Here is a 56,765-nt window from a genome sequence, read left to right as displayed (position 1 = left end):
CCGATCTGGTCGCCTTGCTCGAAGCGCTGGGCGAGCATCCGATGGTCGCGTCCCTGAACATGGGGCTTGAGGCCAGTGGTCAGCAATCGCTGGCCAATCAGTTGGCTTACCTGCTGCCGTTCACCGAACAGGACAAGATCGAATTGCTGGAAATCGACGATCCTGAAGAGCGCCTGGACGCCATTCAGGAATTGCTCGATGAAATGCAGGGCGACTTGCAGGCCTGACCTTTTCGCCAAGTGTTGTGAGAGGCAGCTTGCTGGCGACAACGGTTAAGTCGCCAGCAAGCTGCCTCCCTCAGTCCGAACTGCCCCTCAATACTGATACCGCAACGTCGCATGCGCCAGGGCGTTGACCGCGAAAATGCCCAGCAGGCCGGTAATGGCCGGCACGATCAGCCACCATACTTTTGCCGACATGGCTGGCAGCGGTGTCTTGTGCTGGATCAGGGTCAGGCTTGCGGCGCAGATACAGAACGCCAGCATCATCCCGGCCAGAATATCGGTTGGCCAGTGGACGCCCAGATACACCCGTGACAAGGCAATCGCCAGTGCCGGAACGCCACCCAGCAACAGCCAGGTCAGGCGCAGGCGAATCGGCTGTCCGCGTCCGGCCAGCACCGCCAGGGACATGAACAGCGCAAATGCCGCCGAACTATGGCCGCTGGGCATGCTGTAGGTGGTGAGCGGGTCGAGCAGAACGTCCGGGCGCACACGGCCAAAAAACGCCTTGAGTGTGCCGTTCGCCACGGCTGTACCCAGTGTCGTGGCAAGGGCAAAAGCGGCGTGGCGCCATTGTCTGGCGATCAGCAATACGATGATCAGCAGTGCCGCAGCCAGCAACTGCGCCTTGAAGTCGCCAATGCTGGTGACCAGCAGGACGATATTCTGCGCGGTGGCGCTGCGATGTTCCTGCACCAGAGTCATCAGGCCCTGATCGAAATGGTTCAGGTATGGCCAGCCGATCAGCAAGGCCGCGAGCATCAGCACGCTCAGCGCGGCAATCACCTTGGTGGCATGGCGTTGTTTGCGCAGGCTGCTTTGAATGCTCAGTCCGAACAGAATGGCCAGGCCTGCCCCGACGAATGCGGCTTCCGGCCAGAATCCTTCCGGCAGCGGCAGGCGAATCGCCGCGCCCGCAGCCCAGCCCGGCATCAGATAAACGATCGACCAGCCAGCGGCTGCAATTATGCTGACGGCGGCAAAGCGCGGGAACGGCATATCGAACATGCCGGCAATCATCGGCAGCATTGGTCGCAGAGGGCCGATGAAACGGCCAACCAGCAGGCTGGCGATACCGTAGCGATGGAAATAGGTTTCAGCGCCTGTCAGCCATTCCGGGTGCTGACGCAGGCCGGGCAAGCGGCGGATGTTCTGGTGAAAGCGCCTGCCGACGAAGTACGACACGGCATCGCCCAGCAGGCCACCCAGAAAGCCCAGCAGCAACACTTCGCTCAGCGGCAGGATGCCGCTGCCGGCCAGCGCTGCGATGGCGAACATCAACACGGTGCCTGGCACGACGATCCCGGCAATGGCAACACACTCGATGAATGCCACCACGAATATCGCTATCGCCACCCAGGCCGGGTTCGCGGTCAACCAGCCAGTAATGCCATCGAGCAGTTCGCCCATGGATCAGTTTCCTTGAGGGATAAGAAAGTAGTCGCGGCCTTCGACCTGACCGCGTCGGAGTGGGTTCCGCGTGCAGAAGCGCGCGTATTGGGCATCGACGAAGCGGTACATCAGATGTTCGTCGCGGCCATGGGGGATACCCAGGCGTGTGGTTTGAATGATCAGTTCTGGTGTCTGGCCCACGTCCTCGACCAGCAGTTTCTGCGGATCGAAGCGCTTGGCGTCCCACACCGGCACTTTCAGGCCCAGCGCCTTGCACAGCAGGGTTTGGCCTGCGCACAGGCGTTCAGGGGCGCGAAAGGCACCGCTGGCATCGGGGTTGTTCAGTTGCATCTGCGCCAGGGCGTTGGCATCGCTGAGAGCATCGACCCAGGCAAAACCGGACTTGATCAGTACCGCATTGCCCGGCCCTTCGGCGCTGAAATTCAGCGAGTCTCCACCACGGGCGTAATACATGTAGATATGCCCGCCATCGAGAAACAGCGCCTTGCGCTTCTCGGTGTAGCCCAGTGAAGCATGGCTGCCCTTGTCGGCGCAGTAATAGGCTTCGGTTTCAATGATGCGTGCTGCCAGCCACAGGTCGCCGACCTTGTGCCGAATCACCTTGCCCAGAAGATCGCGGGCCAGGAGCTGGGCATCTCGATTGAAAAAGCTGTCGGCAAGAGCAACGGGCATAGGCGGATACATCAAGTAAGAGGGCGCAGATCATAACAAGCACTGCCTTAATTGCATCTGAATGTACCTTGAAGGACAACTTTGTTGTTTCGGGAAATGACAAAAATCCCGGCTTATCGGCAAACTTTCACTGTAGGAAGCTTCCTGGGGGTGAAATGGAAGCCGTTCCACCCGTTTTCGCACTGTTATCGACCATCCGCCTGTCTGCGCTGTCGTTCGTGCGGCGTGACAGCTATAATCGGCCGCTTTCCTCTCTGCCAAGACCTCTGAGACCATGACTGAGTCCGTTCTTGACTATATGACCCGCCTGGGTCGCGCCGCCCGCGAAGCTTCGCGAGTGATCGGTCGTGCCAGCACTGCGCAGAAAAACCGCGCCCTGCAGGCCATTGCCGCCGCTCTCGATGAAGCCCGCGCCGAGTTGTCCGCTGCCAACGAGCTTGACCTGAACGCCGGTCGCGCCAATGGACTGGCTCCCGCCATGCTCGAACGCCTGGCCCTGACCCCCGCACGTATCGACAGCATGATCGTCGGGTTGCGTCAGGTTGCCAGTCTGCCTGACCCGGTCGGCGCGATCCGCGACATGAGTTATCGGCCTTCGGGTATTCAGGTCGGCAAGATGCGCGTGCCGCTGGGTGTGGTCGGAATCATCTACGAGTCGCGTCCGAACGTGACCATCGATGCCGCGAGCCTGTGCCTGAAGTCGGGCAATGCGACCATCCTGCGCGGTGGCTCCGAGGCGATCAACTCCAACCGTGCCGTGGCCGCCTGCATCCAGCGTGGCCTGGCCGAGTCCGGGCTGCCTTCCGGTGTTGTGCAAGTCGTCGAAACCACCGATCGCGATGCCGTGGGCGCGCTGATCACCATGCCCGAGTACGTGGACGTCATCGTGCCACGTGGCGGCAAGGGGCTGGTCGAGCGTGTCAGCCGCGATGCCCGGGTGCCGGTCATCAAGCACCTGGACGGTATCTGCCACGTGTATGTCGCTGCCGACGCCGATTTGCCCAAGGCACAGAACATTGCCTTCAATGCCAAGACTTACCGTTATGGCATCTGCGGCTCGATGGAAACCCTGCTGGTGGATCAGGCCGTGGCTGCCGAGTTTCTGCCTGCAATGGCCGCCCGTTTTCATGAAAAGGGCGTTGAATTGCGTGGCTGCGAGCGGACCCGCGAACTGATCGACGCGATCCCGGCGACCGAAGAAGACTGGCACACCGAGTATCTGGCAGCGATCCTGTCGATTCGCGTGGTGGCCGGGCTGGACGAAGCCATCGAACATATCAATCACTATGGCTCGCATCACAGCGACGCCATCGTTTCCGAGCAGCAGGGTCAGATTCGCCGCTTCATGGCGGAAGTGGACTCCAGCTCGGTGATGATCAACGCTCCAACCTGCTTCGCGGACGGTTTCGAGTACGGTCTGGGTGCCGAAATCGGCATTTCTACTGATAAGCTGCACGCCCGTGGCCCGGTCGGGCTGGAAGGCCTGACCTGCGAGAAGTACATCGTGATCGGCGACGGTCAGTTGCGCGGCCAGGAGCCTGTCTGAGTTGAGCGAGCCCGTAGCAGCCTTGCCCAGGCGTATCGGCATGCTGGGGGGAACGTTCGACCCGGTACATATCGGTCATTTGCGCGGCGCACTGGAAGTGGCCGAGCTGCTTGAACTCGATGAGTTGCGCCTGACGCCCAGCGCCAGGCCTCCGCATCGCGACATGCCGAGTGTCACTGCACAGGACCGTCTGGCGATGGTTCGCTGCGCGGTGGCCGGTGTGTCACCCTTGACGGTGGATGACCGTGAGCTGCAACGGGACAGACCGTCGTACACCATCGACACTCTGGAATCGATGCGCGCCGAACTGGCCGCAGAGGACCAGTTGTTTCTGTTGCTGGGCTGGGACGCCTTTTGCGGGCTGCCCACCTGGTATCGATGGGAAGAACTGCTGGAGCACTGCCATATTGTGGTGCTGCAACGCCCGGACGCGGACAGCGAGTCGCCGGATGCACTGCGCAACCTGCTGGCGGCCCGTGCGGTCAGCGATCCCAAGGCCCTGAAAGGGCCGGGTGGACAAATTACATTCGTCTGGCAGACGCCGTTGTCGGTGTCTGCCACCCAGATCCGTCAACTGCTGGCCAGCGGCAAGACGGTACGTTTTCTGGTGCCAGACGCGGTACTGGCCTATATCGATGTGCACGGACTGTACTGTGCGCCGAACACTGATGGGACGCTCTGAAACTGCTTTCATGGATAAGCGTTTGAGCGTTTCCACACATATGAGCTGAATGAGTTTTTTATGACAAAGCAAAAAATGAGTAGTGAAGAAGTCGTGGCACTGGCAACGGCTGCACTGGAAGACGTCAAGGGCTCGGATATCCTGTCCATCGACGTGCGCGACAAGACCAGCATTGCCGATTACATGCTGATCTGCACCGGTACCTCCAACCGCCAGCTCAACGCGCTGGTCGATAACGTTCGCGAGAAGGTCAAGGCTGCCGGCCTGATGCCGCTGAGCGAAGAAGGCAAGGGCGACAGCGACTGGGTTCTGCTGGACCTGGGCGATGTCGTGGTTCACGTGATGACCGCTGCGGCCCGTCAGTTCTATGACCTCGAGCGTCTGTGGCAAGGTGCCGAGCAGAGCCGTGCAGCAAGCGCTGCGCACCACACTCCGGGCCACGAATAAGGCATCGCTGTGCGCTTGCGTCTGATCGCCGTTGGTTCGCGTATGCCCAAGTGGGTGGAAGAGGGTTGGCACGAGTACGCCAAGCGTCTTCCTTCCGAACTGGCGCTTGAACTCGTGGAAATTCCGCTCAATACCCGTGGCAAGAATGCCGATGTGGCGCGCCTGATCCGTCAGGAAGGCGAAGCCATGCTGGCCAAGGTGCAACCGGGCGAGCGGATCGTCACGCTTGAAGTGCAGGGCAAGCCCTGGAGTACCGAGCAACTGGCCAGCGAGCTGGATCGCTGGCGTCTCGATTCGCGCACGGTAAATCTCATGGTCGGAGGGCCCGAAGGCCTTGCTCCAGAGGTTTGTGCGCGTAGCGAGCAGCGTTGGTCGTTGTCACCACTGACCTTGCCGCACCCGTTGGTGCGGATCCTGATCGGTGAGCAGATCTATCGCGCCTGGACAGTTCTGTCCGGGCACCCTTATCACAAGTAGCATTGCCTTTACTGTGAACACGCCCTAGATGCCTCAGCCGATCCGCCTAAAAGACCATGAAAAAGACGCACGTCTGGTGCGCAGCAGGGTCGTGTTCGGGGCAGTGGCCATTATGTTGCTGGTGTGCGTCCTGATTGCGCGCCTGTATTTGCTGCAGGTCATTCAGTACGACTATCACTCCACGCTTTCGGAAAACAACCGGGTTCACGTCCAGCCGATTCCTCCGAGCCGCGGCCTGATCTTCGACCGCAACGGTGTGGTGATTGCCGATAACCGGCCAAGCTTCAGCCTCAGCGTGACCCGCGAGCGTTCCGGCGACTGGTCGAAGGTGCTCGACACCATCGTCGACGTGCTGCAGCTCACTCCGGATGACCGCATCATCTTTGAAAAGCGCATGAAACAGGGGCGGCGGCCATTCGAGCCGGTGCCGATCCTGTTCGAGCTGACCGAAGAGCAGATTGCCCTGATCGCCGTAAACCAGTTCCGCCTGCCCGGCGTCGAAGTGGTAGCGCAACTGGTTCGTCACTATCCGCAGGGCGCGCACTTTGCGCACTCGGTCGGTTACATGGGGCGGATCAACGAGAAAGAGCTCAAGGGTCTCGATCCGGTCAATTACAGCGGCACGCACCATATCGGCAAGACCGGTATCGAACGCTTCTACGAAGACGAACTGCATGGTCAGGTCGGCTACGAAGAAGTCGAAACCAACGCCCGTGGCCGTGTCCTGCGGGTGCTCAAGCGTACCGACCCGATTCCCGGCAAGGACATCGTCCTGAGCCTGGACATCAATCTTCAGGAAGCCGCCGAAGCCGCTCTGGGCGGTCGTCGTGGCGCTGTCGTGGCGCTGGATCCGCGGACCGGTGAGGTGCTGGCGATGGTCAGTGCACCGAGTTTCGATCCGAACCTGTTCGTCACCGGCATCAGCTTCAAGGCTTACGCCGAGCTGCGCGATTCCATTGACCGGCCACTGTTCAACCGTATTCTGCGCGGCCTTTATCCGCCGGGTTCGACCATCAAGCCGGCCGTCGCCATTGCCGGACTGGATGCAGGGGTAGTGACTCCAGGTTCGAGGGTGTTCGACCCCGGTTACTACCAATTGCCCAACTATGACCATAAATACCGCAACTGGAACCGTACCGGCGATGGCTGGGTCGATCTGGATGTGGCGATCATGCGTTCAAATGACACCTACTTCTACGATCTGGCGCACAAACTCGGGATCGATCGGCTGTCCAGCTACATGAACAAATTCGGTCTGGGGCAGAAAGTCTCCCTGGACATGTTCGAGGAATCTCCCGGCCTGATGCCGTCCCGGGACTGGAAGCGGGCGACCCGGCGTCAGGCATGGTTCCCTGGCGAGACGCTGATTCTCGGGATCGGCCAGGGCTATATGCAGGCCACGCCGCTGCAACTGGCGCAGGCCACTGCGCTGGTGGCCAACAAAGGCAAGTGGAACCGTCCGCACCTGGCCAAGAGCATCGAAGGCAAGGCTCCGGTGGACGAGAACCCGATGCCGGACATCATCCTGCGCGATCCGGCCAACTGGGCGCGGGTCAACCATGGTATGCAGGAAGTGATGCACGGCGCCCGCGGTACGGCGCGCAAGGCGTCCATCGGTGCGCAATACCGGATTGCCGGGAAAAGCGGTACCGCTCAGGTCGTGGCGATCAAGCAGGGCGAAAAGTACGACCGCACCAAGGTTCAGGAGCGCCATCGTGACCACGCCCTGTTCGTCGGCTTCGCCCCGGCTGACAACCCCAAGATAGTCGTTTCCGTGATGGTAGAGAACGGCGAGTCCGGCTCTGGCGTTGCGGCGCCCGTGGTTCGTCAGGTCATGGATGCCTGGCTGCTCGACCAGAATGGCGTGCTCAAGCCTGAGTATGCCGATTCATTGAATCCGGAGGCTGCGGCCCGTGAAGAGTAATTTCGACCGCATCCTTTCCAGTGAAGATGTGATGCGCCGTCGCGCGACATTTCTGCAGCGCATTCACATCGATGGCCCGTTGCTGATCCTGCTGCTGACTCTGGCGGCGGGCAGCCTGTTCGTCCTCTATTCGGCCAGTGGCAAGAACTGGGACCTGCTGATCAAGCAGGCCAGCTCCTTTGGTATCGGCTTGACGGCCATGCTGATCATTGCCCAGTTCGAGCCGCGCTTCATGGCGCGCTGGGTGCCGGTCATGTACGTCATGGGCGTGCTGCTGCTGGTGGTCGTGGATGTGATGGGCCACAACGCCATGGGCGCGACCCGCTGGATCAACATTCCGGGGGTCATCCGCTTCCAGCCCTCGGAGTTCCTGAAAATCATCATGCCGGCGACCATCGCCTGGTATCTGTCCAAGCGCACCCTGCCGCCGCAGCTCAAGCATGTGGCGGTAAGCCTGGCGTTGATCGGCGTACCTTTTGTCCTGATCGTGCGCCAGCCTGACCTGGGCACCTCGCTGCTGATCCTGGCCTCGGGCGCTTTCGTGCTGTTCATGGCCGGGCTGCGCTGGCGCTGGATCATCAGCGTACTGGCGGCGGCCGTACCGGCTGCGGTAGCGATGTGGTTCTTCTTCATGCACGACTACCAGAAGCAGCGGGTGCTGACCTTCCTCGATCCCGAAAGCGATCCACTGGGCACCGGCTGGAACATCATCCAGTCCAAGGCGGCCATCGGTTCGGGCGGTGTATTCGGCAAGGGCTGGCTGCTCGGCACCCAGTCGCACCTGGACTTCCTGCCGGAAAGCCATACCGACTTCATCATCGCCGTACTGGGCGAGGAGTTCGGGCTGGTAGGCATCTGTGCGCTGCTGGTGATCTATCTGTTGTTGATCGGGCGCGGTCTGGTCATTACCGCACAGGCACAGACCCTGTTCGGCAAGTTGTTGGCCGGGGCGTTGACCATGACGTTTTTTGTTTATGTTTTCGTCAACATCGGTATGGTCAGTGGCCTGTTGCCGGTTGTAGGCGTACCGCTGCCATTCATTAGCTATGGCGGAACTTCGCTCGTGACGCTGCTGTCAGCGTTTGGGGTTTTGATGTCGATCCATACACATCGTAAATGGATCGCTCAGGTTTGATTAAGGTGAATAATTCAATGCAGGTAGTGCGCAACTGGGCTCGATATGCTCCGGTGGTCGGTCTGGTGAGCATTCTTGGAACCGTTCAAGAGGCTTTTGCCGGCGACTACGAGGGTTCTCCTCAAGTGGCTGAATTTGTCGGTGAAATGACTCGCGACCACGGTTTTGCCGGCGAGCAGTTGATGAGTGTGTTCCGCGAGGTCGAGCGCAAGCAGGCGATTCTCGACGCCATTTCCCGCCCGGCCGAACGGGTCAAGCAATGGAAAGAATATCGCCCGATGTTCATTACCGATGCCCGCATCGCCCGTGGCGTCGATTTCTGGCGTCAGCATGAGGCGGCGCTGGCCCGGGCCGAGCAGGAATATGGCGTGCCGGCGCAGATCATCGTTGCGATCATCGGTGTGGAAACCTTCTTTGGCCGTAATACCGGCAACTACCGGGTGATCGATGCCCTGTCGACGCTGGGCTTCGACTATCCTCCGCGTGCGCCGTTTTTCCGCAAGGAACTGCGCGAATTCCTGCTGCTGGCGCGTGAGCAGCAACTCGATCCATTGACCCTCAAGGGTTCCTACGCCGGTGCGATGGGCCTGCCGCAGTTCATGCCGAGCAGCTTCCGGGCCTATGCCGTGGATTTCGACGGTGACGGCCATATCAACATCTGGACCGATCCGGACGATGCCATCGGCAGTGTCGCCAGCTACTTCAAGCGCCATGGCTGGGTTGCCGGGCAGCGTGTAGTCAGCCAGGCTTCGGCGCGCGGCAGTCGGGTCGATGAAGGCTTGAGCCCCGGCCTGGATCCGGTCATGTCGGTCGGGGAGTTGCGAGGTCTGGGCTGGGCAAGTCATGATGCGCTGCGCGATGATCTGCCGGTCACTGCATTTCGTCTTGAAGGCGAGCAGGGGGCCGAATACTGGCTGGGGTTGAATAACTTTTATGCAATCACCCGTTATAACCGCAGTGTGATGTACGCCATGGCCGTGTATCAGCTGTCTGAATCGTTGGTTCAAGCTCGAGGCGTTAAGTAATGCGGCCATTGCCGATTCATACACCTTTGAAATTGCTGGCTTATGCGGGGCTGGCATTGCTCATGGCAAGTTGCTCGTCGACTTCGCGTACGCCCTCATCGCAGGGCGGTCCGGTCGTACGCTCGACGCCAGGCCTGGACATCAACCGCGCACACAAGGACGGTGCTCCCTGGTGGGATGTCGACGTCTCGCGCATTCCCGATGCCACGCCAACCGTCCACACCGGCGCCTACAAGGCCAACCCTTATACCGTGCTGGGCAAGACCTATTTCCCGATGAGCGAATCCAGGCGCTATGTCGCCTCGGGTACGGCTTCCTGGTACGGCACCAAGTTTCATGGCCAGAACACCGCCAATGGCGAGGTCTATGACCTGTATGGCATGAGCGCCGCGCACAAGACCCTGCCGCTGCCCAGTTATGTGCGGGTGACCAACCTGGACAATAACCGTACCGTGATTCTGCGCGTCAACGACCGCGGTCCGTTCTATTCCGACCGGATCATCGACCTGTCCTATGCGGCAGCCAAGAAGCTCGGTTATGCCGAGTCCGGCACTGCGCGGGTCAAGGTCGAAGGGATCGATCCGCAGGAATGGTGGGCACAGCGTGGCCGTCCGGCACCCCTGGCGCTCGACCAGCCACAGACTGTCGCTCAGGCAACTGCGCCGGCACTCTCGACCTCCACCGGAACGGTCGAGCAATATACACCGCCGCCGCAGCAACATGCCGCACCTGCCGTACCCTTGCAGGTTGACGCAAAAAAAAACGCTTCAGGACAAGCCTCTGGGCTGTTTCTCCAGGTCGGAGCCTTCGCGAATCCGGACGCTGCAGAGCTCCTGAGGTCGAAGCTGAGCGGGATGGTTCGGGCTCCGGTTTTCGTGAGTTCGATAGCCCGCAATCAACAGACGCTCTATCGGGTCCGGATGGGGCCGATAGACACGCAGGGTGAAGCCCAGCAATTGCAGGATAGTGTCAGATCGGCCAACCTTGGTCAGCCGAGTCTGGTAACACTGGATTGAATGAACAGTCGTCCTGGCGGTATCAGGGACGATTTGCAGTGGCCCGCAATGCGGACTTGCCGTCAGAGCAAGAGTTGCAGGCGCTGTTCGCAAGGTCGTGTGTCGAACAGGCGATCTTGTCAGCCAGGGCTGTAGCCTGGCGCCATCAGCCGGTGTGAAGCGCTTGCGCTTCGCCGGTCTGTTCCGCTTTGCCCGCGAGGGCATGTTTGCCCATTAGCAATTTCGAGAGACGGATGAACATCACCACCTTTGCAAAACGTTTGTGCCTGCTTGTGCCACTGATTATCGCCCCCGCTGCCTGGGCTGCCGAACAGATGACGCCTGCTGCACCGCAACTGGCCGCCAAATCCTACGTGCTGATGGATGCCACCAGCGGCAACGTTCTGGTCGAAAACAACGGTGACCAGCGTCTGGCTCCTGCGAGCCTGACCAAACTGATGACCGCGTACATCGCGACCCTGGAAATCCGTCGTGGCCAGATCGGCGAGAACGATCCGGTCACCGTCAGCGAAAACGCCTGGCGTACCGGCGGTTCGCGGATGTTCATCAAGGTGGGTAGCCAGGTGACCGTCAGCGATCTGCTGCACGGCATCATCATCCAGTCGGGTAACGACGCCAGCGTTGCAGTAGCCGAGCACATTGCCGGCAGTGAAGACGCTTTCGCCGACATGATGAACAAGACGGCTGGCGATCTGGGGATGACCAACAGCCACTTCATGAACCCGACCGGTCTGCCGAACCCTGAGCACTATTCGTCCGCTCACGACATGGCGATCCTTGCGCGCGCGATCATTCACGAAGATCCGGCTCACTACGCGATCTACTCGCAGAAAGAGTTCTTCTGGAACGGCATCAAACAGCCTAACCGCAACCTGCTGCTGTGGCGCGACAAGACCGTCGACGGTCTGAAAACCGGCCACACCGAAGAGGCCGGCTATTGCATGGTGTCCTCGGCAGTACGTGACGGCATGCGCCTGATCGCCGTGGTGTTCGGTACCAACAGCGAGCAGGCTCGTGCCGCTGAGACCCAGAAGCTGCTGACCTACGGTTTCCGCTTCTTTGAAACCCAGAACTTCTACCAGAAGGGCACCGAGCTGGCTCAGGCTCCTGTCTGGAAGGGCACCACCCGTCAGGTCAAGGCCGGTCTGGCCGAAGACCTGAGCATGACCATGCCCAAAGGCGACATGAAGAAGCTCAGCGCCAGCATGACCATGAACCCGCAACTGGTCGCACCGATCGCCAAGGGTGACGTGATCGGCAAGGTCGAAGTGAAGATGGAAGACAAGGTTGTGCACACTGCCAACCTCATCGCACTTGAAGCTGTCGAGGAAGGTGGTATTTTCCGCCGCGTGTGGGATAGCATTCGCCTGTTCTTCTACGGCTTGTTCAACTGACCTTCTAGTAATCAATGCCGACCTTCTCGCGGCCTGCTCTCTGAGCGGGCCGCGTGTCCGTCGTCACGGCTTGTGAGACCTTTACTGCCATGACCGATACTGACGTCAAGTCGCACAAAATCGAATTTCCCTGCGATGACTACCCGATCAAGGTGATCGGCGATACCAGCGTGGGGTTCACTGCTGCGGTGATCGAGATTCTTGGCAAACACGCCAAGATCGATGTTTCCACGCTCGCCGAGCGTCAAAGCAGCAACGGCAAGTACACCACCGTACAACTGCATATCGTCGCCACCGGCGAAGACCAGTTGCGCGATATCAATAGTGCTCTTCGCGCTACGGGTGTCGTGCACATGGTGCTCTGATGGGCGACATTCTGGGCTTTCGTGATCTGGGATTGATCGATTACGAGCAGGCCTGGCATGCCATGCAGCGTTTCACCGACGGGCGTGATCGCGATACCGCCGACGAGATCTGGCTGGTGCAGCATCCCCCGGTCTTTACCCAGGGACAGTCCGGCAAGGCAGAACATTTGCTGCTGCCGGGCAATATTCCTGTCGTACAGGTCGATCGTGGCGGCCAAGTGACCTATCATGGGCCCGGCCAGCTGGTTGCCTATCTGTTACTCGATGTCAGGCGCCTGGGTTTTGGGGTTCGCGATCTGGTTACCCGGATCGAAAACACCCTGATTGCCTTGCTGGACAGTTACGGGGTGACGGCGGCGGCCAAGGCCGATGCCCCTGGCGTATATGTCGAAGGCGCGAAGATCGCGTCTCTCGGCCTGCGTATTCGTAACGGTTGTTCATTCCATGGGCTGGCGTTGAACGTCGACATGGATCTGGAACCGTTCCGCCGCATCAACCCCTGTGGATATGCCGGGCTGGCAATGACCCAGTTGCGCGATCACGCAGGGAAGATGGAATTTTCCGAGGTAAGTGCCCGGCTGCGTGCGCAGCTCGTCAAACACCTCGACTATGCTGAGCAGGCGACCCTTACGGGCGGAATAGAATGATATGACTGACACCGTGCAAACCCTGATCCCGACGCTTGACGTTTCCGAGCGCGCGCCCCGTCCGAAAGTCGAAGCGGGCGTGAAGCTGCGCGGTGCTGAAAAAGTCGCGCGCATCCCGGTGAAGATCATCCCGACGGTCGAACTGCCCAAGAAACCCGACTGGATTCGTGTCCGCATCCCGGTTTCCCCGGAAGTCGACCGCATCAAGCAACTGCTGCGCAAACACAAGCTGCACAGCGTCTGCGAAGAGGCATCCTGCCCGAACCTGGGTGAGTGCTTCTCCGGCGGTACCGCGACCTTCATGATCATGGGCGATATCTGCACCCGTCGTTGCCCGTTCTGCGATGTCGGCCATGGCCGTCCGAAACCTCTGGACACCGACGAGCCGAAGAACCTGGCAGTGGCGATTGCCGACCTTGGCCTCAAGTACGTGGTTATCACGTCGGTAGACCGCGACGATCTGCGTGACGGTGGTGCCCAGCACTTTGCCGACTGCATCCGCGAAATTCGCCTGCTGTCGCCCAATGTGCAGCTCGAAACCCTGGTTCCGGACTACCGTGGCCGGATGGACGTGGCACTGGAAATCACCGCTGCCGAGCCACCGGATGTGTTCAACCACAACCTGGAAACCGTGCCGCGCCTGTACAAGGCTGCGCGCCCGGGTTCGGATTACCAGTGGTCGCTGACCCTGCTGCAACGCTTCAAGCAGATGGTGCCGCACGTTCCGACCAAATCCGGCCTGATGCTGGGTCTGGGCGAAACCGACGACGAGGTCATCGAAGTCATGCAGCGCATGCGCGAGCACGATATCGACATGCTGACTCTGGGCCAGTACCTGCAACCTTCGCGCAACCACTTGCCGGTACAGCGCTTCGTGCACCCGGACACTTTTGCCTGGTTTGCCGAGGAAGGCTACAAGATGGGCTTCAAGAACGTGGCATCCGGCCCGCTGGTACGTTCTTCGTACCATGCCGATGAGCAGGCCAAGATCGCCAAGTCGATGCTCTGACGCGCATCTGACGGGTAATTGAAAAAGGGCCGGATAGCGATATCCGGCCCTTTTTCGTGGTGTCCATACTGACGTTTTCGCGCGTTTTTTATGGCTTGCGCAGGTTGTTCAGCAGTTCATGCGTCGGATAACCATCGGCTGGCCAGCCAAACGATTGTTGGGCACTGCGAATCGCCTTGCGTGTATTGGCGCCGATAATGCCGTCTGGCGCGCCTGCATCGTACTTGCGGGCCGACAGCAGGGTCTGCAGTTCGATGCGCTCTGAGCGGCTAAGCGGCAGGTCTGAGCGAGGCCAGTTGCCAACCACATAGCCGCTGCCCTTGAACCGGTCGGACAGCAGGCTGATGGCCAGGGCGTAGGACGTCGAATTGTTGTACTTGAGAATCGCGCGGAAGTTGTCCAGAACCAGGAAGGCCGGGCCACGATAGCCCGCTGGCAATAACAGCGCGGCCTGTTGCTGGCTGGCGGCGACAGGCAGTGCCGAACCGTCGGGCAGCTTCAAGCCCAGCTTCTGCCATTCGGGCAGGCTCTTGCGCGTTGATGCGTCAGCCAGGGCATAGTCGAAGTCCGAGCTCAGGACCACTTCAAATCCCCATGGCTGGCCACGCTGCCAGCCCGAGCTTTGCAGGTAGTGAGCGGCAGACGCCAGTGCGTCGGCAGGGGTGTTCCAGATGTCGCGGCGCCCGTCACCGTCGTAGTCCACCGCATGGGTGTTGTAGGTGGTCGGTATGAACTGGGTCTGGCCCATGGCACCGGCCCATGAGCCGAGCATCCTGTCCGGGGTGATATCGCCATGCTGGAGGATTTCCAGTGCAGCGAGCAGTTGTCCCTGGGCAAAGTCAGGGCGGCGGCCTTCGTAGGCCAGTGTCGCCAGCGAGCGGATCACCGATTGCGAGCCCTGAAACTGGCCGAAGTTGCTCTCCATGCCCCACACCGCGACCAGTGCCTGGCGATCGACGCCATAGCGTTGCTCGATGTTCTGCAGGTCGGTGCTGTATTGCGAAAGCAGTGCCTGGCCTTTGCGCACCCGTGCCGCCGAGATTGCGCCATCCAGGTATTCCCACACCGGGCGGCTGAATTCCGGCTGGCTGCGGTCGGCCTTGACTACGCTCATGTCCGGCGTCACGCCGCTGAAGGCCTGATCGAACACGTCTGCGCGAATACCGGCCCTGAGCGCCTGGTTGCGTAAGCCCGATTGCCATTGCTCGAAGCTGATGGCTGGCTGGATCGTGAGGTTTTGATCGACCACCAGCGACGGGGTTGGCACGGCGACAGGTGCAGCGGGCTGGGTCTTGCTGGCTTGAAGGGGAGTGGCATCGGCAGCAGTGGGTTTTTCTGCGCAAGCTACCAGAGCGATAAGGCTGGAGGCGGCGATGAGCTGGCGCAACTGCAAGGGATGGGTAAAACAAGAAGGCATGCTTGGGTCCAAAGGGATTACCGATATGTGCAGACCTTAACACGGCTTGGCGGTTGAAAGCGCCTCAGGGTTGTTGCTCTTTATCACGCTGCCAGAAAGCAGGAAGCCTCCCAGCTTTTAGACTGGAAGGCTTCGCGGCGGTAGCTGCCTTTGCCTTTGGCCGGTTGTTCCTGACGACTGCGGAACAATGGCTGGGCAATGATGGACTTGGCCTTGTTCGGCCGCTTTGCTTTGCTCATGGCGTGATACTCGCGGGTGGGGTTGAACGGCGCGAATGATCGGCCAGAGCGGGGCGAGTGTCCAATAGTTGTGTGCTATGGCGATGGGTTCGCAGCACTTTTTCGCGAATGAATTCTCTCCCGCAGGCAGCGTGCAGGAGCCAATTAATTCGCGAAAAGCGGTATTTATTCGGCAGGCAACGGCAGTCGTTGGCCAGCCATCAGCAAGGCCAGTCGACTCAGGCTGCTCCAGGGAGAACCGGCGGCCTGGCCTTTGATCTGGGCGTCGATGCGTTGTGCATCCATGAGCAACTGTGCCCAGCGCTTGGCAGAGTAACGCTGCAAGGCCTTGCTCATCAGCGGTTTGCGCTTGTCCCAGATCGGCGGGCGGGCCGAGCTGAAAACCTTGTCCAGCGGTATGCCCTGGCTGTATTGCAGCGACATGTTGGCCAGACCCCGAAGCTCGCGGGTCAGCGCCCAGAGAATCACCGGTGTCTCGACACCTTCGCCGCGCAGCCCTTCAAGAATGCGCAGGGCATGGGCGGCTTCGCCGTTGAGTATTGCGTCGGTCAAACCGAAGACGTCGAAGCGTGCGCTGTCAGCCACTGCCGCCTGTACCGTTTCGACGGTGATCTGGCCTTCTTCGGCCATCAGCTTGAGCTTTTCGACTTCCTGCGCGGCGGCCAGCAGGTTGCCTTCGACGCGGGCTGCGATCAGTTCTACTGCATCCTGAGTGGCCGACAGCCCGGCCTGCGACAGGCGCTGGCGAATCCATTGCGGCAACTGGCCGATATCCACCGGCCAGATCTGCACGAACTGGGTCTGGGCGCCTTCGACCAGTGCCTTGCCCCATTTGGTTTTCTGGGCGCTGCCATCCAGCTTTGGCAGGCTGATCAGCAGCAGCGTGTCTTCGGCGGGATTGGCGCAGTACTCCATCAGGGCGGCTGCGCCCTTGTCGCCGGGTTTACCCGAAGGCAGGCGCAGTTCCAGAAGGCGGCGTTCCGCGAACAACGACATGCTGGCGCCCGCTTGCAGCAGCGTGCCCCAGTCGAAGCTGGCGTCGGCGCTGAAGACCTGGCGTTCGTCGAATCCTTGCTGGCGAGCCGCCGTACGGATGGCGTCGGCAGCTTCCTGGCAGAGTAGCGGGTCATCGCCGCTGATCACGTACACAGGCGCCAGAGCGCCTTGCAGGTGCTTGCTGAGTTGGGCGGGGGCGAGTTTCATGGTTCGGATAATGTCGGGGCCAGCAAGCTGGCCCCGAACACTTACTTGCCTGGAATTTCGAGAGGCGACTGTTGAGGCGTTTCGTCACGCACCCGTTGAGCCGCTTCCAGCGCATCGGCCTCAGCCTTGGCAACGTCGTTGGCCTTCTGTTGCAGCTGTGCCAGACGTTCCGGCGTCAGTTGTTGCAGACGAGCCATCAGCTTCTGAATCAGTTCGCTGCGCATTTCATTGCGAATCTGCTGGGCTTCGTTGTCGGAGCTGGTCAGGTTGTTGCCATCGTGGTTGTAGGTTTTGTCCACGCTGACTTTATCGCCCAGCAGGAAGAGACCTTTCTCGCCATGCATTTCATAGTTCAGCGTAGTGGACAGCTGGATCTCGGCAGAGCGACCCGAGCCGGCGTAGCTGGCGGTGCGCTGGGTTTCGGCTTCACTGGTCAGGATCAACTTGTATTGCGCGCCGGTGTAGATCTTGACGCCCGAGTTGGTCAGTGTGCGATTGAGCTGGGTTACCGTTTCGCCGTACTGGTTACGTGCGCTCAGATCCAATTCCTTGATCGCCAGCTCGTTGGTGCCGGTACCACGCAGCTGGAAACCACAGGCACTCAACAATACCGCGAGGCCCATTACCAGCAAATTGCGTTTGATCATCTTGATGCTCCCCTTGAATCCGTTTGGGCCGACTTTGCGGCCCTTGGAAATATGTTCGACACCCGGCTCTTGCCGGGCGCCCGATCCAATCAGCTGGCGACGATATTGACCAGCTTGCCCGGCACCACGATCACTTTGCGGATCGTCAGGCCATCGATAAAGCGCAGTACGTTTTCATTGACCCGTGCAGCCGCTTCGACTTCTTCGCGGCTGGCGCTGGCCGGCATTTCGATCTGGCCACGCAGCTTGCCGTTGACCTGAATAACCAGTTGCAGGCTGTCCTGTACCAGAGCGCTTTCGTCCAGTACTGGCCAGCCCGCGTCGATAACGGCGCCTTCGTGCCCGAGCTGTTTCCACAGTTCATGGCTGATGTGCGGGGTAATCGGTGCCAGCAGCAGGGCGACGGTCTGCAGACCTTCCTGAAGCAGGGCGCGATCCTGGGCAGTGGCCTGAGGTGCCTTTTCCAGCACGTTCATCAAGGTCATCACCTGGGCAACGGCGGTGTTGAACTTCTGATTCTGGCCAATATCCTGGCTCGCCTGCTTGATAGCCAGGTGAATGGAGCGGCGAATGGCTTTCTGGTCGTCGTCCAGGGTCGTCAGATCAAGGCTGCCCGGCAGACCCTGGCCGACATGCGCCTGGGCCAGACGCCATACGCGACGCAGGAAACGGTGCGAGCCTTCGACGCCGGAGTCGGACCATTCCAGGCTCATGTCGGGCGGTGAGGCGAACATCATGAACAGACGGCAGGTATCGGCACCGTACTGATCGATCATGGTCTGCGGGTCGATGCCGTTCTTCTTCGACTTCGACATCTTTTCGGTACCGCCGATTTCCACCGGCAGGCCGTCGCTGGTCAGTTTGGCGCTGATGACCTTGGCCTTGGCGTCGCGCTCCAGGGTCACGTCGGCAGGGTTGATCCAGGTCTTCTTGCCGCTGGTTTCCACGCGGAAGTAGGTTTCGGCGTTGACCATGCCCTGGGTCAGCAGGTTCTTGAACGGCTCGTTGGAAGTCACCAGACCTTCGTCGCGCATCAGCTTGTGGAAGAAGCGTGCGTACAGCAGGTGCAGGATGGCGTGCTCGATACCGCCGATGTACTGGTCGACCGGCAGCCAGTGATTGGCCGCGTTCGGTTCTACCAGACCACCTTCGTAGTGCGGCGATGCATAGCGTGCGTAGTACCAGGACGATTCGACGAAGGTGTCCATGGTGTCGGTTTCACGCTTGGCCGGTGCGCCGCATTTCGGGCAACTGCATTCGTAGAATTCAGGCATGCGCGCCAGTGGCGAGCCAGCGCCATCGGGTACGACGTCTTCAGGCAGGACCACCGGCAACTGGTTTTCCGGGACCGGTACGTCACCGCACGTGTCGCAGTGCACGATAGGGATCGGGCAGCCCCAGTAGCGCTGACGGCTGATGCCCCAGTCGCGCAGGCGGAACTGGGTACGCGACTCACCCAGGTTCTTCTTGAGCAGTGCCGCTTCGATGGCGTCGAACGCGCCCTGGAAGTCCAGGCCGTTGAAGTCACCGGAATTGATCAGTTCGCCGTGCTCTCCGTAAGCTTCCTGCCACGGTGCCGGTGTTTCGTCGCCGGCGCTGGTGCGCACCACGGCCTTGATCGGCAGGTTGTATTTGGTGGCGAATTCAAAGTCGCGTTCGTCGTGAGCCGGGACCGCCATGACTGCGCCGTCGCCGTAGTGCATCAGCACGTAGTTGGCGACCCACACCGGCAGTTTTTCACCGGTCAGCGGGTGTTCGACGAACAGCGGAGTTGGCAGGCCTTTCTTTTCCTGGGTGGCGACATCGGCTTCGGCGACGCTGCCGCCCTTGCATTCATCGATGAACGCTTGCAACTCGGCATTGCCTTGCGCTGCCAGGGTTGCCAGCGGGTGCTCGGCGGCCACGGCCACGTAGGTTGCACCCATCAGTGTGTCAGGGCGGGTGGTGAAGACTTTCAGTGCACCGGCTTCGCCAATCGAGGTCTGGTCGTAGGGGAACTGGACTTCCATGCCACGGGATTTGCCAATCCAGTTGCGTTGCATGGTCTTGACCTGTTCAGGCCAGCCCGGCAACTCGTCGAGGCTTTGCAACAGCTCATCGGCGTAGGCCGTGATCTTGAAGTAGTACATCGGGATTTCGCGCTTCTCGATCAGCGCGCCCGAACGCCAGCCACGGCCGTCGATGACCTGCTCGTTGGCCAGTACGGTCTGGTCGATCGGGTCCCAGTTGACGGTGCCGTTCTTGCGGTAGATCACCCCTTTCTCGAACAGGCGAGTGAACAGCCATTGTTCCCAGCGGTAGTAATCTGGCTTGCAGGTGGTTACTTCACGCGACCAGTCGATGGCCAGGCCCAGGCTCTTGAGCTGGGCTTTCATGTAGGCGATGTTTTCGTAGGTCCACTTGGCCGGCGCGACATTGTTGTCGATAGCGGCGTTTTCCGCGGGCATGCCGAACGCATCCCAGCCCAGCGGCTGCAGGACATTCTTGCCCAGCATGCGCTGATAGCGAGAGATCACGTCGCCAATGGTGTAGTTGCGCACATGACCCATGTGCAGCTTGCCGCTCGGGTAAGGAAACATCGACAGGCAGTAGTAGGTTTCCTTGCCTGGCTGCTCACTGACTTCAAAAGACTTTTGCTCTTCCCAAAAGGATTGGGCGGCGGCTTCGATTTCGCGGGGCTGATAGAGTTCGTGCATGGCTACTTTTTACTAAAGATTGGTGACCCTTGACCTCTTCATTGCTTCACCGAGTCGGATTGGCACCGTTTGCCGGACAATCGTGACTGTCCTTGTGGTGCGTACAGGCTCATGGAGAGCGGAAGTGGAATTACAGGAAGCGTCGTAGCATACATGAGCGCTGTCTACCGAGGGAAACGCTGATTGTTGCAGAGCAGGCCTCAAGCCCCGTCTGACGGCTCTATCTGGCCGTTGGTCGCAGTATCCAGCCTGTTTTTTCAGCGGCGCTAAGCTCAACAGTGAGGGTATATCTTTACTCTTCAAAGAGGTGAGCGGATGACAGAGTTGCAGCACACAGTAAGCACTCCTGAGCTGTATGAACGCTTGATCCATCGTCTGGGGCTTGCTCTGGAAACGGCCAGTACCGCGGTTCGACTTCGTAACGAGTCGCCCGCCGAGCTTGAACTTGAAGGTTTGAGCAATGCCGAGCTGGAGTTTATCGAGGCCTACCTTGAAAAAGGGGCAATGGGTGTGAGCGGGGCTGTTAAGGGTAAGTTAGAGGGCAGTTTCATTGTTTCGCCGGAGCAGACCCATGCGAAGGTACCGCCCAAGACGTCCGCCAGGGTAATCTGGCTCAAGGACAAGAGGCGGGCCAGATTATCGACAGGGCCGGGCCGTTACACGTCAAACACTACGTTCAAGCTTTAAACCTCGCGGGCTTCGGGCTCGCTTTATAAGCATTGCTGCTTAGTCCCAAAAAAATTAGGCTTCGGGCATCCTTGGAGATGCTCGATGCCTATACGTTACATTCTCAAAACCCTGCTTCTGCCTCCGGGCATTTTCTTCGTGTTGCTGCTGGGTGCCTGGTGGGTGCGTCGCTCCCGTCCACGCATCGCGGCTGTCTGTTTCACGCTTGGGCTGGGTGGCCTGTGGTTGATGAGCCTCCCCGCAGTGGTGGAATGGGGCGCCCGCGCACTGGAGCGCGATCAACCCTTGTCACGCGAGCAATGGGCGACACTGGCGCAGCAGGCTGATGCCATTGTGGTTCTTGGTGCCGGGCGTGAGCGCAATGACCTGGCCTGGGGAGCAGACGTTCCTACGGGGGTCGGACTGGAGCGGCTGCGTTTTGCTGCGCACCTGTCGAAGGCATCCGGATTGCCGATCCTGGCGACCGGTGGCTTGCATTTTGGCGAGCCGCCAAGTGAGGCCGCGATCATGGCGCAATCGCTGCAAGAGGATTTCGGGGTTCCGGTGCGCTGGCAGGAAGGGCTTAGCCGCACCACCTGGGAGAATGCGACGATGACGGCCGAGATGCTGCAGCCGTTGGGTATCAAGCGGGTCGTGGTGGTGACTCAGGCCTGGCACATGGCGCGTTCACGCTGGAGTTTCGAGAAGGCCGGATTTACCGTGGTGGCAGCACCGGTCGGCTTTCTGGGACGCGCCAACGACCAGCCACTGGGTGGCTGGCTGCCTGACGCCACGGCCTTCATGCAGAACCGCTGGTTGATTAATGAAGCAGCAGGATTGCTGCTTTATCCGCTGACTTATCGCTGAAGCAATTCGCTCCTGCCCGTGCAGGAGCGAATCCATTCGCGAAACAGGTGTACCCGGTCAAACCGTCTTGGAGATGCGCCCCGCCATCAAGGCCCAGCCGAACAGCAGCACGCAGACAATGATCAGTGGCCATGAGCGCCAGTGCAGATACGGTGTCAGTTCCTGCATCGGCACCACTTCGCCATACAGCACGCCCCGCTCGAATTGCGGGATCTGCACTGTGATCTTGCCGAACGGGTCGATCAGGCCGGTGACGCCGTTGTTGGTGGCGCGGATCATCCAGCGGCCGGCTTCCAGGGCGCGCATCTGAGCCATTTGCAGGTGTTGCAGCGGGCCAATCGAGGTGCCGAACCAGGTGTCGTTGCTGATCGTCAGCAGCAGGTCGCTTTGAGCCGCCAGACCGGCAGCGAACTCCGGGTAGACCACTTCATAGCAAATGTACGGTGCAATCTGATAACCCTTGGCCTGCAACATGGGCTGGTCGCCCGGGCCGCGGGCGAAATCCGACATGGGCAGGTCGAAGAACGCGATCAGCCCGCGCAGGATGTCCTGCAACGGTACGTACTCGCCGAACGGTACAAGCTTCTGCTTCAGGTAGGTGCCATCCCCTTCGCCGGTCACGGTGATACCGTTGTAGTAACGAGATTCGCCGCGTCCGGTCACTTCACGCACCGGTACACCGGTGATAAGTGCCGAACCTCTCTGCGCCGCGAACTTGCCCATCATTGTCAGGTAGCCTTCAGCAGACTCCTTGAGTACCGGCACGGCAGTTTCCGGCCAGACGATCAGGTCGGCCTGCTGCGAGTTGAAGGTCATGTCGCGGTACAGCGCCAGTTGAGCATTCAACTGCTTGGGGTCCCACTTCATGCTTTGTTCGATGTTGCCCTGAATCGCCGCGACCTTCAGTGGCGCGCCGGCAGGCGAGGTCCAGGCGTGACCTTTGAGCGCGATGCCGATAACCCACGGTGCCAGCAAAAGCACCACGCCTGCAGCGAGAAAGGATTTGCGCGCGCGCAAGCGGTGCAGGTTGCTCAGCAAGGCGACGGTTAGCGCCAGAACAAAGGAAATCAGCCAGATACCGCCGACCGGTGCCAGCCCGGCCAGCGGGCCGTGAAGCTGGCTATAGCCGGAATACAGCCACGGAAACCCGGTCAGGAACCAGCCGCGAAAGGCTTCCTGCGCGGTCCACAGCGCCGCGAAGGCCAGCGCATCGGCCAGCGGTGCTTCATTGCGGCGAATCCAGCGGGCCCACAGCCAGGCGGGCAGGGCAAAGAACAGCGCGATCAACGAAATGAACAGCAGCATCAACAGGCCGGCCAGCAGTGGCGATGCACCACCGTAGGTGTTGATGCTGACGTAGATCCAGCTGGTACCTGCGCCGAACAGACCGAAGCCGTAGCACCAGCCCCGTACAAAGGCCTGGCGCGGGCTTGGCTCACGCAGACCCAGGTAGAAGATCGCCACCGCCACCAGTGCCAGAGGCCAGATGTCGAAGGGCGCCAGGGCCAGGGTGGTGAGTCCGCCAGCCGCCACGGCCAGCAGGTTACCGGGCCAGCCGGGGCGGGTTATCCAGCGCATGCAGATTCCTTGAACGTTACGGGCGAGAGATAGGGCTCAGGCGCAGCAAGTGAATGCGACGGCTGTCGGCGCTCAGGATGCGGAAGCGATAGGCACCGATCTCGGTGATTTCGTTACGCTTGGGCAAATGACCGAAGGCATTCATCACCAGCCCGCCGACCGTATCGAATTCGTCATCGGAAAACTCGCTGTCGAAGAACTCGTTGAAGCTCTCGATAGGCGTCAGGGCCTTGACCAGGAAGTCGCCGCTTGGCAGCGGTTTGATGTAGCTGTCTTCCTCGACGTCATGCTCGTCCTCGATGTCGCCGACGATCTGTTCCAGCACGTCTTCGATGGTCACCAGACCTGCGACACCGCCGTATTCGTCAATGACGATGGCCATGTGATTGTGGTTGGCGCGGAACTCGCGCAGCAGCACGTTCAGGCGCTTGGACTCGGGGACGAAAGTCGCCGGGCGCAGCAGGCTCTTGATGTCGTCGCTGTCGCCGTTGGGCTTGAGAATCAGTGGCAGCAAGTCCTTGGCCAGCAGCACGCCGAGCACGTCGTCGTGGCTCTCGCCGATCACCGGATAGCGCGAATGCGCGGCATCGATGACCGCAGGCAGGAACTCGCGGGGTGTCTGGTTGGCCCTGATGCTGATCATTTGCGAGCGCGGCACCATGATGTCGCGTACTTGCAGGTCAGCTACCTGGATGGCCCCTTCGACAATGGCCAGCGCTTCGCTGTCCAGAAGTTTGTTCTGTTGGGCTTCGCGCAGCAGCTCAAGCAGCTCCTGGCGGTTTTTCGGCTCGTGGACAAAAGCCTGGGTCAGTTTACCCAGCCATGACTTTTGTCCGTTGCTCGATCGGTCTTCGCTCATAGCCCTTACTCGTGGTCCTTGCTTGGTGTGTCTGAATGTGGATGTTCGGCGCTTTCATCGTCGGCATAAGGATCCGGATAGCCCAGTTCCTCAAGCAACGTTCGTTCCAGTGCTTCCATTTCTTCGGCTTCTTCATCGTCGATATGGTCGTAGCCGAGCAGATGAAGGCAGCCGTGAATGACCATGTGCGCCCAGTGCGCATCAACGGCCTTGCCTTGTTCCTGTGCTTCGCGATTGACCACTGCCACGCAGATGACCAGATCGCCCAGCAGCGGAATGTCCAACATGTCGTCAGGCACGTCCGCGGGAAAGGAGAGCACGTTGGTGGCGTAATCCTTGTGCCGCCATGTGTGATTGAGTTCGCGGCCCTCAGGTTCGTCGACCAGACGAATGGTCAGTTCCGAATCGGCGCTGCGCTGGCGCAGGCCCATTTCACACCAGAGGCGGAACTGGGCTTCGCTGGGGGCTTTTGCTTCACTTGCCAGTTGCAGATCCAGCTCAAGCATCGCGGCGGCTATCCCGTGAGGAATTGAAGCTGCTGGTCTGCGAGTCGCTGAAGCGGTCATCGAAGCGCTCATAGGCTTCGACGATGCGCTGCACCAGCGGATGGCGAACCACGTCCTTGGGTTTGAAATGGGTGAAGCTGATGCCCGGTACGTCCTTGAGGACATCGATGACATGCGTCAGGCCCGACTTGGTGCCCTTGGGCAGGTCGACCTGAGTGATGTCACCAGTGATCACGGCGGTGGAGCCGAAGCCAATACGGGTCAGGAACATTTTCATCTGCTCGACGGTGGTGTTCTGACTCTCGTCGAGAATGATGAAGCTGTTATTAAGGGTGCGTCCGCGCATGTAGGCCAGCGGGGCAACTTCAATCACCTGTTTCTCGATCAGCTTGGCGACATACTCGAAGCCGAGCATTTCGTAGAGCGCGTCGTAGAGCGGGCGCAGGTACGGGTCGATCTTCTGTGCCAGGTCGCCGGGCAGGAAACCGAGCTTCTCGCCCGCTTCCACGGCCGGACGCACCAGCAGGATGCGGCGGATCTGCTCACGCTCCAGCGCATCCACGGCACAGGCAACGGCCAGATAGGTCTTGCCGGTACCCGCAGGGCCGATGCCGAAGTTGATGTCGTTGCCGAGGATTTCCTTGACGTAGCGCTGCTGATTCAAGCCGCGAGGGCGAATCATGCCTTTCTTGGTGCGCAGTGCCACGCCGACTTCCGCAGCCGGATGATTATCCAGCCCGTCGACGCCCGATTCCTGCAGGAACAGGTGAACCATGTCCGGCGTCAGGTCAGTACCTTTGGTTTCCCGGTACAGACGGAGCAGGAGGTTTTCAGCCGAGGTGGTTTGTCTGGACTCGCCAATGAGCTCGAATTGATTGCCGCGATTGCGGATCTCGATGTCCAGGCGTTGTTCGATCAGGCGCAGATGCTCGTCGAGTTGCCCGCACAAGTTGGCGAAACGATGGGCCTCGAAAGGTTCGAGGATAAAGCGATGAGGTTCTGTAGGAGCGTTCAAGGTCGTTTTTAGCCGCCCGACGGCAATTGATATGAATTGAAGAATACCCCTAGAGAACCCTGGGCGAAAGGTCTGACTTGCTAAAGGGGATAGGCGTGAGGTTTTCGCGAATGAATTGGCCCCCACAGACGGGGCTGTGGGGGCCAATCGGGCGGCGATCCGCGTATGTGCGAAAACGTTACTGCAGCAGGGATCCGCGCAGTGAATGAGGCTGTGCGTCGTCGATGTGCACGTCGACAAACTGCCCGATCAGCTTGGGGTTGTCGCAGCGGAAGTTGACGATCCGGTTGTTCTCGGTGCGCCCTTGCAGCTCGCCAGGGTCCTTTTTCGAGTAATCGGTCACCAGAATGCGCTGGGTGCTGCCGACCATTTGTCGGCTGATCTCGAAACCTTGCTGGTTGAGGCGATGTTGCAGGGCCGCCAGGCGTTCTTTCTTCAAGGCTTCCGGGGTGTCGTCTTTCAGGTCTGCGGCCGGTGTGCCGGGGCGCGGGCTGTAGACGAACGAGAACGAGAAGTCGAAGCCCACGTCCTGAATCAGCTTCATGGTGTTTTCAAAGTCTTTCTCGGTTTCACCCGGGAAGCCGACGATGAAGTCCGAACTGATGCTGATACCCGGCACGGCGGCCTTGAGCTTGCGCAGCTTGGACTTGTATTCCAGCGTGGTGTGATTGCGCTTCATCGCCGCGAGAATACGGTCGGAGCCCGACTGCACCGGCAAGTGCAGATGCTTGACCAGTTCCGGCACTTCGGCGTGGGCCAGGATCAGGCTGTCGGAAAACTCCAGCGGATGCGAAGTGGTGTAGCGGATACGGTCGATGCCGTCGACGGCGGCCACTACGCGGATCAGATCGGCCAGATCGGCGACGCGCCCGTCATGCGTGGTGCCGCGATAGCCGTTGACGTTCTGGCCCAGCAGGGTGATTTCACGCACGCCGTTTTCAGCCAGGTGAATCACTTCGCTCAGCACGTCATCGAACGGCCGGCTGACTTCTTCACCACGGGTATAAGGCACGACACAGAACGTGCAGTACTTGCTGCAACCTTCCATCACCGAGACATAGGCACTTGGCCCGTCGACGCGAGGCTCGGGCAGATGGTCGAATTTTTCGATCTCCGGGAACGACACGTCGACCTGCGGCAGGCGGGTGATGCGTGCGGTGTCGATCATTTCCGGCAGGCGGTGCAGGGTCTGCGGGCCGAAGACCACGTCCACGTAGGGTGCGCGATCACGAATCGCCGCACCTTCCTGACTGGCGACGCAGCCACCGACGGCAATGACCATCTCGGGATTGGCCAGTTTCAGTTCGCGCCAGCGACCCAGCTGGGAATAGACCCGATCCTGGGCGCGCTCGCGAATCGAGCAGGTATTGAGCAGGATCACGTCGGCATCTTCCGCGCGAGCGGTGACTTCAAGGGCCTGATGTTCGCCCAGCAGATCGACCATGCGCGAGCTGTCGTACTCGTTCATCTGGCAACCGTGGGTTTCGATATAAAGCTTCCTGGTCATGCGTGATCATCGGCGGATTCAAAGAACCGCGCATTATAGGGATGATGCTCGCGGGTTCCTAGCGTTGCCTGTCTGGAGTACATGCTATAGTTCGCGCCCTTTTTTCATCCCTGATCGTTAACCGCCCGTTATGACCAAACGCGAAGCTCCAATCTACAAGGTGATTTTCCTCAACCAGGGCCAGGTGTTCGAGATGTACGCCAAGCAGATCTACCAGAGTGATCTGTGGGGGTTTCTGGAAGTGGAAGAGTTCGTCTTCGGCGAGCGTACGACTGTCGTGGTTGACCCCAGCGAAGAAAAGCTCAAGGCGCAGTTCGAGGGTGTGGTGCGCAGTTTCGTACCGATGCATTCGATCGTGCGGATCGATGAGGTCGAGCGGATGGGTACGCCAAAGATCAGCGAAGCGCGTGGTGGTGGCAATGTAATGCCGTTCCCCATGCCGATGCCGGAAAAGTAACAGCTAGCCAATAGTCTGTTTTGTTGCCCTGAGGCGATTCGATCAGGGCAGTGGCGAAAATGGACTGCGCCCTTCGGCGGTCTGCAGTTCCATCAGGTATTTGCGGAAAATCTGGCCCAGAACCTGAGTTGCAACTTCCAGTTCATCGCGCTTCATTTTTGCCGACACTTCGTCCGCCGCATCCAGGGCTTCTTCCGAGCCGTTGACCGCAGCCATCTTCAGCACGATATACGCCTGAATATTGTTGGCCTGCACACCTTCGCCGCGAGCGAACATCAAGCCCAGTTGATACTGCGCCTGGGCATGGCCCAGCAATGAAGCCTGCTCGAAATAATTGAGCGCCTGAGGCAAGTCGCGAGGGGTGTTCTGGCCCTCGTAATAGAACTCGCCCAACTCGTATTGCGCTTGCGCGTCCCCCGCTTGTGCAGCTTGCTGGCATGCCGAAAGCGCAGCCGGAAGATTCTCGGGCTGAGTATTGAGGGTGCAACGACCCACCGCTGGGATTAACAACGAGTTGCCGCCTGCATTGGTCAGCAGGGGATAGACAAGCAACAGGCAGCCCAATGCAAGGGTGCGGCCGGTGCGGTTCATGGGAGTCGACTTACCTCTGAAAAAGGTGCGGGCGTACCCGTCCAGCGGAACGTGCTGGCTGGCCATTATGAAATAAGCGGGGCCAACCTTACAAAGTCTTTACGGATTTTCTGCTGCACGGGTCCGATTTATCTCGTTCAGACCCGCAGGAGCGAATTCATNNNCGAATGAATTCGCTCCTACATTAGCTTATTTCAGCGCTGCGAACGCTTTTTCTGCTGCATCCAGGGTCAGTTTCAGCTCGGCTTCGCCATGGGCGATGGAAGTGAAGCCTGCTTCAAATGCGCTCGGTGCCAGATAAACACCGCCTTCGAGCATCAGATGGAAGAAGCGTTTGAAGCGGTCGGCATCGCTGCTCATGACATCCTGGAAGGTCACGATTTGCTTGGCGTCACTGAAATACAGGCCAAACATGCCGCCTGCCTGAGTGGTCACGAACGGAATGCCCGCAGCGTCGGCCCGTTGTTGCAGGCCTTCAAGCATGCGTCGGGTGTAGTCGCTCAACTCATCATGGAAGCCTGCGCGACTGATGAGGCGCAGGGTGGTCAGGCCGGCGGCCATGGCCAGCGGGTTGCCCGACAGCGTACCGGCCTGATAGACCGGCCCCAGTGGCGCGATGTGCGACATGATTTCGCGTTTGCCACCAAAGCAGCCGACCGGCATGCCGCCGCCGATGATCTTGCCGAAGGTGCTCAGGTCCGGGGTAACGCCGTAGTACGCCTGTGCTCCGCCGAGGGCGACGCGAAAACCGGTCATCACTTCGTCGAAGATCAGCACCACGCCATGCTCGTCGCACAGCGCACGCAAGCCTTGCAGGTAACCCGGCGCCGGTGGCACGCAGTTCATGTTGCCCGCTACCGGCTCGACGATGATGCACGCCACTTCCTGGCCGACATCGACCAATAGCTGGCGAACCGCATCCAGGTCGTTGAAAGGTACGGTCAGGGTGTGTTTGGCAAAAGCTGCCGGAACGCCAGGCGAACTTGGCACGCCCAGCGTCAGGGCGCCGGAACCGGCCTTGACCAGCAGGCTGTCGGAGTGACCGTGATAGCAGCCCTCGAACTTGATGATGCTGTCGCGGCCGGTGTAGCCACGGGCCAGACGAATTGCACTCATGGTCGCTTCGGTACCGGAGCTGACCATGCGCACCATTTCCATGGACGGCACCAGCGAGCAGACCAGCTCGGCCATTTCGGTTTCCATGGCGGTCGGCGCGCCATACGACAAACCGTGTTCCAGCTGGCTGCGCACAGCGTCGAGCACTTGCGGATGGCTGTGACCCAGAATCATCGGTCCCCACGAACCGACGTAATCGACATAACGCTTGTCGTCTTCGTCAGTCACGTAAGCGCCGGCAGCATGCTTGAAGAACAGAGGCGTGCCGCCAACGCTCTTGAAGGCGCGAACGGGCGAGTTGACGCCGCCGGGGATATGTTTCTGGGCGTTGGCGAAGAGTGTTTCGGAACGGGACATGATCGGGTCTCTGCTTTTGAACCGGGAAGTCGTTTCTACGCTGAGTGTGCAGCTCTGTGCCTGGCTGCTTCGGTGACGTCACGAGGCCTGAAGGCGTAGGGAGCCGCACTATAGCAAATGCCATCTATGGCTGCCGGATGCACATGTCCGAATTCAGCCAGACTTTTCTCCGTTGCTGGAGTAGGGTCTGCTTCATGAAAACTCTCGACCCAGAAGTGTGCTATGCGGCCTTTATCGCCCGGGACCGCCGTTTCGACGGCTGGTTTTTCATGGGCGTATCGACGACCGGGATTTATTGCCGACCGATGTGTCCGGTGCGTGCGCCGCTGGCCAGAAACTGCAGCTTCTATGCAACCGCAGCGGCAGCCGAGCAGGCCGGGTTTCGTCCATGCCTGCGCTGTCGCCCGGAACTGGCTCCTGGTCATGGCCTGCTGGATGTTTCCAGCCGTCTGGCCCAGGCCGCCGCGCGCTTGATCGAGGAAGGGTTCTTGAACGGCAGGAGCCTGGATGCGCTGGCTGAGCGGGTCGGCGTGACGTCGCGGCACCTGCGGCGGATCTTCGAGGCCGAGTTCGGCGTTGCAATGATCGACTTTGCCCAGACTCAGCGCCTGCTGATCGCCAAGCGTCTGTTGACCGATACCGGGATGTCCATGGCTGAAGTCGCGCTGGCTTCAGGGTTTGGCAGCGTCAGGCGTTTCAATGATGTGTTTCAGGCACGCTATGGGCTCAATCCTCTGCGCTTGAGAAAGAAAACCCATCAGGCCGGAGCTTCAAGCCTGCGCTTCGAGCTGTCGTATCGCCCGCCTTTTTCCTGGGATGGCGTGCTGGAGTTTCTTGCTCACCGTTGCATCGGCGGAGTCGAGCAGGTCACGGAGCAGGCTTACACGCGGGTCATCGCGCTCGAACATGCGGGGCGGCGTCTGGCCGGTTGGCTGACTGTGACACATGCGCCATCGCGACATGCCCTGGTGGTAACGGTCTCGGCCTCCTTGCAGCCGGCTATCGCTCAGGTGCTGGGTCGAGTGCGGCGAGTATTCGATACGGGGTGCCGGCCTGATCTGGTGGATGCGCACCTCGGGCCATTGGTGGCCGAATTGCCGGGCATGCGTGTTCCGGGCGCGTTCGACGGGTTCGAGATTGCGGTTCGGGCGGTGGTTGGCCAGCAGATATCGGTGACTCAGGCACGGCTGATTCTGGGACGTATCGCCGAGCGCTTCGGTACAGCGGTGGAAGAGGCGCCTGGCGGGCTGGCTCATGCTTTCCCGACGGCCGAAGCGATTGCCGATTTGCAGCCGGAAGAGCTTATTGCAACGGGTATTCTGCGGATTCGCGCCGAAGCCATCATCGCGGTCGCCCGGGAAGTGGCGGCAGGGCGTATCACCCTTGAACCGCTGGTGCCGCTGGATGAAACCCTGTCGGCCTTGCGACATATTCGCGGGATCGGTGAGTGGACCGTGCAATACATCGCCATGCGTGCGCTGGGTTGGCCGAATGCGTTTCCCGAGGGCGATGCAGTGCTTAAAAAACATCTGGGCTGTACAACGGTCGCCCAGCTCAATGAATACGCCAGCCAGTGGGCGCCCTGGCGCGCTTATGCGACAGTGCATGTCTGGCGGCAACGTGAGGAGGCCAAAAAATGATTCATGGCTATCTGCTTTCAAGTCCCCTCGGCGACATTGCCTTGCGCGCCGAGGACGATACGCTGACGGGTGTGTATTTCGTTGGTCAGAAATACTTTCCGCAACTGATCATGCTGCCCGACGATCATGCCGTACCGAAGGTGATCCGTCAGGCTCAGGAGCAATTGACCGAGTTCTTCAGCGGCGAGCGTCGATTTTTCGAGGTGCCATTGAGTTTTCGTGGCACCTCTTTCCAGGAACAGGTCTGGCGCGAGCTGGCGCGTATTCCTTACGGTGAAGTGCTGTCCTACGGCGCGATGGCCAGGAAAATGGGCCTGAGCCCCGGACACTCGCGCGCAGTCGGCACCGCCAACGGCAAGAACCCGATTTCGATCATCGTGCCTTGTCATCGGGTGATTGGTGCCGGAGGCGATTTGACCGGTTACGCCGGTGGCGTCGACCGCAAGCGGGCGCTACTGGCACTGGAAAACGCCAATGGCATGCCGACCTTTGAGCTCAAGGTCGTGGGGGCGTTGTAGGGCTTTCGCGAATGAATTGGCTCAAAACCGTATTGCCCTGTCGCGGGCAAGGCCCTTACACAAGGATTTGCGCTTCAATCCTGTGGTAGGAGCTTGCTCGCGACAGCTTCATTACAGGCAACAAAATACAGCCAGATCATTCACGAAAAAGGTCATTGAACGCCTTCGCCCGGCGGGTCACTTCCTGGGTGCTCTCGGCCCCGAACAGTCCATGTACCACTGCCAGCAGATCAGCCCCATGGGCCAGCAGTTGCGGTGCGTTTTCCAGGGTAATGCCGCCAATCACGGCAATCGGCAGAGGCATTCTGGCGCGGACCTGATCCAGCAGGTCAAGCGACACTGCCGGTGCGTCGGGTTTGGTCCGGGAGTTGAAGAAGCGCCCGAATGCCACATAGGTGGCGCCGTCGGCCCGAGCCTTTTCCGCCAGTTCGAGTGTGCCGTGGCAAGTCGCCCCTACAATCGCCTTGTGCCCCAGCAGCGCCCTGGCATCCGGCAGCGAGCCATCGGTTTGTCCAAGGTGCACGCCAACGCCCAGGCGTGCGGCCAGTTCAGCGTCGTCGTTGATGATCAGGCGGGTCTTGTACTGTTCGCACAGTTTGAGCAGCTCGCTGGCTTCGCGCAGGCGCCGCGACTCGTCGCTGGTCTTGTCCCGGTATTGCAGCAAGGTCACGCCGCCATCAAGGGCGGCCTGAACGTAGGGAAGGAACTTGCCGGTCAACAGTGCGCTGTCGGTAATGGCATACAGGCCACGTAGTTTCATCGAATGGGCCTCATGGCGTGACGTTACGAACAGAAATCCAGCGGTAAGCGGCGTGGCACGAATTGCCCCTTGCCCAACTGCTCAGCGTCACGCAACGTTCGCCAAGTGTAGTCCAGTGCGGTTTGCACAGCGCTGATCAGCGCTTCTCCCTGAGCCAGTCGTCCGGCCAGGGCGCTGGCCAGGGTGCAACCCGAACCGTGATAGCTGCCGGGCAGGCGCTGGCAGATAAAGGTGTGCGATTGGCCGCCGCGAATGTACAGGCGATTGTGCACTTCCTGTTCGTCGCCATGCCCGCCAGTGATCAGCAGGTTTGCACAGAACGGCAGCAGCTTCTGTGCGCATTCGTCGGCAGTGCCCTCAGGCAGCTCGGCGAGGATTCGCGCTTCCGGCAGGTTGGGAGTGGCAATGGTCGACAGGGGCAACAGCCGCTCACGCATCGCGTAACCGACCTCGTCCTTGCCCAGTTGGCCACCGCCGCCAGCGCGCAGTACCGGATCGCAGACCACCGGCAAATCCGGGTGCGCCGCCAGCAACTGAGCCACGGTATCAACCATTTCCAGAGAACCCAGCATGCCCAGCTTGACGGCTGCTACGCTCGAATCATTGAAGACTGCATTGGCCTGGGCCAGGACCCATTCACGGTCGAGCACGCGAAAATCGCTGACATTGACAGTGTCCTGAACGGTCAGGGCGGTCACTGCCGGTGCGGCATGACAGCCTTGTGCAAGCAGGGCTTCGATATCGGCCTGCAGACCGGCACCACCGCTTGGATCGTGGCCGCTGAGGCAGAGGACTACGGGACGGGAGCTATAAATATTCATGGTGCGCGAGCTTATCATTAAACCCTCACGGGGCCGCTGGTCGTGGACGGTTTTTCCGGAGCAAGTGAAAAATTAATCGCCGTGCAAGGGCAAAAAAATTTGAGTTTGCTCTGCAATGACCGAGATAGAGCTATCGCTTAAATTTCAAAGCGATAGTGACTAAAGGCCATTAACCGCTATGCTTGGTTATTCGTGACGCCTGATTTGTTCTGGTGATTTTTTATTGCCACGAGTCAGACATATCAGCCTGAGCAGGGTCCACACTAACGTAGCTGTTTGAACCATTGCCTGTTTCAAGGAAAGAAATTTTCGGGGCGTCGCCATCAATGGATGGAAATGACAGCGGCGGCCTACCTTGGGGCTTTAATGCGCTATTTGCTGATCATGCTGGTTGCCTGGTTTCCATTGCTGGCCCATGCCGTCGAGTTTGATGAAAACACTCGCAGCCTGCCATTGGGGCGCGCCATTCAAGTGTTTGAAGACGTGAGTGGCAAGGCAAATATCGACAGTGTCGCCTCCGGGGCAACAGGTTTTCGTGCGCTCGATAGCGAAACCTTCAATGCGGGCTATTCGCATTCGGCGTTCTGGCTGAAAGTCGATTTGCTGTACAAACCCAGCTCCCGGGCAAAGCATACCGACTGGTTGCTGGAACTGGCCTATCCGCCGATGGACCATGTCGACGTGTATCTGGCGGATGGCAATGGCCGCTATCAACTGGCCTGGAAAACCGGCGACATGCTGTCTTTCTCCAGCCGCGATGTTAAGCAGGGCAATTACGTGTTCGGCCTGGATTTGCAGCCCGGCAAGACCAGTACCGTCTATCTGCGTGTCGCCAGCCAGGGGCCGATCCAGGCGCCGCTCAATCTGTGGTCCAGCCACGCCTACATGGAAGAGCAGCCTTCCAAGGTCTACATCCTCGGGCTGATCTATGGCGTGCTGCTGGGGATGCTGGTCTACAACCTGTTCATCTACATCAGCGTACGCGACCCCAGCTATCTGTATTACATCCTGTATATCACCTCGTTCGGCCTGTATCAGCTATCGATCAATGGCGTGGCCATCGAATACCTGTGGCCGGACAGTCCTTCGTGGGCCAATACCGCCACGCCTTTCCTGATGGCGATCTCGGTGCTGTTCGTCAGCCAGTTTTCCCGCAGCTTCCTGCAGACGAAAGCTCTGGCGCGCTGGCTGGACAATCTGTTGCTCATGGTGATGGCCGGCGCCGTGGTGGCCATGCTGCTTGCCCTGTTCGCCGATTACGGGCCGGCATTGCGCACGGTGACGATGCTGGTGCTGGCCTGTTTCCTGGCCATGCTGGCCACGGGTATCACGGCAGTGCTCAAGGGCGTGCGCATCGCACGCTATTTCCTGGCAGCCTGGGTCGTATTTTTGATGGGCGGGCTGGTCAACGCGGTGATGTTGTTCGGCTATATCCCCAATACCTTCCTTCATCTGTACGCCAGCCAGATCAGCTCGGTACTGGAACTGGCGCTGTTGTCGCTGGCGCTGGCTGACCGGATCAACCATATCCGTGAGCAACAAGCACAGACGCTGCTGGAGGCGGGCCAGGATCTGGAACGCCTGAATCGCCAACTGGCGACCAGCAACCGGCTCAAGGACGAATTTCTGGCCACCCTCACGCATGAACTGCGCACGCCGATGAATGGCGTCATCGGTTCGCTGGAGTTGATGCAGACGGTGAAAATGGATGGCGAACTGGAGATGTATCAGCAGACTGCTGCCTCTTCAGCCCAGGACATGATGAGCATGATCAACGGCATCCTGACCCTGACCGAACTGCAGGCTGGCGTGCTGTATGCCGAAAGCGATGCCTTTGATCTGCTCGACCTGTTTGTCTCGTTGCGTGAGCGTTTCCGTAGCTCCGCGCAGTCCAAGGGGCTGGAGCTGATCTTCGAGCTGGACGAGCAATTGCCCGAAGGTGTGCGTGGCGATGTGCACAAGTTGTATCAGTGTCTTGAATGCCTGCTGGACAACGCCATCAAGTTCACCAAGCGCGGCACGGTCAAGGTTCGGGCCATGGCCCAGCGACATGACAACGACGTCCTGTTGTTGCGGGTCGAGGTGATGGACACCGGCATCGGTTTCAGCCAACTGGATGAAGCCACGCTGTATCAGCGTTTCTTCCAGGTCGACGGCTCCATGACGCGCGAATACGGCGGGTTGGGCATTGGCCTGGCGATCTGTCGGCAATTGGTCGAGTTGCAGGGCGGATCCCTGAGTCATCGTTCCGAGCCTGGTCGGGGCAGTTGCTTCACTGTCAGTCTGCCTTTGCTGATGGCTATTCCGGGCGCTGTGCGCAGGGCGCCGGCCGCCAAGGCGCAGTGGGGCATCTGAAACGCGGAAAAAAGCCCCGCTGATTCGTCATGAACGGCACTGTTTAAAGCTCTGGTTGCGTGGTTCACTGCTGCACATGGCACGCCAGCGTGCCCGCAGACAGGAGGCCACTCATGAACCTGCATCAGTTTGCCGAAACCCATCAGGTGACCAACCAGCCGCCCTCGCTGGATGGCGTCAATCTCTACCGTATCGACCTGCCTTTGCAGATGTGGATAAAACGTTTCGATGCCGGGTGGGCCGAACCGCGAATTGACACCTACGGCGCTTTGGCGGGCGGGCCGCTGATGGAGGCCGGTTTCCTCGCCAACCAGAACAAGCCGAGCTTTGCCAGTCATGACCGTTACGGCCATCGCATCGATCTGGTCGAATTTCACCCGGCTTATCACCAGTTGATGAATACCGCCATCGAGCATGGCATTCCCTCCTTGCCCTGGACCGATCCGCAACCCGGCGCCCATGTGGCACGTGCTGCAATGAGCTATCTGCATACCCAGGCCGAGCCCGGCAGCGGTTGTCCACTGACCATGACCTTTGCCAGCGTGCCGGCGCTCCGGCTGCAACCTGAACTGGCCGAACTCTGGTTGCCGAAAATCCTCTCCACTCGATACGACCCTCGCAATATCGGCATTGCCCATAAAACCGGTGCGACCATCGGCATGGCGATGACCGAAAAGCAGGGCGGCACCGATGTTCGTGCCAATACCACGCGGGCTTATCCGGTGGGCGCCAGTGGGCCGGGTCAGGTATATGAACTGGTTGGCCACAAGTGGTTCTGCTCGGCGCCGATGTGCGATGCCTTCCTGACCCTGGCGCAGACCGACAAGGGCCTGAGTTGTTTCCTGCTGCCACGCCATCGTCCGGACGACAGCCGTAACGAGTTGTATATCCAGCGCCTGAAAAACAAGCTGGGCAACTGCTCCAATGCTTCCAGCGAGATCGAGCTGCGCGGTGCACTGGCGTGGATGATCGGCGAAGAAGGCCGGGGTGTGCCGACCATCATCGAAATGGTCGCCATGACCCGCTTTGACTGCATGATCGGTTCCAGCGCCCTGATGCGTCAGGCGCTGACCCAGGCCACTCATCATTGCGCTCATCGCCAGGTCGGCGGGCGGGTGCTCAGCGAGCAGCCCTTGATGCAGAACGTGCTGGCCGACCTGGCGCTGGAAAGCGAAGCCGCGCTGGCGCTGACCTTGCGTATGGGCCGGGCGCTGGACCATCTGCAGGACGATCACGAGGCGCGCTTTGTGCGGCTGGTCACGGCGGTAGGCAAGTACTGGATCTGCAAGCGGGCGCCGGCGATGATCAACGAAGCCGCCGAATGCCTGGGCGGCGCGGGCTATGTCGAAGACAGCATCCTGCCTCGGCTGTATCGCGAAGCGCCGGTCAACTCGATCTGGGAGGGCTCCGGCAATGTGCAGTGCCTGGACGTATTGCGTGCGCTTTCCAAAGAGCCGGGCGTGCTCGATGCGCTGTTCGACGAACTGGGCGATGGCCATGGCGACCGGCATCTCGCCGCGCACATCGGGAAACTGAAGGCCGCGTTCAGGGACACCCACGATATTCAGTACCGTGCCCGGCAATTGACCGAAGATATTGCGCTCGCCTTGCAGGCCGGATTGCTGCTCGAAGCGGGTAATGACGCCGTCAGCGATGCGTTCATCGCCGGTCGGCTGCTGTCTTCCGGGCGCGTTTATGGCGCTTTGCCGGTGGGCGTCGATGTAGAAACTTTACTGGCCCGTGCCTCGCCGCAGGTGGCATAAACACGCGAACCCGTTAGGATGCAGGTCTGCAAGTTCAGACAGGACCTAAACCGTGACGCAAGCCTTTGTTGTTGTAGAAAACGCCGAGCAAGCTGTGGAGCGGCTCGCAGAACTGCATGACCGCGCAACCAGCGCCTTGAGCCAGGCGCTCAAGCGTTACCTCAAGGACCGGGTCGAACCCGACGCCGAACAGCGTGCGCTGTTCCGTTACCCCGAATTGCGCCTGACTTACGCTTATCAGGGCGATGTGCCGCTGACCACTCGCGCCTACGCCAAGGTGCAGTTGCCTGGCACTTACAGTGTCACCGTGACCCACCCGACCGCATTCCGCAAATACCTGCTCGAACAGCTTCGCCCGCTGATGAGCGACTTCACCGTCACCATCGAAGTGGGTGTCAGCGAGCAGAACATTCCTTATCCGTATGTGGTCGAGCAGGGCGATGAACTGGCCGGCTCCGGTGTGACGGCCGCCGCGCTGGCGCGGGTTTTCCCCAGCACCGACCTGTCCGCCGCGACCGATGGCATCGCTGACGGCCTGTATGACTGGGCCAATACCGATCCGCTGCCGCTGGCGTTGTTCGACGCGGCACGGGTGGATTTCTCGCTGCGGCGTCTGGTGCATTACACCGGCAGCGACTGGCGACATGTGCAGCCATGGATTCTGCTGACCAACTACCATCGCTATGTCGACCAGTTCATCCTGCACGGCCTGGAAAAACTGCGCGATGACCCGCGCTTCGTGCGCATGGTGTTGCCCGGTAACGTGGTGGTCGACAAGAACATCAGCTACGAAGAGGCGCAGGCCATCGTCGCCAGCGTGGTCTGGCACCGTTATCAGATGCCGGCCTATCACTTGATCGCCGAAGATGGCCATGGCGTTACGCTGGTCAACATTGGCGTCGGCCCGTCGAATGCCAAGAACATCACCGATCACCTGGCGGTATTGCGTCCGCATTGCTGGCTGATGATCGGCCACTGCGGCGGCCTGCGTCAGTCGCAGACCATTGGCGATTACGTGCTGGCGCACGCCTACATGCGCCGTGACGGGATTCTTGACCGGGTACTGCCGCCGCATATCCCGATTCCGGCCCTTGCCGAAGTGCAACTGGCCTTGCAGGAATCGGCAGCGCAGATCACCGGAGAGCGTGGCGAAGGGCTCAAGAAGCGCCTGCGTACCGGCACGGTTCTGACCTACGATGACCGTAACTGGGAACTGCGCTGGGCTCAGGAGCGTCCGCTGATCAACCTTTCGCGTGCCGTGGCTGTAGACATGGAAAGTGGCACTATCGCAGCTCAGGGCTATCGCCTGCGCGTGCCTTACGGTACGTTGCTGTGTGTCTCGGACAAACCGTTGCACAGCGAAATCAAACTGCCGGGCTCGGCCAATGCGTTCTACGAGCGTGCCGTCAGCCAGCATTTGAAGATCGGCATCGCCGCGCTGGACCTGCTGCGCACCGAGCTGAACTCGTTGCATTCACGCAAACTGCGCAGCTTCGATGAGCCGCCATTCCGTTAAGTGATTGGTATTTATACCGAGGGCCACTTAAAGTGGCCCTTTCTGTTTCCACGCCCTTGAAGTCCTCATGTCCCGCACTCAACGTCCTGTTTCTCGCCGCCCGGCCCCTAAAAGCACTGGCGCGGTCCGTCGCGTCGCCAAAGCGCCTCCGGCCGAACCGAAGCTTATCCTGTTCAACAAGCCTTTCGATGTCCTGACGCAATTCAGCGATGGCGAAGGCCGGGCGACGCTCAAGGACTTTATCGATATTCCCGGCGTCTACCCGGCCGGGCGCCTGGACCGCGACAGTGAAGGGTTATTGCTGCTGACCAACGACGGCCAGTTGCAGGCGCGGATTGCCGACCCCAGGCACAAACTGCCCAAGACGTACTGGGTGCAGGTCGAAGGCGAGCCGAGCGAGGAACAACTGCAACAGTTGCGCAATGGCGTCGAACTCAACGATGGCCCGACATTGCCCGCTCAGGCCCGGCAACTGGACGAACCGCAACTCTGGCCCCGCAATCCGCCCGTGCGCTTTCGCAAGAGCGTGCCGACCAGCTGGCTGGAACTGATCATCAAGGAAGGCCGCAATCGTCAGGTGCGGCGCATGACCGCGGCTGTCGGCCTGCCCACCCTGCGGCTGGTACGAGTCCGGATTGGCGACTGGACGCTGGATGGCCTGGATCAAGGGCAGTACCGGGAAATAAAGCCCTGATTTGTGCCGACTGTGTGGGAGCGGATTTATCCGCGAAAAAGCTTCCAGGCGACACATTTCTGCCAGCTTCACTGGCCCCTCGCGAATAAATTCGCTCCCACCGGTTCTCAGGAGCCATTTTCGATATAGGCGATCACCAGGCTCTTGATCACGAAGGCCAGGATGCCCAGGCCCAGCACGAAAAACAGGATGAACGTGCCGAATTTGCCGGCTTTGGATTTCTTCGCCAGATCCCAGACGATAAAACCCATGAAACCAATCAGGACGGTGACCAGGATGGTCATCATCCATTCTTCAAAAAGCACGGGATCCATCATTTGCTCCAGTCGGACGGCAATAGTGGGCGACCACCAGCGCGTCGGGATGCCGCTTAACTGCGCAGGTGGGTCAAGGGGAGTTCAGTGCTGGCCAGAACCTGATTGAGCACGAAGCTCGACTTGACGCTGGTGACGCCTTCGATGCGGGTAAGATGGCCCAGCAGCAGTTTCTGATAGTGATCCATATCAGGAACCACAACTTTCAATTGATAATCGGCGTCCATCCCGGTCACCAGGCTGCATTCCAGTACCTGCGGCAGGTTGCGGATCTGTTGCTCGAAATGCTCGAACCGCTCCGGCGTATGGCGATCCATGCCGATCAGCACATAGGCGGTCAGGTTCAGGCTGAGCTTCTTGCGATCCAGCAGGGCGACCTGGCGCACGATATAGCCGTCGTCTTCCAGCTGCTTGACCCGTCGTGAGCAGGGCGAAGGTGACAGCCCGATGCGTTCTGCCAGTTCCTGATTGGAAATGCGCGCGTCGCGTTGCAGTTCGGCCAAAATGCTCAGGTCATATCTGTCGAGCTTGCTCACGATGTTCCCCTTTATGAGATGAATTGCGCTGAATTATTGATGAGAAGTGAAAAATTGCGCAAGTAGTGTTTTTGTGAGCAATCTTCGCAATCTTTTGTCGGTCCCGCAGGCCTATTCTTTTCAACAGAATCACTGCCCGGACACAGCGTCCAGCGCGGCTCCCCAATCAGGCCAGCCGCGGCCTCCCACCCGACAGGGTGGTCAGGCCCCCGGGCTACATACTGTCCAGAAGACGGAATGAGGTGAGCCGACGTCATAAGCGTTGTGCCAGGACGAAGTATCCCAAGGGGGCCAGTCAGGTCCCCTTTTCTTTGCGTCCTGATAAAGTACTCAGAACGGCGCGTCTCTATTACAGTCTTAATTTACGTCTACCTGCGTCCTAGTGAGGAAAGCATGAAATCTGGCATCTGGAAGCTGACGGGGTTAAGTCTGCTGTGTTTGAGCATCAGCGCCCATGCGTTGGCCGATGATGATTCCTTCAAGGACCAGTATCGCGGCAGCTCAGGCGACAATGGTCAGCAACGCAGAATCCAGCAACAGCAGCAGAATCAACAGTTCCAGGGCGATCGTCAGCAACAGCAGCAGATTCAGCAACAACAGAATCAGCAGCGGCAGGTCGAGCGCCAGCAGCAACAACAGATCTACCAGCAGCAACAGAATCAGCAACGCCAGATTCAGGAACAGCAGAACCAGCAGCGGCAGGTCGAGCGTCAGCAGCAACAGCAGATCTACCAGCAGCAACAGAATCAGCAGCGCCAGATCCAGGAGCAGCAGAACCAGCAGCGACAGATCGAACGCCAGCAATATCAGCAGCACCAGAACAACCTGCCGATCCAGACCGCTCCCCGCGAGTCCTGGCAAACCCAGCAGCCACGCCAGGGGTATTACCAGGATAATCCGCGTGGCAATCGCAACTGGCAGGCCGGTGGTGGCCGCTCCAACGATCATTGGGAAGGCCGGCCCGACGGGCGCGGCAATGGCTGGGGCCCGGGCCCGCAGTATCGACCCGGTTATACGATAGACCGAGTCCCCGGCGGTTACTCGCGTGTTCCGTATCGCGGCCAGGATTATTTCTATTCCCAGGGTTACTGGTATCGCCCGCAGGGACCGCGCTATGTGGTGGTCACGCCGCCTTATGGCGTGCGCGTGCGCAGCCTGCCGTCCTACTCGCAGGAAATCTGGATCGGCAGTTCATTGCTGTTTCTGGCCGCCGGGACCTACTACGCCTATCAGGCCGACAGTCAGGATTATGTGGTGGTCAATCCGCCGCAGAATCAGCCGACCTATAGCCAGGTGCCTGCGCAGAACGGTTACGATCCGGAGTTCTATCCCCGCAACGGCCAAAGCCAGGAGCAGGTCGAGCTGGATCGTTATCAATGCTACCGCTGGGCCGTAGACCAAAGCGGCTTTGATCCGGCCAATATCACTTCCCAGCCACAGGCCGAGGTCGTCGACCTTTATCGCCGTTCGATGGGCGCCTGTCTGGCCGGGCGCGGCTACAGCGTCAACTAGTTGTAGCCTGTTTCACCACTTCCTGTGGGTCGGCATGCACCAGCACTTCCGCTTTCGGATACTGCTGGTGTATGGCGTCGGCAACCTGATCGCACAGCGTATGGGCGACGCTTAGCGTCAGGCTTCCCGGCAATTCCAGATGCAACTGCACGAACCAGTGATTGCCGGAGATCCGTGTGCGCAGATCATGCGCGCCCATAACTCCCGGCACGCTGCGCGCCAGTTCCAGCATGCGCTGGCTGACATCGATTGGCAGTTCCTGATCCATCAGCACCGATACCGTTTCGCGGGCGATCTGAAAGGCGCTCCACAGAATGTAGACGGCAATTCCCAACCCGAAGTAGGCATCCAGCTGTTGCCAGCCGAAAAAGGCCAGTGTCAGCGCCAGTAGAATGCCGAAATTGAGCAAGAGATCGGAGCGATAGTGCAGCGAGTCGGCGCGTATGGCGGCCGAACCGGTTTCCTTGATGACCCGGTGTTGCAGCCATAACAGCGCCATGGTCAGGATCAGCGACAACAGCATCACCGCGATCCCCAGACCTGCCGCGCCCAGCGGTTCGGGATGCTGGATGCGCCCGATGGCCTGAAAGGCGATCAGCCCGGCACTGACGGCAATGAACAGCGCCTGAGCCATGCCCGACAAGGCTTCGGCCTTGCCATGGCCATAACGATGGTCTTCATCGGCCGGGCGTAGCGCGTAATGCACTGCCAGCAGATTGAGAAAGGAGGCTGCGCCATCCAGCAGCGAATCGGTCAGCCCGGCCAGCAGGCTGACTGAACCGCTGAACCACCATGCCACGCCCTTGGCCAGGATCAGGGTGCTGGCGACCAGCAGCGATGCTCGCGTCGCAAGGCGCAGCAGGCGGGCGTGTTCGGTGCTGGTGCTCATGGCGCTTCCTTTCGCTCAGCCTCAGGCTGCCGGGTTCAGGCCCAGTGTTGCCAGTTGCTCGACGCTGCCCTTGTACTGAATCAGACGCGGATCGTTGAGCGGCAGCGAGTGGCCCAGCTCGGTTTCCAGAATGGCTTGCAGCTTGCTGTTGTCGACGCTGCCGTCAGCATTGACTGCCGGTTGCAGTTTCTGTGGATCGATCTGCGCGTGGCCGGTCGGGGTGTAGTAGATCGCGCCGGTGGTGAAGTCCACAGCCAGGGCAATGACCCCCGGAATCACATAGAACAGCAGGCCTACGGCATCCAGAGCGAGAATCGCCGGATCGATCTTGCCTTCGATCTGGCCGCGACGATCAGGATAGAAAATGCTGCCGCACGCCGAAATCTGGGTCAAAAGCGTGGCGACCAGAACGCCGCCGATAAAACGGGATGGAATGCGCATGGAGAACTCCTGAAGTGAAGTGGCAACTATACAAGGCAAAGGCTACGTCGCTAAGACTATTGCGTGTTCGGGTGGTTCTTCGACTAAACATATATTCACGGTAGCCTTGGCTCCTGAGGGGTGGACTCACCTTGTGTGAGGGCGCTTGCCCGTGACGAGGCAAGACAATATCCATCAAGCTTCTGCAAACCCCCGGAAGGCTTATAATCGGCCGCCTGTTCTGGAGCCGCCATGATTTCCTTGCCCATCGATGCTGTTCTGCCGGCCTTGCGCCAGGCCTTGACCACCTGCCATCAAGCCATCCTCGAAGCACCGCCCGGCGCCGGCAAGACCACCCGCGTGCCGCTGGCGATGCTGGATGAGCCGTGGCTGGCCGGGCAGACCATTCTGATGCTGGAACCGCGCCGCCTTGCTGCCAGAGCAGCAGCCGAGCGCCTGGCCAGCGAACTGGGGGAAAAGGTCGGGGAAACCGTTGGCTACCGGATCCGCCTGGACAGCAAGGTCGGTCCGAATACCCGCATCGAAGTGGTCACCGAAGGCATACTTACCCGCCGTTTGCAGGATGATCCGGCACTGGAAGGCGTGGGCCTGCTGATTTTCGACGAGTTTCACGTTTTGCCGATTACACAGAAATCATCAATTTCTCGTCAAAAACTCTCAAATCTCTCCTCACCGTCTTTGGGCTGAATCTCCTCTCTACTGAGGCCGTCGTATACTGCTTCCCTGATTTGGGAGCCTCGATGATTTTTCTACCTATTGACCTCGTATTGCCAGACCTACGAGAGGCCTTGGCCAACCGCCACGAAGTAATCCTTGAAGCGCCACCTGGTGCGGGCAAGACCACTCGAGTACCCCTGGCGCTCCTGAACGAACCTTGGCTTGGTGACCAGAAGATCATCATGCTCGAGCCCCGTCGATTGGCTGCTAGGGCTGCTGCTGAGCGCTTGGCAAGTGAACTGGGTGAGAAGGTTGGTGAGACTGTCGGCTACCGCATTCGCCTTGAAAGCAAAGTAGGCCCGCGAACCCAGATCGAAGTGGTCACCGAAGGCATCCTGGCTCGCCGTCTCCAGGATGACCCCGCGTTGGATGGTGTGGGCGTAGTCATCTACGACGAGTACCACCTTCGAAATCTTGACTCTGACCTTGCTCTGGCTCTGTGCCTGAGTGCTCGCGAACTGCTGCGTGATGAGCCGCCGCTGAAGCTCCTCCTGATGTCGGCAACGCTGGAGGGTGCTCGTCTTTCAAAGGTGCTGAATGATGCGCCTGTGGTCACCAGTGAAGGGCGGATGTATCCAGTCTCGACGGTTTGGGGTAGCCCCTATCATCCGGGTGAGCGAATCGATGCGCGAGTCACAGACACCTGCTTGGCCGCCATCAATGAACAGTCTGGAAGCGTTTTGGTTTTCCTTCCGGGGCAGGCAGAGATTCGGCGGGTGGCAGAAGACCTCAAGGAGCAGCTGATCAGTCGTCCAGAAGTGATCGTATGCCCGCTGTACGGTGACCTTGATCTGAACGCCCAGCGTGCTGCTATTGACCCAGCACCCAAAGGCTCCCGGAAGATCGTACTGGCTACGAACATCGCCGAGACCAGCTTGACCATTGAAGGCGTCAGGGTGGTGGTGGACAGTGGTCTCGAGCGAGTGCCGAAGTTCGATCCTCGCAGTGGCATGACCCGACTCGACACGCAGCGTATCTCGAAGGCCAGTGCTACCCAGCGTGCGGGGCGGGCAGGGCGCCTGGAGCCAGGTGTCTGCTACCGCCTGTGGTCGGAGTCGCAGCACGAGCAAATGGCCGGCTACAGCACCCCAGAGATCCTGCAGGCGGATCTCGCAGCCTTGGCACTCCAGTTGGCCCGGTGGGGAGTGAAGCCGGAGGAGATGACCTGGCTCGACCAACCTCCGTCAGCCCCTTTTGGCCAAGCAAGAGACCTGCTGAAGCGCCTGGGCGCACTCGATGATGCTGGGCAGCTCACACCACACGGGTCGGCCATGAGCGAGCTTCCAGCGCATCCTCGGATCTCTCACATGCTCATCAAAGGCAACGCGATGGGACTGGATGACCTGGCGTGCAACATCGCGGCGCTGCTCGGTGAGAAGGACATCCTACGTGGAGCCGGTGCCGACCTTCACACCAGGCTGAGTGCCCTGTCAGGCGAGCAACATTCACGTCGTAGTGGTGGTTCCCTCCAGCGGGTGAAGCAGTCTGCTCGGCAGTACCGATCCCTGCTGCGCGGGAAGGCCTCCAGCCCTGTCAGCGAGCCCGATCACCCACTGTGGGTAGGGTGCCTCCTGGCGTTTGCCTACCCTGACCGAATCGGCCTGCAGAGGCGTGCAAGCTCATCCGAATACCGTCTCTCCAACGGTCGTGCTGCGGTGTTCTCAGAGCCCGATGCCCTCACCAAACACGAGTGGCTGGTGGTGGCCGACCTGGGTAGCCGGCAAGGGCAGCGTGAGGAGCGGATCTACCTGGCGAGTGACCTCGATTCGGCTCTGTTCGATGACGAGTTGGCCGACCTTGTGAGGTCTGTCGATGAGGTCGACTGGGACGAAAGGGAAGGTGTTCTGAAGGCTGAGCGGCAGTTGAAGGTTGGGCAGCTGATCTTGTCGACGAAAGCCCTGCCGAGTCTTGATGAGCAAACCCGTTCGCTGGCCCTGGTTAACCTAGTGAGGCGTAAGGGCATCGAGCTCCTGCCCTGGAACCCGGAGCTTCGGCAGTGGCAGGCGCGGGTCGACCTACTGCGTCAGCTGGATATCCAGTGTGGCCAGGCAGAAAGTAAGTGGGCTGATCTCAGCGATGCCAACCTCCTCGACACGCTGGAAGAGTGGCTCGCGCCGTACCTGGGTAAAGTCACGAGGCTCAGTCACTTCAGCCAGTTGGATCTGTCGTCGATAGTCAGAAACCTCCTGCCGTGGCCGCTTCCGCAGGAGCTGGAAGTCCAGGCGCCTCAGGCGATCCAGGTGCCGTCTGGTTCGAACATCCGTATCGACTACTCACAGCATCCGCCGATCCTCGCGGTGAGGCTTCAGGAGCTGTTTGGGCTGGCAGAAACCCCTCGTATTGCCCAGGGGAGGCAGCCGCTGATTCTGCATCTTCTGTCGCCGGCCCGCAGGCCTGTGCAGGTCACCCAGGATCTTGCGAACTTTTGGCGTAGCACCTACTTGGAAGTGAAGAAGGATCTTAAGGGCCGATACCCAAAGCACCATTGGCCTGAAGATCCATTAGTTGCTGAGGCGACGGCTAGGGCGAAGCCTAGGAAGCCTTGAGGATAGGGCGTGCCTGACGGGTGGCTGTCGTGAACCAAGCCGCCTTTGCGTCTTGGCCCTGACGGGCTTCCATCCTCACGCCTTCAGCCATCCTGGCTTGCGCGCTCCGCTTGCTCTTCAGCGTGGCGCTTAGCCTAGGCAGCTAACGATCACGGAATAGCTGCTCTTGTAGCTCCATGACCGGGATAGGCGGGTTGGCACGATGCAATATAGCGTGGCAGTTTGGGCAAAGCGGCTTCATATCTTTGACCGGGTCAACATTCTGGGGGGGCGCCCAATGCATGCAAACCTTACAGTTGCAAACCTTTGCCATCACGTCTTCGGTTGTGCCTGGTGACACTCCAGCAAAAATAGACCAAGTGCGCCGGCTACATTGACGCATAGCGCCGCCTCAGCGCTTGTAAGATTCGAGGAATTGTCGCTAGGGCCATGAGCATCGCCATGCTCGTTCCGCACCTGTGCAAGGCTCAACAATAACTTGTCGATATCTTTAAGTAGGCCGGACATCGAAGTCCCCTGTTCGGCCAGACCAACCTGCTGAAGCGTCGCAGAAAACAGCCTCTTACGATCTGAAATAGAGCTACCACCTTGCTCCAAAATCCATTTTTGAGTGGACTCCAGAAAGCTCCTCGCGGCTGTGATCGCTCCGCTAGGGTCGGACTGACGTCGACTCAATGCCTTATCCCATTGTGAACGCAAGTGTTGATCAGGTAGCTGGCCCAACAAGCCATTCAGAGATCGGTCAGCGGGAGTTAGGTGGCCTTGTGCTTTTTCAAGGAATTGTCTACCTCGATGAGTGAGGTTGCCCGTGATGATTACTGTGCTGTATTCCAGTTTGCCCGCGTTGGATTCTTTCATCGGCATGATGCCATCAAAGTAGCCTTGTCTGTGAGCCTCCACCAAGGCGCAGGCTACGGGTTGGAAGTCTTGAAGAGACTGCTTTGAGGAGCCTGCCGGATCAAAGGCAGTTTCTCCAGCTTCGATGCGCCTTAAGACTTCGACCAATTTCCAATCCGGTTCCTTATCCATCTGAACACACCTCCTTTCGGTCAATGTGCTGATCATACTGGAGCTCAGGGGCATCTAGTCCAGGCACGCCGATGGCTGGTGACAAGTATTTTGGTAACAGGGGCCGGGAAAAAGGGGTCTCTGTACCAACAAAGCGTGACCGGTCACAACGTTGATTTTTTTGACGTGAGAATCACGCTTAGGTACTATGAACTTGTCGCCACAGACCGGAACCTCGAAGGAGGGGTGGTGATGCCGGGAACGAGCTTAGGCGAGTTCCTCCCAGCCAGTGAGCGGGATTTGAAAGGCTAGGCCGATATCTGATTCAGCAAAAAGCCCTGTGGTGTGAGCCGCAGGGCTTTTTTGCTTTCTGTTTGTCCGATGAGCGACCGGCCTTAGAGTTTCACGCCTTCGTTGCGTTTCTCCAGCACGTAGCGCACGTTCCAGATCGGCCCTTTGGTAGGCAGGCCCGACCGCCCCCAGTCGTTGACCTCGTACGCAGAAACCACGTTCAGTCGAAGTAGATTCTCGACATCCTGAGGTTTACGGATTTCGAAGAAAATCGCGTATTCGTGGGCATCCAGACAAAAATAGCGCCTGTTGTCCCCCGCAAAATGAGCCCTTACCTTCGACTCAATGAAGCGCCTGTCGATGTAGTCGAGGAGCTGCTTTGATAAGTCGTAACGTGTAGGGCAGAAATATCGCTCCTCCTTGGCTTTCGGATTAACTATCAGCGGCCCGTTTTCCTTGTTGTCCGTAAAGCAATGGAATCCGAAGGTGAATTCAACGCTAACGCCGCGATCTCCTATCTGGAATGTCCGCACGGTCGGCTGGAGGTGCGCCATGCAGACTGTTCTTCCATTTATCGTCAAATCGTTCCAGCGCATACTCGTGGCCACATCTTTTCGGCCCACGAGAATATTCGATTGAGGCATGATGTCAACGTACTGGCTCCTCGGTGGCCCAACGCTTGATGCTAGCGCTTCGTGATGTGCTCACAGGTATGCACCGGAACCACGGGAGACCTAAATCTTATTGCTCGCCGGTGAGCACTCAAACCTCTAGGGGAGTAGTGTCCGGCGCTAACATCCGGCTGTGAGATAGACGTTTAATGGACTATTCAAAAATCATCGGAAAAGACGACGGGCAAAGATTGTCTTTCGAAGAGCTCGTCTGCCAACTTGCCAGGCGCGACCGCCCCGAGAGCGCCAAAGAGTTCAGGCGGATCGAAGGCTCGGGAGGAGACGGAGGGATCGAGAGCTATTGGCTGCTTCAGGACGGTTCTGAGATCGGCTATCAGGCCAAGTATTACCTCAGGTCACGGGAGGTCGATTGGGGCAAAATCGACGAGTCAGTCGAGCAGGCTTTGAAATCTCACCCTGGGCTGAAACAGTATGTGATTGCCATTCCCTGCGACCTTACTGATCGCAGCGGAGCGCAGGGCGCAGGGAAGAAAGGGTGGGAGCACTGGAATACGCACAAGCTTGCCTGGGAAGCGCTTTGTGCCCAAAGCAGTATCCCCACGGTTGAGTTCGTGGCCTGGACGGCGTCTGACCTGACCGACAAATTGTTACACCCTACAGCTGAGGGCCTACGGAAGTTCTGGTTTGGCGAGCTGGAAATGTCTGGGCAATGGTTCCACAAGAATGTGGAACTCGCCGTAGATTCACTCGATGAGCGATATCACCCAGAAGATCACGTAGAGGTTGGAATCGAGAGCCTCTTCAAAGTGCTCCTCCGGGACGAAGAGGTCATAACCGAGCTGAAGTCTGCTTTTTTCGCTATCGCAAAGACCGCTAGGTTTAACCACTTCATAAAAAATGATTCCGACGCCAGCCTCATCGCTGGTATCCAGCGTGTCGAGCAGGAGGCATCCAAGGTTGCGGCATTCGGCAGCAGGTTTGGCTCTGACTCTTGGGGGGCTTGGCCCATTGTTGATTGCGTCGCTGCTTTGTCAGACGCCTCTAATAGCGTCCATGAATTGAAAGCCTGGGCTTGGCAAAATATGCCAAAGTCTGAATCCAGAAGGGAATACTCCTCTTCGGACATGAACTACCTTAGCCATAAGCTGGACGAGCTTTCAAATGCCCTCTACGGATTGAGTTCAAAGCTGGAAGGGAAATTCTATTCCGCTGAGCAAAACCGTTTTGCCCTTCTGACAGGGAAGGCCGGCACAGGCAAGTCGCACACACTCGGTTCCGTTGCTCAAAAAGCGATTTCAGATGGGCATCCGGTGGTTTTACTTTTGGGGCAGCAATTAGGCTCTCAGGGGTTTTGGAGGCAAGCGACAGAAATACTCGGGCTGGGGACTGTTGAGCCAGAGATATTCTTGCAGGCTATGAGTTCTGCCGCTGAGGCCGCTCAAAAGCGCGGACTCATTCTCATCGATGCCATCAACGAAGGTGCGGGTGCGCAGCTATGGAGGAATGAACTTCCCGCTCTGATTGCCCGAGTCAACGCTTACGAGAACCTCGTTCTTGTCGTCACCTGTCGTACTGAGTACACGCCGTATGTAGTTCCGCCTAAGGTGATGGAGACGACAGTTGCCTTCACCATTCGTGGCTTCGTGACGAATGAAGAGCAATCGAGGGCCGCGAAGATCTACCTGCACAAGAGAGGCATTTCCCAGCCGGATACGCCTTGGCTCTCAGCTGAGTTTGTGAATCCGCTGTTTCTTCGCAGTGCGTGCGTTGCCCTTGCCCGAGACGGTTGTAAGCAATTCCCCAAGGGGCTGCATGGCACGAAGCAGGTTTTTGCATTCTACATCCGCAGCGTTGCACGAAATTTAGGTGTCGGAAGAGACGGCAGCGAAGATCTGGTCGCTCCTACTACAGCGGCAATCTCGGCCATCGCCAGGCTGATGGCCACAGAGAGGCGCGATTACGTGGTTTTGGCCGATGCTGTGCGAATTTCAGCGGAGGTGTTTTCGAATTTTTCTTCACCACCTTCCAAAACCTGGTTTGACGTCCTGCAGAAGAACGGAATTTTCCGACTCGACCCACCACCGCGCCGGCTTGAAATTGATCCATTTGCTCCGGTCGAGGATATCGTGAGGTTCAGTTTCCAGCGACTCCAAGACCACCTCATGGCGGACGCTTTGCTCAAGAGTGTGACGGATCCAGGGCTCGAACTGGAGAATGGAGTTTTGAGCTTCATTCTTGACGGCGACAGATTCAAATGGGAGTGGGCTGGTCTCGCTGAAGCCTTGTCTATCCAAGTGCCTGAGCGTTTCGGCTCAGAGCTTTTGGATGCGCTTCCGAGGGATATAGATATCTGGATCAACGACGACCCGGTTAGAGGCGCCTTCCTAGAGAGCTTGCGTTGGCGTAGCTCAAACGCCTTCACGGAGCGCACTTGGCGATATTACCAGGCTATCTTGGATGTCGATGATAGCCAACTCTACGTGCTGATCGAACTCTGTGCCAACGTTGATCACCCTTGGAACGCTGAACTACTCCACGACATTCTGATTACTAAAACGATGCCAGAGCGTGATGCTTCCTGGACGGTGAAAATTAACGACTTCGATATGGCGGATGGCAGCACGATCCGCCGCCTCCTGGACTGGTGCTTGACCAGTCAGACCGAGAAAACGGATCGACAGGTACAGCTTCTTTGCGGGCTTGCGGTCACGTGGCTAACGGCGTCATCGCATAGAGAAATCAGAGACAAAGCGACCAAGGCGCTATCCGCATTGCTGCTTTCGAAGGTCGAGCTCTACGGTGAACTGTGCGAGAGATTCGCTGGCCTTGATGATCTCTACATCATGGAACGGTTGCACGGGGCTGGTTATGGCGCATGTTGTATCGATCCATCTCCAATGCGGTTGAAGCATTACGCCCCGGTAGCTTACCGGATGGTTTTCTCTGAGCAGTGCGCTCCGCTATCGATCATGCTTAGGGACTATGCATCGGGGATTATTGAGCTGGCTGCCCACTATCGTTGCCTGCCTATCGAGGTCGATCTCGGTGCCTGTAGGCCACCTTATAAATCTCAGCCTGTTCAATTAACTGTTTCACAAGCTCTTCTCGATGATGTCGCCACAAAAGCCGGAGGTGACGAAATCAAGCGTTCTTGCACTGGCGGAATAAGTGAGTTCGCTGATGAGATCAAGCATCGTGTCAGCTCATTTTCGAGCGTTGCTTTGACTTCTCAAATGCCCCACACGCAATCCGAGATGAGCGAGCGATTCGATGCAGAGGTAATTGCCCCTTACCCAGACAGGCAAGAAATCGTCGATGCGATCAGTGCTCTCCAATTTAATCCATTCCGATTCTTGCTCCGACCATTTGAAATACTCGAGGAGCTTGATGAGCTTGATGAGCTTGATGAGCTTGAGGAGTTTGAGGAAGCCGAGGGGGTAGAGGCGGTTGAAGAGCTCGAGGAACTGGAGACGCATGACCAGTCCGAGGAGCTTCAGCAGCTAGAGAAGAGGCTTGTTGATCTACTGGATGTTGACGAAAAAAGAAGATTTACCGACGAGTTCAGATGGTGCATCGTCCGCTCGGGAAAGTACCCGCGCACGTTGGAAGGCGTCGACACGGAGGCGGCCAAACGGTGGGTGGCCAAGCGCGCCTATGACTTCGGATGGACAGAAGAACACTTCCCATCGGATAGCTCTCACCGTCATAGCTATTCCCGCGAGAGGCCACTCTATGAGCGCATTGGTGCCAAATATGAGTGGCTTGCGCTCGATGAACTCCTTTGCCGGCTAGCCGATAGTAATTGGCTCTCCGAAGCGCGAGTCGATGGAACACGTGATTACCGTTCATCCATCGATCTAGGTTTCCATCGAGACATCGACCCTACAGTTCTTCAAGGGTTGTCCGATGCGGGTTCTGACTCTGTAGATATCTCACCAATTGTTCTCGAGGAAATATCCGAAGACTGCCTACAGCAATGGCCGTTTAAGCTTGACCCTAGCCTCGGGATGCCTAGTCTCGTAGGCCGAACCGACAAGGCTGGGGAAAAGTGGCTAGTCCTTTACGAGCATCGCTCCGTGACGAATCGTTACGACGATGGGGAGAGCCGAGAGCACGGGCTACGTCAGCAGGAATGGCGTTTCCTCATGCCTGTCGTTGTCAGGAAAAAAGATCAAAAACAGTTAATTCGCTTTCTGAGCAATCAGCGTTCTCTGGATGTTTCGAGTTGGTCGGGACGCAGTTGCACGGACGACGGCTATCTGCTTGAGGCCCCGTGGCGCTTTACCTGGGATCAGTTGATGTGGACACCTGCCAGCTTTCATAACCAAGGTGAGCTCGAGGTAGCATTTCCCTGCGTTAAATATCATTGGGAGTCCCATTTGGATGCCTCCCTTCCAGAGGGAGCCTCTGCGCATTTACCAGCCCCTTGGTTGGCAAATCAGCTGTCCATTACCCCGATGCTCTCAGATCCACGTGTCTATGTGGATGCGCTAGGGAAGCCCCAACTGATCTGCGGCATGGGCCCTGACGATGGTTCACACGCTTTCATACGACAGGACATATTTGAGCGGATGTTGAAAGAGAAAGGATTGGCGTGTGTTTGGACGTTTGTTGCGGAGCGAGGCGTGTGGCCAGGCGGAGGGAACTCTCATGCCGCATCGAGAAGGTCTGAGGGTGTAGTTTGGTTCGAGCGAGGGAGGCCAAAAATGGAATCATGGAAGGAGGATCGCTGTAACGGTACTAAGGATGAGTGAGCGCGGAAGGTGCCACTACTCTGGGCGCAAGCGCAATCTTTTAGCCTATGCCCCCCAGTTGTGGAGTGCGCTTAACCCCGCCGCATTACCCTCCCGACCGACAACCCATGGGCTGTTCCATGCCAGCGTTTCGTGCAGGGAGGCTTTGGGTGATAGCCTAACGGTGTGCCTTAGCTACCACCTAGTCACCGGAGCCCTACATGATCAACCTCTATCGCTTAACTAGCAGGCTGTTTCCTGACCGCCGCCCCGAGCGGGAGAAAGCGCGTGAGCGTGAGTTCATCCGGGCAGCGAACAGCTTCAAGACCCTCCGGGTGACTCAAGAGGGAGGGATTTTCATCGATCCAGAAGAGCTCCGTGAACAAATTGTCGCCTCCCGTGAGCAGTTGAAGCATCTTGTCCACAAACCCGGAGCGTCTAGTGGGCTATGCCAAGCAGTGGCAGCCGTTGAGGTGGGGCAGGAGGCTGATACCTCTGCTGAGGCCACTGTAGAGCTGCAGGACGGTATTGAGGTAGTGGCTTGGCGTCGGCTCTCTAGTGGCGCTGCTGTGCGCTACGTGTGCCTTCAGTCTACAAGTACGGGGCGATTCGCTGTCGCTACAGCCAGTCTGTTCACAGAAGCGATAGAGAGTCTCCCGACTTGGGTCGAAGCCAACACAGCCAGGCACGTCGCCATTGCCATACAGAACGATCATCTCCGCTGGTTGGCTACCGTGAGCGAGGCGATGGATGCATGGGATGCAGAGCTCTGATTGTCGTCGCTTGACCATTGATTTCACGGTCTTCGATGCGGTGGGATCGCATCAGGTGCTGTTCGGTTGTCACTCATAGTGCAGCTCTCCGAACAAACCGATCATGAGATCTCCTTCCAAGATTTCGAACGGAAGGGTGACATATTGATCTCGATGACGAAGGAGAGCTTTTCCGTCATGTGGCGCGTTCTTCGTGTGCCCTTGCACCCGCTCGCCATTTTCCTTGATATATGGAAGCACTACGATCCGACCATGATTCTTGGACAAAATGGTGCCTTCATGCCATAGGGTCGTACCTTCTTCGCTATTGGACTCGCCCCCGGTGTTCTTGATGACCCACCTAGGCTGCCCATCATCCTCGAGCCAGAACACGAAACCTCCACAGACCAACACCCTCTGGCCGCGCATCCTGGCTTCGGCAAGCATTTGTTTGACGCTGGCCAGTTGAAGCAGTTGGTTAGCTCTTGGAAGCAGCAGAGCACGAATCTGTGCCTTGGTTCTTCCCCAGTGATCAGCTGCCGAAAGACCAAAACCCTTGGCCGTAAATTCTCTAAGGCATATCTGTGAGCGCTTCGGGGTTAGAGCGCCGATCTCTTCCCATTCCATGTCTCCGGTACGACGAAGACAAGCGTTAAACCTTGGGATTGCAACCACTTGCAAATATGGGGCGCGTATAAGCTGTTCGTGTAGCGGCTCCCGCAAACTGTCCATCTTACTGGGCAGATTTAAATCTCGGATGGCTGGGCGGGGCAGATGAGCATTACGTTTGATCGCCTCGCGCTCCATTAGCTCCTCTTCGTCCTGAATGCGGCGAGCCGCAGTCAAAGCCTTGTCGACCTTTAGGATGACTGAGGCTTGGAGCACGGGATCAAGCACCGCTATGCCTATGCGCTCGGCGGTGGTCTGGTTGAACGCATCTGCCGCAATCATGGCTTCTGCAAAGGTGCTAAATGAGGAACCACGTGCATGCCCCTGGCCGTTATCGTAGAAATAGCGTTTCCAGGCGAGCAGGGAGTCAGGGAAGAGCTTCAGGGCTCGCAGTTGCCATGACCAGCCGATTCCAAATTGACGGAATGGGAGTACGGCTAGAGTAGGCATCGAGTGGTACGGCATCTGATCGAGGCGCATGGTTCTTCCTTGCTGATAGGCATTGGTCGCGCCGATAGATGCGCCCCGGTGGGATACCCTGTTTTCAACGATAGCGTATATACCCAATGGATAGCACATCGCCAGGATGATTCAACCTACTAGGGAGTCTGATACGAAACTTCTGACGCCCTGTGACGATGTTAAGTATCGATGGGCATCACTCAACGCTTGTGCCACATGCCCCAAAACCTAATCAGATGAGGCCGTAGCATGGCGCAGGCGCTTTGCCTGCTACCAAGACATGTCCGTCATGAGTTTTTTTCACATCCACCGATGGTGTCTTTGTGGTCTTGGTAGCTACTCTTGCATTTCACCACCACGTGCTGGGCTGGAACATGGACGCGCGCTACCACTATCCCCCTGATGTCTTTAACCTGCTGGTCGACACCATCCCGCTACTTTGCAGAAGTAAGGCTGACGTGCTGCTTTTTTTACGGGGAGCAGGAGTGCCTCATGATGATCTGGCGCTCATGGACGTCACGGTTAAAACAAACCGTGATTCAGTCAGTACATTTGCCATAGTTCGCGACGTCCTTGAAAAGCTGAATAAGCGAGGGGATGGGGGCTTGGCGGCTAGGCGCGAAATCATCAAACGAGTGGTGGAGTTCGAGGAGTTTTCAGGATGCTGGCCCAACAATGTTCACAAGGCTAAAGCTAACGTGGGAGACCTGGCGCGCATCGTCAATGTTAAAGACTCGTTTACCCGAATGAGCCAGCAACGAGAGGCCGCTCAAGCCGAGGTCGCCGCCAAGGCACGAGCCGAGCGTGAAGCGGCTGCAGCGAGGGATCGTAAAGTTGAAGACGTGCGTGATCGGCTGAGTGCTCTCTTTGGTATGGATAGAGAACCTCAAAAGCGCGGCAAGCTTTTGGAAGGAGTATTGAACGACCTGTTCAGGGCACACGGAATCCTTTTACGAGAAGACTTCAAGCGACTTGATCAATCTGGAGGCGCCGTCGTTGAGCAAATAGATGGAGTCATCGAGTTTGAAGGACACATTTACCTTGTAGAGATGAAATGGCTCAAGGATCCAGTAGGAGTGCATGATCTCGCGGCGCACATGGTTAGACTGTTTGCGAGAGCTGACGCTCGAGGAATCTTCATCTCGAACTCAGATTTTGCCTCTACCACTATTGCCGAGTGCGTCACTCACTCAACCCAGAAAACGATGGTGCTTTGTACGCTAAGGGAAATCGTGGTGCTGCTCATGAACAAAAGCGACTTGGTCAGTCTCCTGCGAAGCAAGGTACGTGCTGCAGTGATTGATAAGAAGCCCTACCTCGAAAGCCTATAAGAAGGCGATGTGATTAGCCCGGCTAATTCTGGGGGTGACGTATGAGATGGTTTTCCAATCGCATTGATCGCCGACTCCTGTTGCGGCAGGACGTTGGGAGCGACGTGCAGAATCGATCCTAGTTTCATCCCAAGGCATTTGCACATAGGTAGTAAGCGTCCAGCCAATGCA

At 58.8% G+C, this 56,765-nt stretch carries 50 protein-coding genes and 2 pseudogenes (1 of these 52 running past the window's edge); 28 read left to right on the top strand and 24 right to left on the bottom strand.

The window, feature by feature from the left end:
- Positions 1–227, top strand: partial view of an LON peptidase substrate-binding domain-containing protein gene (locus tag ALQ04_RS00265; RefSeq protein WP_122313671.1) — the 3' portion only. 364 nt of this gene lie to the left of the window's left edge; the window shows 227 of its 591 coding nt (coding positions 365–591); the start codon falls outside the window, past its left edge; it ends in the stop codon at positions 225–227.
- 87 nt (positions 228–314) lie between these two features.
- Here ALQ04_RS00265 and ALQ04_RS00260 read toward each other — a convergent pair whose 3' ends face one another.
- Positions 315–1,631, bottom strand: a complete 1,317-nt coding sequence (locus ALQ04_RS00260) for a bifunctional DedA family/phosphatase PAP2 family protein (RefSeq protein WP_122313670.1) — start codon at positions 1,629–1,631, stop codon at positions 315–317.
- A 3-nt stretch (positions 1,632–1,634) separates the two neighbouring features.
- Positions 1,635–2,306: a DNA-3-methyladenine glycosylase gene (locus ALQ04_RS00255; protein WP_122313669.1), complete on the bottom strand. Its 672-nt coding sequence runs from the start codon at positions 2,304–2,306 to the stop codon at positions 1,635–1,637.
- Between the two features lie 274 nt (positions 2,307–2,580).
- On the opposite strand from ALQ04_RS00255, the gene ALQ04_RS00250 reads away from it, so the two are divergent.
- From ALQ04_RS00250 to lipA, 12 genes are all read left to right on the top strand, one after another.
- On the top strand, positions 2,581–3,852 hold the full coding sequence (locus ALQ04_RS00250; protein WP_122313668.1) for a glutamate-5-semialdehyde dehydrogenase: 1,272 nt from the start codon (positions 2,581–2,583) through the stop codon (positions 3,850–3,852).
- 22 nt (positions 3,853–3,874) lie between these two features.
- Positions 3,875–4,534 carry a nicotinate-nucleotide adenylyltransferase gene (nadD, locus tag ALQ04_RS00245; protein WP_183142067.1) on the top strand — a complete coding sequence of 220 codons (660 nt, stop codon included), beginning with the start codon at positions 3,875–3,877 and terminating at the stop codon, positions 4,532–4,534.
- Between the two features lie 60 nt (positions 4,535–4,594).
- Complete coding sequence (gene rsfS, locus ALQ04_RS00240) at positions 4,595–4,981, top strand: ribosome silencing factor (protein ID WP_122313667.1); 387 nt, start codon at positions 4,595–4,597, stop codon at positions 4,979–4,981.
- A gap of 9 nt (positions 4,982–4,990) precedes the next feature.
- Positions 4,991–5,458, top strand: a complete 468-nt coding sequence (rlmH, locus tag ALQ04_RS00235) for a 23S rRNA (pseudouridine(1915)-N(3))-methyltransferase RlmH (RefSeq protein WP_025261972.1) — start codon at positions 4,991–4,993, stop codon at positions 5,456–5,458.
- Between the two features lie 28 nt (positions 5,459–5,486).
- Positions 5,487–7,382, top strand: a complete 1,896-nt coding sequence (mrdA, locus tag ALQ04_RS00230) for a penicillin-binding protein 2 (protein ID WP_122313666.1) — start codon at positions 5,487–5,489, stop codon at positions 7,380–7,382.
- Between the two features lie 31 nt (positions 7,383–7,413).
- A complete protein-coding gene (rodA, locus tag ALQ04_RS00225; RefSeq protein WP_183142066.1) occupies positions 7,414–8,517 on the top strand; it encodes a rod shape-determining protein RodA in 1,104 nt (367 codons plus the stop codon).
- Positions 8,518–8,534: 17 nt separating this feature from the next.
- The gene (gene mltB, locus ALQ04_RS00220) at positions 8,535–9,542 is read left to right on the top strand and encodes a lytic murein transglycosylase B (RefSeq protein ID WP_122313664.1); all 1,008 of its coding nucleotides are present in this window, start codon (positions 8,535–8,537) and stop codon (positions 9,540–9,542) included.
- Positions 9,542–10,558, top strand: coding sequence for a septal ring lytic transglycosylase RlpA family protein (locus tag ALQ04_RS00215; RefSeq protein WP_122313663.1), 1,017 nt, complete (start codon positions 9,542–9,544; stop codon positions 10,556–10,558). The genes mltB and ALQ04_RS00215 overlap by 1 nt, the downstream gene beginning before the upstream one ends.
- Positions 10,559–10,791: 233 nt before the next feature.
- The gene (locus tag ALQ04_RS00210) at positions 10,792–11,952 is read left to right on the top strand and encodes a D-alanyl-D-alanine carboxypeptidase family protein (protein ID WP_122313662.1); all 1,161 of its coding nucleotides are present in this window, start codon (positions 10,792–10,794) and stop codon (positions 11,950–11,952) included.
- An 89-nt stretch (positions 11,953–12,041) separates the two neighbouring features.
- Positions 12,042–12,317: a DUF493 domain-containing protein gene (locus ALQ04_RS00205; RefSeq protein WP_025261966.1), complete on the top strand. Its 276-nt coding sequence runs from the start codon at positions 12,042–12,044 to the stop codon at positions 12,315–12,317.
- On the top strand, positions 12,317–12,964 hold the full coding sequence (gene lipB / locus ALQ04_RS00200) for a lipoyl(octanoyl) transferase LipB (protein WP_122313661.1): 648 nt from the start codon (positions 12,317–12,319) through the stop codon (positions 12,962–12,964). Before ALQ04_RS00205 ends, lipB begins: the two co-directional genes overlap by 1 nt.
- A gap of 1 nt (position 12,965) precedes the next feature.
- Positions 12,966–13,973, top strand: a complete 1,008-nt coding sequence (gene lipA, locus ALQ04_RS00195) for a lipoyl synthase (protein WP_122313660.1) — start codon at positions 12,966–12,968, stop codon at positions 13,971–13,973.
- Between the two features lie 88 nt (positions 13,974–14,061).
- Here the strand turns inward: lipA and ALQ04_RS00190 are convergent, their stop codons facing one another.
- From ALQ04_RS00190 to leuS, 5 genes are all read right to left on the bottom strand, one after another.
- Positions 14,062–15,390 (bottom strand): lytic murein transglycosylase, encoded by a 1,329-nt coding sequence (locus ALQ04_RS00190; RefSeq protein WP_122313659.1) that lies wholly within the window; start codon positions 15,388–15,390, stop codon positions 14,062–14,064.
- An 83-nt stretch (positions 15,391–15,473) separates the two neighbouring features.
- Positions 15,474–15,629, bottom strand: coding sequence for an alternative ribosome rescue factor ArfA (gene arfA / locus ALQ04_RS00185; protein WP_122313658.1), 156 nt, complete (start codon positions 15,627–15,629; stop codon positions 15,474–15,476).
- Between the two features lie 165 nt (positions 15,630–15,794).
- Entirely contained in the window at positions 15,795–16,832 is a 1,038-nt protein-coding gene (holA, locus tag ALQ04_RS00180) for a DNA polymerase III subunit delta (protein WP_122313657.1), read from the bottom strand.
- A 41-nt stretch (positions 16,833–16,873) separates the two neighbouring features.
- Positions 16,874–17,479: an LPS assembly lipoprotein LptE gene (gene lptE, locus ALQ04_RS00175; protein ID WP_122313656.1), complete on the bottom strand. Its 606-nt coding sequence runs from the start codon at positions 17,477–17,479 to the stop codon at positions 16,874–16,876.
- 89 nt (positions 17,480–17,568) lie between these two features.
- Positions 17,569–20,175 (bottom strand): leucine--tRNA ligase, encoded by a 2,607-nt coding sequence (gene leuS, locus ALQ04_RS00170; RefSeq protein ID WP_122313655.1) that lies wholly within the window; start codon positions 20,173–20,175, stop codon positions 17,569–17,571.
- A gap of 315 nt (positions 20,176–20,490) precedes the next feature.
- Between leuS and ALQ04_RS00165 the strand changes: the two genes are divergently transcribed.
- On the top strand, positions 20,491–20,862 hold the full coding sequence (locus ALQ04_RS00165; RefSeq protein WP_122313654.1) for a hypothetical protein: 372 nt from the start codon (positions 20,491–20,493) through the stop codon (positions 20,860–20,862).
- A gap of 84 nt (positions 20,863–20,946) precedes the next feature.
- The gene (locus tag ALQ04_RS00160) at positions 20,947–21,708 is read left to right on the top strand and encodes a YdcF family protein (RefSeq protein WP_122313653.1); all 762 of its coding nucleotides are present in this window, start codon (positions 20,947–20,949) and stop codon (positions 21,706–21,708) included.
- 57 nt (positions 21,709–21,765) lie between these two features.
- On the opposite strand, the gene lnt is transcribed toward ALQ04_RS00160, so the two are convergent.
- From lnt to miaB, 5 genes are all read right to left on the bottom strand, one after another.
- Positions 21,766–23,286 carry an apolipoprotein N-acyltransferase gene (gene lnt, locus ALQ04_RS00155; protein WP_122313652.1) on the bottom strand — a complete coding sequence of 507 codons (1,521 nt, stop codon included), beginning with the start codon at positions 23,284–23,286 and terminating at the stop codon, positions 21,766–21,768.
- A gap of 16 nt (positions 23,287–23,302) precedes the next feature.
- Positions 23,303–24,145 (bottom strand): HlyC/CorC family transporter, encoded by an 843-nt coding sequence (locus ALQ04_RS00150; RefSeq protein ID WP_122313651.1) that lies wholly within the window; start codon positions 24,143–24,145, stop codon positions 23,303–23,305.
- A gap of 5 nt (positions 24,146–24,150) precedes the next feature.
- Positions 24,151–24,651, bottom strand: a complete 501-nt coding sequence (ybeY, locus tag ALQ04_RS00145) for an rRNA maturation RNase YbeY (protein WP_122313650.1) — start codon at positions 24,649–24,651, stop codon at positions 24,151–24,153.
- Positions 24,644–25,666 (bottom strand): PhoH family protein, encoded by a 1,023-nt coding sequence (locus tag ALQ04_RS00140; RefSeq protein WP_122313649.1) that lies wholly within the window; start codon positions 25,664–25,666, stop codon positions 24,644–24,646. Before ALQ04_RS00140 ends, ybeY begins: the two co-directional genes overlap by 8 nt.
- 178 nt (positions 25,667–25,844) lie before the next feature.
- Positions 25,845–27,173, bottom strand: a complete 1,329-nt coding sequence (gene miaB, locus ALQ04_RS00135; RefSeq protein WP_122313648.1) for a tRNA (N6-isopentenyl adenosine(37)-C2)-methylthiotransferase MiaB — start codon at positions 27,171–27,173, stop codon at positions 25,845–25,847.
- A gap of 130 nt (positions 27,174–27,303) precedes the next feature.
- On the opposite strand from miaB, the gene ALQ04_RS00130 reads away from it, so the two are divergent.
- Entirely contained in the window at positions 27,304–27,630 is a 327-nt protein-coding gene (locus ALQ04_RS00130; RefSeq protein WP_025261951.1) for a DUF1820 family protein, read from the top strand.
- A 42-nt stretch (positions 27,631–27,672) separates the two neighbouring features.
- Here ALQ04_RS00130 and ALQ04_RS00125 read toward each other — a convergent pair whose 3' ends face one another.
- Both ALQ04_RS00125 and hemL read right to left on the bottom strand, forming a co-directional pair.
- A complete protein-coding gene (locus ALQ04_RS00125; protein WP_122313688.1) occupies positions 27,673–28,221 on the bottom strand; it encodes a tetratricopeptide repeat protein in 549 nt (182 codons plus the stop codon).
- Positions 28,222–28,410: 189 nt separating this feature from the next.
- Positions 28,411–29,694, bottom strand: a complete 1,284-nt coding sequence (gene hemL / locus ALQ04_RS00120) for a glutamate-1-semialdehyde 2,1-aminomutase (protein ID WP_122313647.1) — start codon at positions 29,692–29,694, stop codon at positions 28,411–28,413.
- A 194-nt stretch (positions 29,695–29,888) separates the two neighbouring features.
- On the opposite strand from hemL, the gene ALQ04_RS00115 reads away from it, so the two are divergent.
- Both ALQ04_RS00115 and ALQ04_RS00110 read left to right on the top strand, forming a co-directional pair.
- Positions 29,889–31,334 carry an AlkA N-terminal domain-containing protein gene (locus ALQ04_RS00115; RefSeq protein ID WP_122313646.1) on the top strand — a complete coding sequence of 482 codons (1,446 nt, stop codon included), beginning with the start codon at positions 29,889–29,891 and terminating at the stop codon, positions 31,332–31,334.
- A complete protein-coding gene (locus tag ALQ04_RS00110; protein ID WP_122313645.1) occupies positions 31,331–31,852 on the top strand; it encodes a methylated-DNA--[protein]-cysteine S-methyltransferase in 522 nt (173 codons plus the stop codon). The genes ALQ04_RS00115 and ALQ04_RS00110 overlap by 4 nt, the downstream gene beginning before the upstream one ends.
- 136 nt (positions 31,853–31,988) lie before the next feature.
- Here the strand turns inward: ALQ04_RS00110 and thiE are convergent, their stop codons facing one another.
- Entirely contained in the window at positions 31,989–32,612 is a 624-nt protein-coding gene (gene thiE, locus ALQ04_RS00105; protein ID WP_122313644.1) for a thiamine phosphate synthase, read from the bottom strand.
- A 23-nt stretch (positions 32,613–32,635) separates the two neighbouring features.
- Positions 32,636–33,433: a hydroxymethylpyrimidine/phosphomethylpyrimidine kinase gene (locus tag ALQ04_RS00100; RefSeq protein WP_122313687.1), complete on the bottom strand. Its 798-nt coding sequence runs from the start codon at positions 33,431–33,433 to the stop codon at positions 32,636–32,638.
- 366 nt (positions 33,434–33,799) lie between these two features.
- Here ALQ04_RS00100 and ALQ04_RS00095 point away from each other — a divergent pair, with 366 nt between their 5' ends.
- The 4 genes from ALQ04_RS00095 to ALQ04_RS00080 all read left to right on the top strand — a co-directional run bounded on the left by ALQ04_RS00095 (position 33,800) and on the right by ALQ04_RS00080 (position 39,761).
- Positions 33,800–35,788, top strand: a complete 1,989-nt coding sequence (locus tag ALQ04_RS00095) for a 7TM diverse intracellular signaling domain-containing protein (protein ID WP_122313643.1) — start codon at positions 33,800–33,802, stop codon at positions 35,786–35,788.
- A 113-nt stretch (positions 35,789–35,901) separates the two neighbouring features.
- A complete protein-coding gene (locus tag ALQ04_RS00090) occupies positions 35,902–37,551 on the top strand; it encodes an acyl-CoA dehydrogenase family protein (protein ID WP_122313642.1) in 1,650 nt (549 codons plus the stop codon).
- Between the two features lie 52 nt (positions 37,552–37,603).
- Positions 37,604–39,067, top strand: coding sequence for an AMP nucleosidase (gene amn, locus ALQ04_RS00085; RefSeq protein ID WP_122313641.1), 1,464 nt, complete (start codon positions 37,604–37,606; stop codon positions 39,065–39,067).
- 67 nt (positions 39,068–39,134) lie between these two features.
- Positions 39,135–39,761 carry an rRNA large subunit pseudouridine synthase E gene (locus ALQ04_RS00080; RefSeq protein ID WP_122313640.1) on the top strand — a complete coding sequence of 209 codons (627 nt, stop codon included), beginning with the start codon at positions 39,135–39,137 and terminating at the stop codon, positions 39,759–39,761.
- A 107-nt stretch (positions 39,762–39,868) separates the two neighbouring features.
- Here the strand turns inward: ALQ04_RS00080 and ALQ04_RS00075 are convergent, their stop codons facing one another.
- The 3 genes and pseudogenes from ALQ04_RS00075 to ALQ04_RS27455 all read right to left on the bottom strand — a co-directional run bounded on the left by ALQ04_RS00075 (position 39,869) and on the right by ALQ04_RS27455 (position 41,472).
- The gene (locus ALQ04_RS00075) at positions 39,869–40,075 is read right to left on the bottom strand and encodes a DUF2788 domain-containing protein (protein ID WP_122313639.1); all 207 of its coding nucleotides are present in this window, start codon (positions 40,073–40,075) and stop codon (positions 39,869–39,871) included.
- Between the two features lie 56 nt (positions 40,076–40,131).
- The gene (locus ALQ04_RS00070) at positions 40,132–40,611 is read right to left on the bottom strand and encodes an Lrp/AsnC family transcriptional regulator (protein WP_122313638.1); all 480 of its coding nucleotides are present in this window, start codon (positions 40,609–40,611) and stop codon (positions 40,132–40,134) included.
- Between the two features lie 357 nt (positions 40,612–40,968).
- Positions 40,969–41,472 (bottom strand): annotated as a pseudogene (locus ALQ04_RS27455) (hypothetical protein).
- Between ALQ04_RS27455 and ALQ04_RS26825 the strand changes: the two are divergent.
- Positions 41,401–42,123, top strand: a complete 723-nt coding sequence (locus ALQ04_RS26825) for a DUF6515 family protein (RefSeq protein WP_183142063.1) — start codon at positions 41,401–41,403, stop codon at positions 42,121–42,123. The pseudogene ALQ04_RS27455 and the gene ALQ04_RS26825 overlap by 72 nt on opposite strands.
- Here the strand turns inward: ALQ04_RS26825 and ALQ04_RS00060 are convergent.
- Entirely contained in the window at positions 42,116–43,012 is an 897-nt protein-coding gene (locus ALQ04_RS00060; protein ID WP_122313636.1) for a cation diffusion facilitator family transporter, read from the bottom strand. The genes ALQ04_RS26825 and ALQ04_RS00060 overlap by 8 nt on opposite strands.
- 21 nt (positions 43,013–43,033) lie before the next feature.
- The gene (locus tag ALQ04_RS00055) at positions 43,034–43,453 is read right to left on the bottom strand and encodes a polyribonucleotide nucleotidyltransferase (protein ID WP_122313635.1); all 420 of its coding nucleotides are present in this window, start codon (positions 43,451–43,453) and stop codon (positions 43,034–43,036) included.
- Between the two features lie 231 nt (positions 43,454–43,684).
- On the opposite strand from ALQ04_RS00055, the pseudogene ALQ04_RS00050 reads away from it, so the two are divergent.
- Both ALQ04_RS00050 and hrpB read left to right on the top strand, forming a co-directional pair.
- Positions 43,685–44,065: pseudogene (locus ALQ04_RS00050) on the top strand (DEAD/DEAH box helicase); the annotation flags it as partial.
- A gap of 128 nt (positions 44,066–44,193) precedes the next feature.
- Positions 44,194–46,716 carry an ATP-dependent helicase HrpB gene (hrpB, locus tag ALQ04_RS00045; protein WP_122313633.1) on the top strand — a complete coding sequence of 841 codons (2,523 nt, stop codon included), beginning with the start codon at positions 44,194–44,196 and terminating at the stop codon, positions 46,714–46,716.
- Positions 46,717–47,028: 312 nt separating this feature from the next.
- Here hrpB and ALQ04_RS00035 read toward each other — a convergent pair whose 3' ends face one another.
- Both ALQ04_RS00035 and ALQ04_RS00025 read right to left on the bottom strand, forming a co-directional pair.
- Positions 47,029–47,745 (bottom strand): abortive infection family protein, encoded by a 717-nt coding sequence (locus tag ALQ04_RS00035; RefSeq protein WP_183142062.1) that lies wholly within the window; start codon positions 47,743–47,745, stop codon positions 47,029–47,031.
- A gap of 374 nt (positions 47,746–48,119) precedes the next feature.
- On the bottom strand, positions 48,120–48,569 hold the full coding sequence (locus ALQ04_RS00025; RefSeq protein WP_122313630.1) for a hypothetical protein: 450 nt from the start codon (positions 48,567–48,569) through the stop codon (positions 48,120–48,122).
- A 266-nt stretch (positions 48,570–48,835) separates the two neighbouring features.
- Between ALQ04_RS00025 and ALQ04_RS26820 the strand changes: the two genes are divergently transcribed.
- Entirely contained in the window at positions 48,836–53,401 is a 4,566-nt protein-coding gene (locus ALQ04_RS26820) for an ATP-binding protein (protein WP_183142061.1), read from the top strand.
- A gap of 200 nt (positions 53,402–53,601) precedes the next feature.
- Positions 53,602–54,153, top strand: coding sequence for a hypothetical protein (locus ALQ04_RS00015; protein WP_122313629.1), 552 nt, complete (start codon positions 53,602–53,604; stop codon positions 54,151–54,153).
- 69 nt (positions 54,154–54,222) lie between these two features.
- On the opposite strand, the gene ALQ04_RS00010 is transcribed toward ALQ04_RS00015, so the two are convergent.
- Positions 54,223–55,281 carry a hypothetical protein gene (locus ALQ04_RS00010; protein ID WP_122313628.1) on the bottom strand — a complete coding sequence of 353 codons (1,059 nt, stop codon included), beginning with the start codon at positions 55,279–55,281 and terminating at the stop codon, positions 54,223–54,225.
- A 356-nt stretch (positions 55,282–55,637) separates the two neighbouring features.
- On the opposite strand from ALQ04_RS00010, the gene ALQ04_RS00005 reads away from it, so the two are divergent.
- The gene (locus ALQ04_RS00005; RefSeq protein WP_057429690.1) at positions 55,638–56,594 is read left to right on the top strand and encodes a restriction endonuclease; all 957 of its coding nucleotides are present in this window, start codon (positions 55,638–55,640) and stop codon (positions 56,592–56,594) included.
- Positions 56,595–56,765: the final 171 nt, after the last annotated feature.

Source organism: Pseudomonas cichorii (genome assembly GCF_003700275.1).
Lineage (GTDB): Bacteria > Pseudomonadota > Gammaproteobacteria > Pseudomonadales > Pseudomonadaceae > Aquipseudomonas > Aquipseudomonas cichorii_B.
This window is presented reverse-complemented; position numbering and strand designations above follow the sequence as displayed.

Coding starts and splice junctions, on each gene's coding strand:
- ALQ04_RS00060 (WP_122313636.1), bottom strand. CDS start 43,012: ATGAGCACCAGCACCGAACACGCCCGCCTGCTGCGCCTTGCGACGCGA.
- ALQ04_RS00260 (WP_122313670.1), bottom strand. CDS start 1,631: ATGGGCGAACTGCTCGATGGCATTACTGGCTGGTTGACCGCGAACCCG.
- leuS (WP_122313655.1), bottom strand. CDS start 20,175: ATGCACGAACTCTATCAGCCCCGCGAAATCGAAGCCGCCGCCCAATCC.
- ALQ04_RS00250 (WP_122313668.1), top strand. CDS start 2,581: ATGACTGAGTCCGTTCTTGACTATATGACCCGCCTGGGTCGCGCCGCC.
- ALQ04_RS00255 (WP_122313669.1), bottom strand. CDS start 2,306: ATGCCCGTTGCTCTTGCCGACAGCTTTTTCAATCGAGATGCCCAGCTC.
- ALQ04_RS00025 (WP_122313630.1), bottom strand. CDS start 48,569: ATGGCGCACCTCCAGCCGACCGTGCGGACATTCCAGATAGGAGATCGC.
- holA (WP_122313657.1), bottom strand. CDS start 16,832: ATGAAACTCGCCCCCGCCCAACTCAGCAAGCACCTGCAAGGCGCTCTG.
- ALQ04_RS00210 (WP_122313662.1), top strand. CDS start 10,792: ATGAACATCACCACCTTTGCAAAACGTTTGTGCCTGCTTGTGCCACTG.
- miaB (WP_122313648.1), bottom strand. CDS start 27,173: ATGACCAGGAAGCTTTATATCGAAACCCACGGTTGCCAGATGAACGAG.
- ALQ04_RS00100 (WP_122313687.1), bottom strand. CDS start 33,433: ATGAATATTTATAGCTCCCGTCCCGTAGTCCTCTGCCTCAGCGGCCAC.
- ALQ04_RS00115 (WP_122313646.1), top strand. CDS start 29,889: ATGAAAACTCTCGACCCAGAAGTGTGCTATGCGGCCTTTATCGCCCGG.
- ALQ04_RS00190 (WP_122313659.1), bottom strand. CDS start 15,390: ATGCCTTCTTGTTTTACCCATCCCTTGCAGTTGCGCCAGCTCATCGCC.
- ALQ04_RS00205 (WP_025261966.1), top strand. CDS start 12,042: ATGACCGATACTGACGTCAAGTCGCACAAAATCGAATTTCCCTGCGAT.
- ALQ04_RS00165 (WP_122313654.1), top strand. CDS start 20,491: ATGACAGAGTTGCAGCACACAGTAAGCACTCCTGAGCTGTATGAACGC.
- ALQ04_RS00095 (WP_122313643.1), top strand. CDS start 33,800: ATGCGCTATTTGCTGATCATGCTGGTTGCCTGGTTTCCATTGCTGGCC.
- hemL (WP_122313647.1), bottom strand. CDS start 29,694: ATGTCCCGTTCCGAAACACTCTTCGCCAACGCCCAGAAACATATCCCC.
- ALQ04_RS00125 (WP_122313688.1), bottom strand. CDS start 28,221: ATGAACCGCACCGGCCGCACCCTTGCATTGGGCTGCCTGTTGCTTGTC.
- ALQ04_RS00110 (WP_122313645.1), top strand. CDS start 31,331: ATGATTCATGGCTATCTGCTTTCAAGTCCCCTCGGCGACATTGCCTTG.
- lptE (WP_122313656.1), bottom strand. CDS start 17,479: ATGATCAAACGCAATTTGCTGGTAATGGGCCTCGCGGTATTGTTGAGT.
- ALQ04_RS00035 (WP_183142062.1), bottom strand. CDS start 47,745: ATGGATAAGGAACCGGATTGGAAATTGGTCGAAGTCTTAAGGCGCATC.
- thiE (WP_122313644.1), bottom strand. CDS start 32,612: ATGAAACTACGTGGCCTGTATGCCATTACCGACAGCGCACTGTTGACC.
- mltB (WP_122313664.1), top strand. CDS start 8,535: ATGCAGGTAGTGCGCAACTGGGCTCGATATGCTCCGGTGGTCGGTCTG.
- ALQ04_RS00015 (WP_122313629.1), top strand. CDS start 53,602: ATGATCAACCTCTATCGCTTAACTAGCAGGCTGTTTCCTGACCGCCGC.
- ALQ04_RS00080 (WP_122313640.1), top strand. CDS start 39,135: ATGTCCCGCACTCAACGTCCTGTTTCTCGCCGCCCGGCCCCTAAAAGC.
- hrpB (WP_122313633.1), top strand. CDS start 44,194: ATGATTTTTCTACCTATTGACCTCGTATTGCCAGACCTACGAGAGGCC.
- ALQ04_RS26820 (WP_183142061.1), top strand. CDS start 48,836: ATGGACTATTCAAAAATCATCGGAAAAGACGACGGGCAAAGATTGTCT.
- ALQ04_RS00075 (WP_122313639.1), bottom strand. CDS start 40,075: ATGGATCCCGTGCTTTTTGAAGAATGGATGATGACCATCCTGGTCACC.
- ALQ04_RS00055 (WP_122313635.1), bottom strand. CDS start 43,453: ATGCGCATTCCATCCCGTTTTATCGGCGGCGTTCTGGTCGCCACGCTT.
- mrdA (WP_122313666.1), top strand. CDS start 5,487: ATGCCTCAGCCGATCCGCCTAAAAGACCATGAAAAAGACGCACGTCTG.
- rodA (WP_183142066.1), top strand. CDS start 7,414: ATGCGCCGTCGCGCGACATTTCTGCAGCGCATTCACATCGATGGCCCG.
- ALQ04_RS00090 (WP_122313642.1), top strand. CDS start 35,902: ATGAACCTGCATCAGTTTGCCGAAACCCATCAGGTGACCAACCAGCCG.
- lipA (WP_122313660.1), top strand. CDS start 12,966: ATGACTGACACCGTGCAAACCCTGATCCCGACGCTTGACGTTTCCGAG.
- ALQ04_RS00150 (WP_122313651.1), bottom strand. CDS start 24,145: ATGAGCGAAGACCGATCGAGCAACGGACAAAAGTCATGGCTGGGTAAA.
- ybeY (WP_122313650.1), bottom strand. CDS start 24,651: ATGCTTGAGCTGGATCTGCAACTGGCAAGTGAAGCAAAAGCCCCCAGC.
- ALQ04_RS00005 (WP_057429690.1), top strand. CDS start 55,638: ATGGACGCGCGCTACCACTATCCCCCTGATGTCTTTAACCTGCTGGTC.
- ALQ04_RS00160 (WP_122313653.1), top strand. CDS start 20,947: ATGCCTATACGTTACATTCTCAAAACCCTGCTTCTGCCTCCGGGCATT.
- rsfS (WP_122313667.1), top strand. CDS start 4,595: ATGACAAAGCAAAAAATGAGTAGTGAAGAAGTCGTGGCACTGGCAACG.
- lnt (WP_122313652.1), bottom strand. CDS start 23,286: ATGCGCTGGATAACCCGCCCCGGCTGGCCCGGTAACCTGCTGGCCGTG.
- ALQ04_RS00130 (WP_025261951.1), top strand. CDS start 27,304: ATGACCAAACGCGAAGCTCCAATCTACAAGGTGATTTTCCTCAACCAG.
- arfA (WP_122313658.1), bottom strand. CDS start 15,629: ATGAGCAAAGCAAAGCGGCCGAACAAGGCCAAGTCCATCATTGCCCAG.
- ALQ04_RS00215 (WP_122313663.1), top strand. CDS start 9,542: ATGCGGCCATTGCCGATTCATACACCTTTGAAATTGCTGGCTTATGCG.
- ALQ04_RS00010 (WP_122313628.1), bottom strand. CDS start 55,281: ATGCGCCTCGATCAGATGCCGTACCACTCGATGCCTACTCTAGCCGTA.
- lipB (WP_122313661.1), top strand. CDS start 12,317: ATGGGCGACATTCTGGGCTTTCGTGATCTGGGATTGATCGATTACGAG.